Consider the following 57,671-nt stretch of genomic DNA (forward strand, 5'->3'; position numbering starts at 1 on the left):
GGGACACCATCTGGATGCCGACGGCCATCACCAGGGCGGCGAGCGAGGCGAGCGGGATGAGCTCCAGGATCGGGACCATCAGCAGCGCGGCGACTACTACGAAAACGCCGTGCAGCATCGTGGAGTTCCGGCTCACGGCACCGGCTTGCACATTCGCCGAACTTCGCACCGCCACACCGGCCACGGGCAGTCCGCCGAGTGTGCCGGAGACGATGTTCGCGGCGCCCTGTCCGAGCAGTTCGCAGTCCAGATCGGAGCGGCCGACGCGACTGGACCGGCCGGGCCGGGCGCCGACCAGATCGGGGCGGGAGGCGACCAGCTTGTCCACCGCGACCGCGCCGAGCAGCGACTGCACGCTGCACACCAACGTGATGGTGAGCACGGCGGCGGCGAGCCCGAGCACCGGGCCCTCGGGGAGCCCGGCCAGGGCGTGGCTGCTCCAGGAGGGCAGGTCGACCTTGGGCAGGGTGAGCCCGGCGAGCGAGGCGGTGGCGGTGGCACCGGTGACGGCGACGAGCGCGGCGGGGACCTTGCGCAGGAGGCGTCCGACGCGCCCGGGGATGCGAGGCCAGAGCAGCAGCAGGGCCAGTGTCAGCGCGCTCACCGATACGGCGGCCGGGTGCAGGTTCGCCAACTGGGCGGGCAGTGCCCGGAGGTTGTCGAGGACGACGCTCTGCGGGGTGCTGCCCAGGACGATGTGCAGCTGCGCCACGGCGATGGTGACGCCGATGCCGGCGAGCATGCCGTGCACGATGGCGGGGCTGACGGCGAGGGCGCTGCGGGCCACGCGCAGGCAGCCCAGCCCCAGTTGGGCGAGGCCGGCCAGCACGGTGATGGCGCAGGTCGTCCGCCAGCCGTAGCGCTGGATGAGGTCGGCGGTGACGACGGTGAGTCCGGCGGCGGGACCGCTGACCTGGAGGGGTGAGCCGCCGAGCCATCCGACGACGATGCCCCCGACGGCGGCGGCGACGAGGCCGGCCTGCAGGGGCGCACCGGTGGCCAGGGCGATGCCCAGGGACAGGGGAAGCGCGATCAGGAAGACCGCGATCGAGGCCGACACGTCGGCGCCCGCGATGCGGAAGCGGCGGGGCCGGGTCGGAGGCGGACTGTGGGGCTCGTGGATGCGCGTCTCTCGACGTGGGTCGTTGGCGCGGGTGGGGACGCAGGCGGACATGTTTCCCGTCTCCTCCGGGGCAGCGCGGTCGCGGATCTGGTGGTCCCTCGCTCCTGGGCGAGGGGTCGGGTCGCGGCCGTGTGGTCACGGCATGCAGCGGCGGGATGCATCAACAGTCGGTAAACGGATCGTAATGCAGAGTAAAGGCCAGGAATAGATTTTCCGAGCAAATGGACTAATAAATCCCCCCAAAGGGTGAAGTGGTTGATTAGTCGGCTTGTCGTACTAATTCCTTCTTGATCCCGTGCGACCTTGGCGGCGCTGTCGGCACCCGAGAGAAGGAAGAAGGTGGACGGAACATGGCCGCCACCCGCAGGTTCGCCGCCCCCCGCAGGATTTCCGCGACGCACAGGATCGTCGTGACGCACAGGATCGCCGCGGGTACCGCGATCGCCGCGGTCTGCGCCGTATCGCTCGCCGGTTGCTCGACCGGCACCGACCCGATCCGGCAGGGAGCGTCCGGACCGCAGAAGCCGCAGCCGGCGGCGCCCGCGCCCCAAAGTGCGGTCCGCCTGATCGGCGACGGGTCCACCGCGTACACCGGAGCCCAGCCACACCTGCCCAGACCCGAACGCCTGAGGTCAGGTCAGACGCCCCCACAGTTCGTGGTGTTCTCCTGGGACGGCGCCGGCGAGGACGGCCAGAAGCTGTTCTCCCACTTCCGCGGGGTCGCCAAGGCGAACAACGCGACGATGACGTACTTCCTCAGCGGCGTGTACATGCTGCCGGACCACAAGCGCGACCTGTACCGCCCGCCGCAGCACTCCCCGGGCCGCTCGGACATCGGCTTCAACGACGTGGAGGGCATCGCCGACACCGTCAAGCAGCTACGTCTGGCATGGCTCGAGGGCAACGAGATCGGCACCCACTTCAACGGCCACTTCTGCGGCAGCGGCGGCGGAGTCGGCGAATGGTCGGTCGAGGAGTGGAAGGACGAGATCACTCAGGCGAAGAGGTTCGTGAAGTCCTGGAAGACCAACACCGGCATGGCGAACGCGGCCCCCCTGCCCTTCGACTACGACAAGGAACTCATCGGCGCCCGTACGCCCTGTCTGGAAGGCCGGAAGAACTTCGTCAGGGCCGCCCGCGAGATGGGCTTCCGCTATGACTCGAGCGGCGTCAACAATCAGGTCTGGCCCGCGAAGAAGGGGGGCCTGTGGGACCTGTCGATGCAGCTCGTGCCCTTCCCCGGGCACTCCTACGAGCAGCTCACCATGGACTACAACTTCATGGTCAACCAGTCGGGCACCACGAGCCAGGGCAACCCCGCCAAGTACGACTTCTGGGGCGACCAGATGCGCGACGGCCTGCTCATGGGCTTCCGCCGGGCCTACGACGGCAACCGAGCGCCCCTGATCATCGGCAACCACTTCGAGTCCTGGAACGGCGGCACCTACATGCGCGCCGTCGAGGACGTCGTCGAGGCCGTCTGCAACAAACCCGACGTGCGCTGCGTCTCCTTCCGACAGCTCGCCGACTGGCTGGACGCCCAGGACCCGACCGTCCTGAGGAAGCTGCGCACGCTGGGGGTCGGCGAGGCCCCGAAGCAGGGCTGGGCGTCCTTCCTCTCGGGACGGCCCGCCCCGGCCCCGAAGGGGGCGCCAGGGGCGCCGGCGGTCAAGCAGTAACGGTCGGCGCGGTCAAGCAGTAACAGGTCAGACCGGTCAAGCAGGAGCGTTCAGGGGCGAGTTGTCCTCACGCAGGCCGGTGACGCTCTCACTGTGTGCCTCACCCGGCACGAACCCGGGGTCGATCTGCGCCGTCAGGTCGGCCCCGGCGCGCTCGTTCCCCCAGGACCGGGCGTTCTTCAGATGGAAGTGCACCATCTGGCGCGTGTATCGCTCCCAGTCCCGCAGCTCGTACGTCGCGTCCACGGCCGTGCGCAGCCGGCGCAGGGCGAGGTGGTTGGCGTCCTCCAGGAGCTCGAACCGGGGCGGGCGGCCCTTCTCCATGGCACGCACCCAGTCGGAGTGCCCGACGGTCACCAGCAGGTCGTCCCCGACCTCGGCGCGGAGGAAGTCGAGGTCGTCCTGTCCCTGCACCTTGTTGCCGACGACCTTCAGGACGACTCCGAAGTCGCGGGCGTACTCCTTGTACTGGCGATAGACGCAGACCCCCTTCCGGGTCGGCTCGGCGACGAGGAACGTGATGTCGAAGCGGGTGAACATGCCGGAGGCGAAGGAGTCCGAGCCCGCCGTCATGTCGACCACGACGTACTCGTCGGGGCCGTCCACCAGGTGGTTCAGGAACAGCTCCACCGCCCCCGTCTTGGAGTGGTAGCAGGCGACCCCGAGGTCGGAGTCCGTGAAGGGGCCGGTGACCATCAAACGGACGGCGCCGCCGTCGAGTTCCACCGGCCGGGCGCAGGCGTCGTAGACCGGATTGTTCTCGCGTACGCGCAGCAGCCGCGAACCCTCGCCGGGCGGCGTCGTCTTGATCATCACCTGGGCGGAGGCGATCCGCGGATTGGAGCCGCGCAGGTAGTCCTTGATCAGCGGCAGCCGCTCGCCCATCGCGGGCAGCGCGGCGGCCTCCCGCTCGTCGAGGCCGAGCGCGGCTCCCAGGTGCTGGTTGATATCGGCGTCGATGGCGACGACCGGCGCGCCCGTGGCGGCGAGGTGGCGGACGAACAAGGAGGACAGCGTGGTCTTGCCGCTGCCGCCCTTCCCGACGAAAGCAATTTTCATGTTCACGAAGGGTAGTGGCGTAGTAGCTGTATGTGGCAGGCGTGCGTGAAGAAGGCCACTCGATCGTGGGGTGAGGGCTCGGGGTGCGTAATGTCGTACTCATGAGTACGACAGGTGCGACCGCCGACCCGCTCGCGGCCCTCGGTTCACTGCCCGGTGTGCCCGAGTCCGTGGAGTGCGTGCGCAAGGCCGTGGACCGGGTCTACGGGCACCGGATCATGCGGCGTCGCAGCAACGAGATCACCTCCGAGGCGGCGCTGCGCGGTGCCCGTGGTTCCGGGGCGCTGTCGGGTGCCGACTGGGAGCTCGAAGAGGTGCGTCGGCGCACCGACTTCAGCGGTGACGACGAGGCGCGCGTCATGGGTGCGGCCCTGCGGCTCACGGCCGAGGCGGGCCAACTGCTGTCCATCTGGCGGCAGTCGCCGCTTCGGGTGCTGGCCCGGCTGCACCTCGTGGCTGCTGCGAGCAAGGACGACAAGGTCGGGCGGCCGCGCCAGGAGGGCGAGTCGGTCGACGAGCCGTTGGTCGAGCTGCCGCTGCCGAGCGCGGCGGAGGTGCACGGCCGTCTGGAAGGCCTGTCCGAGCTGATCATCGTCGGCGGATCGGCGCCCGCCCTGGTGACGGCCGCTGTCGTGCACGGCGAGATCCTCGCGCTGCGCCCCTTCACTTCCCGCAACGGCCTCGTCGCGCGCGCGGCCGAGCGCATCGTCCTGGTCGGCAGCGGTCTCGACCCGAAGTCCGTCTGCCCGGCGGAGGTCGGCCACGCCGAACTGGGCCGCGCCGCCTATCTGGCGGCGCTCGAAGGCTATGTCTCCGGCACGCCCGAGGGCATGGCCGCCTGGATCGCCCACTGCGGCAAGGCCATCCAGCTCGGCGCGCGCGAGTCGACGGCGGTGTGCGAGGCGCTGCAGCGTGGGGCGGCGTAACCGCGGCCGCCTCGGCGGCAGCACGCGAGCGAGTGTGGGTCGCGGTGACGCACGCGCGCGTGGGGTGTCGGGCATGGGGGCGTGGGACTGTCGTAACGCACGCGCGCGTGAGGCGTCGTAGGTCGGACCGAGAGTCGTCGGGCCGAGAATCGTCGGACCGAGAGTCGTCGGACCGAGAGTCGTAGGGCGCGAAAAAAGCCCCGCACGGGGGCTCATATGAGTTGCGGCGGTACGAGGATTCGTACCGCCGCTGGCATGTCCACCGGGTTACCAAGCGTCCTCGATATGTTGCCCATCAGGTCGGGAACTTTGCCCGTCACCTGGTGTGGCTGGCCCGTAATCGACGGGTCGACGTCGCGTGGGTGCCCGGTGTTCATGCTCGGTCCGTGGGGCCAAATGCGTATTAAAGGTGATCCTCGCGGATGTCCTTGGTCTCGCGGGCCGTTGAGTCCTTTGTACTCCAGGACCCAACCAAGTGGAAGGCCTGGTTGCAGTTCTTTACTTTTACTCTCAAAACCGCGTCAAAAGGGCGCTGATACCTCGAACTGGGCACAGGGAAACCGGGAGGCGCAGGTCAGGTGAGAGCCGTACGGCGTCGACTCGCGTACCAGACCAGCCCTGCGGTGGCCGCGGCTGCTCCTACGGCCGCCGCCGCGACGAGGGCGGGTCGCGGCGGCACGGAGAAGGAGGGGATCCGCTGCTTGAGCCGGACCGGGCGGTGGAAGTCGAGAATCGGCCACCCGCGCGCGAGTGCCTCGCGGCGCAGCGCGCGGTCGGGGTTCACGGCGTGCGGGTTGCCTACGGACTGAAGCATCGGCACGTCGGTGGCTGAATCGCTGTAGGCGTAGCAACGGGAGAGGTCGTAGCCCTCGGACTCCGCCAGCTCCTTGATCGCCTCGGCCTTCGTCGGGCCGTAGGCGTAGTACTCCACCTCGCCGGTGAAGCAGCCGTCGTCGCCCACGACCATGCGCGTGGCCACCACGCGGTCGGCGCCGAGCAACTCGCCGATCGGCTCGACCACCTCGGCACCCGACGTGGAAACGATCACGACGTCGCGGCCGGCGGTGTGGTGCTCCTCGATGAGGGAGGCGGCCTCGTCGTAGATGATCGGGTCGATCAGATCGTGCAGCGTCTCGGCGACGATCTCCTTGACCTGCTGGACGTTCCAGCCGCGGACGAGCGCCGAGAGGTACTCGCGCGTGCGCTCCATCTGGTCATGGTCCATACCGCCCAGGCGGAAGACGAACTGGGCATATGCGGTCCGCAAGGCGGCCCTGCGGTTGATCAGACCGCCTTGGTAGAAGGACTTGCTGAACGTGAGCGTGCTCGACTTCGCAATGACCGTCTTGTCCAGGTCAAAGAAGGCCGCTGTGCGGGGCAAGGAGTGGTTTTCCACAACCCTGAGCATAGGGGCAGCCCATTCGGCGTAAGGTGGGCGCGTGGGTTTGCCTGAGAGGGCTCTCGGGTACACCATGGAAGTCACGGATCGTTCGCGACCGTGCTAACCCGGTCCGACTCCTCCCCCCCCCGAGTCGGCCGTGGAGACGACCCCCGCTCTCCCCCCCGGCGGGGGTCGTCGCATGTCCGGGTGGGTTTTTCTCTTCTGATCCTGGCCGAGAGGCCGAGGCGAGGCGGCTGCGGCCGCCTCTTCGGCGCGTCCATGATCCGTGACTGTGTGTAGCTGTCGCGCTGCTCTGCGGAAGTCGTACAGAGGTCGGTGCGGGGGTCACCGGTATGGGTGACGGCCATATTCACAACCGTCGAGTTGTCCACAGTTATCGACCAAGATCCACACGATTTCCGGGATCGCTGCACCGTGATTCCAGCGCGTCCCGCTCAGGCCGACTTCATGGCCGGTTCTGGTTAGTCGGGCGAGTTTGGCCGGTTCGTATCGGCCGTTCATATGGAGGCCGGTTGCCGGTTCTTCACACGTTTGGGAATCGCGGGGCCGCAGGGCCGCGCGAGCGATGCAGCGAAGGGGGACGGAAACCGTGACCGCAGCCGTCACACACGATCAGCCGCCCGCCGCCTCCGGGCAGCCGGGCAAGCCGTTGATCGTCACGGAGGACGCCGACCTGCTCGACGACCTGCTGCGCCTGTGCGCGGCGGCCGGCGCCACACCGGAGGTCCACCACGGGGTGCCCGAGCCCCGAGGCAGCTGGGAGGCCGCACCGCTCGTCCTGGTCGGCGACGACGCCGCGCGCCGCGTGCGCGGAGCCGGACGCAGACGGGGAGTGGTGCTGGTCGGCCGGGACCAGGACGACTCGGGCGTCTGGCGCCGAGCCGTCGAGATCGGCGCCGACCACGTCCTGATGCTGCCCGACGGCGAACAGTGGCTGGTCGACCGCATCGCCGACGTCGCCGAGGGCGTCGGGCGGCCCGCCCTCACCGTCGGGGTCATCGGCGGCCGCGGCGGGGCCGGAGCGTCCACACTCGCCTGTGCCCTCGCCGTCACCGCCGCGCGTGAAGGGCTGCGCACGCTGCTCGTGGACGCGGATCCGCTGGGCGGCGGACTCGACGTCCTCCTCGGCGGCGAGGCCGCCGAGGGCCTGCGCTGGCCCGCCTTCGCCGGCTCGCGCGGGCGGCTCGGCAGCGGCGCCCTGGAGGAGTCCCTGCCGAAGCTGCACTCCCTACGGGTACTGAGCTGGGACCGCGGCGACTGCCTCGCCGTCCCGCCACAGGCGATGCGTGCGGTACTCGCCGCGGCCCGGCGACGCGGAGGCGCCGTCGTCGTCGACCTGCCCCGCCGCATCGACGACGGCGTCGCGGAGGCCCTCGCCCAGCTCGACATGGGGATCCTCGTGGTCCCCGCCGAACTGCGCGCCCTCACCGCCGCTCGGCAGGTGGCCTGCGCGGTCCGGATGGTCCTGCGGGATCTGCGGGTGGCGGTACGCGGGCCGTACGCGCCCGGGCTGGACGACCGCGAGGTGGCCCGCCTGCTGGAGCTGCCGCTGGTGGGCGAGGTGCCGGTCGAGGCGGGCCTGCTGCGACCGCACGAGACCAAGGCCCCGCCGGGGACGGTGGGGCGGGGACCGCTGGCGCGGTTCTGCGGGGAGTTCTGGGAGCGCGCGGTGCTTGAGGCGAGGGCGGCATGAGGAGTGGCGTGAGTAACGGCACGAGTGCGGGTGGGAGCAGCGGCACGAGTGAGGGTGGGCGCAGTGGCGTGAGTGAGGGCGTGCGCGGTGGCGCGAGTGACGGCCTGAGTACGGCTACGGGTCTCGGGCTCGACTGGGTGAGCGGTGGCTCGGGTGGTTCGGTGCGGGCGTCCCCCGAGCGGTGGCGGTCGAGCGGGACGGCGGCCGGGAGGGTGCGTAGGGCCACGCCGCGATGGGCGTTGGGCGGTTCGGTGAGTGCTGGTGTGGTGCGGGCTCGGGCGTCGGACGGTTCGGTGAGTGATGGTCTGGCGCGGCCTCGGATGTCGGGCGGTTCGGTCAGTGCCGGGGTGGTGCGGGCCAGGGTGTCGGAAGGCTCGACGAGCGCCGCTGTGGTGTCGCGCGTGGCGGAGGTGGGGGCGAGTACGTCCACCGGGCGCTGGGAGTCGGTCGACCGGGGCGGTCCGTCCGCTGGGCGGTGGGCGTCGGCTGGGACGGCGTCCGAGGCCGCGGCCGGGGCTGGCATGCCGACGGGGCTGCTCGACGGGGTGCGGCAGTGGCTGGCCGAGAGCGGCGCCGAGCCCACGCCCGCGCGCGTGGCGCAGGCCCTGCGAGAGCAGGGCAGGGTGCTGGGGGACGCCGAAGTCCTCGGAGCGGCCGAGCAGTTACGGTCCGAACTGGTCGGAAGCGGCCCGCTGGAGCCACTGCTCGCCGATCCGTCGGTGACGGATGTGCTGGTGTCGGCGCCGGACCGGGTCTGGGTGGACCGGGGCGGAGGCCTGGAGCTGACCTCCGTGTCCTTCCCGGACGCGGCGGCCGTACGACGCCTTGCCCAGCGCCTGGCCGCGGTGGCCGGGCGGCGGCTGGACGACGCGCGCCCCTGGGTGGACGCCCGGCTGCCCGACGGGACCCGGCTGCATGCGGTACTGCCACCGGTCGCCGTCGGCTGTACGTGTCTGTCGCTGCGGGTCGTACGGCCGCGGGCGTTCACGCTCGACGAACTGGTCGCGGCCGGCACGGTGCCGCCGGGCGGGGACCGGGTACTGCGGGCGTTGGTCGACGCGCGGCTGTCCTTCCTCATCAGCGGCGGGACCGGCAGTGGCAAGACGACGTTGCTGAGCGCGTTGCTCGGGCTGGCCGGGCCGGGCGAGCGGATCGTGCTCGCGGAGGACTCGGCGGAGCTCAGGCCGGACCATCCCCATGTCGTACGGCTGGAGACTCGACCAGCCAACCAGGAGGGCGCCGGTCTCGTCAGCCTCGAGGACCTGGTGCGGCAGGCGCTGCGGATGCGGCCGGATCGGCTGGTCGTGGGTGAGGTACGCGGGCCCGAAGTGGTGCATCTGCTGGCCGCTCTGAACACCGGTCACGAAGGAGGCTGCGGAACCGTCCACGCGAACGCGGCGGCCGACGTGCCGGCCCGGCTGGAGGCGCTCGGCACGGCGGCCGGGCTGGACCGGGCCGCCCTGCACAGCCAGTTGGCGGCCGCGCTGTCGGTCGTACTCCATCTCGTGCGCGACCGGGCCGGGCGGCGGCGGATCTCGGAGGTGCATGTGCTGGAGCGGGACTCATCGGGGCTGGTGCGGACGGTGCCGGCGCTGCGCTGGGACGCGGGGGCGTTCGCGTACGAGCGGGGGTGGGAGCGGCTGCGGGGTCTCCTTCGGGACGCCGGCGATGAGGGATGTGTGCCGTGAGAGGGCCGGGGGCGTGGATGGGGCGTGGGCGTGGTGAGGGGGTCCGAAGCGGTGAGGAGTCGGTGGCGTGAGGGGGGCGGTGGTCTGAATGGGTGAGATGTCGTTGGGCGTGGCAGCGGCGTGTCTCGGGGCGGCGGTCTGTCTGCTGGGCGGGCGGAACTCCGGGACACGGCGGGCCGAGTTGCTGCTTGCGGGCGGTGGGGTGGTGGGTGCCGGGCCGCCCGACTGGCGGCAGATGGCCGGGGAACTGCGTCGGCTGCGGGGGCGGTTGCGGGCCGAATGGTGGGCGCCGGCCGTCGGGTTGGTGCTCGGTGTGCTGGGGGCGTCGTTGCTGCCGGTCGTCGCGGGGGCGGCCGGGGTGCCGTTGCTGCGGAGGGTGCGGCTGGCCCGGGAGGCGCGCCGGACGCGGGAGCGTTGCGGGGACGCGGTGATCACGCTGTGCGGGGCGCTTGCCGGGGAGGTACGGGCCGGGCGGCAGCCGGGTGAGGCGTTGCTGCGGGTGGCGCGGGACTGCGGTGGGCTCGGTGAAGCGCAGGCCGCGGTGTTGGCGGCGGCGCGGTTCGGTGGTGATGTCCCGGGCGCGCTCACCTCCGCGGCACGGCAGCCGGGCGCTGAGGGCCTTTCGGGCCTTGCCGCGTGCTGGCGGGTGGCCGTCGACCAGGGCGCGGGACTTGCGGCCGGACTCGACCGGCTGGAAGGCGCACTTCGGGCCGAGCGAGACCAACGTGCCGACCTCCGTGCCCAGTTGGCGGGCGCCCGGTCGACGGTGGTGATGCTCGCCGGGTTGCCGGTCCTGGGGCTGCTCCTGGGTGCCGTGATGGGAGCCGACCCGCTGCATGTGCTGCTGCACACCGGGGCGGGGCTCGGGTGCGTGGTGGTCGGCGGGGTGCTGGAGGGGCTGGGGATGTGGTGGGCGATGCGGATCGTGCGGGGAGCTGAGGCGGTGTGAGGACTGGGGTGAGTCGGGGCGTGCGAAGGAGACGGTGGCGTGAGGACTTGGGCGGGACGGGGCGTGCGAGGGAGGTGGCGGCGTGAGCGCGGAGATTGTCCACAGGCTGGGGGCAGCCGTGGGGGCGGCGTTGGTCGTCGGGTGGCTGTTGCGGTGGCCCGTGGCGGCGCGGCGTGAACGGAGGGTGCGACGACGTTTGGCCGAGTTGATGACGATTGCCGACGTGACGTCGATACGCCGACGGTGCGACGTCCGGGCGGGGATGCGGCAAGGGCTGCCCCTGGCGGCGGTCGTGGGCGCGGGTTGGGCGCTGGTCGGCGGCGTCGCGGGCCTGGCTGTGGGGCTGATCGTCGCCGGCGGTATGTGGATGTGGCGGCGTCGGCAGGGGGCCGTTGGCGCCGAGGAGGAGCCGGAGGCCGGTGAGGTGGCTCGCCAGCTGCCGCTCGCCGCCGATCTGTTGGCGGCCTGTATCGCGGCGGGAGCCGGTCCGGTGATCGCGGCGCAGGCCGTGGGCGAGGCCTTGGGCGGCCCCGTCGGGGACGGGTTGGCGCGAGGGGCGGCGGAGGTGCGACTCGGCGGTGAACCGGGCGAGGCATGGCGACGGCTGGCCTCGATGCCGGGGGCCGGCCCGCTGGCGCGGTTGCTCGAAAGAGCCGGTGTGTCGGGACTTCCGGCGGCCGGACCGGTCGCTCGGCTCGCCGCGGAGGCCCGCGCCGACTGGGCGCGCTCCGCGACGGAGCGGGCCCGGCGCGCGGCCGTCATGGTCACCGCGCCGGTGGGGTTGTGCTTTCTGCCCGCGTTCATCGCGGTGGGCGTGGCGCCGGTGGTGATCGGGCTCGCGGGCGGGGTGCTGGGAGGGGGTGGTGGATGAGCAGGTGAGGGGCGGCGACGGTCGCCGGTCAGTGGACGGGCTCGGCTCGGCAGCAGGCGAGTTCGGGCTTCGGCAGCAGACGTTCAACAGCTGGTTTCAACAGGACTGAGCCTTACGGGGGTTGAGATGTACAAGGCGGTACGGGCACGGATGCGTGCCCTGGTGTGCGGGATGCGGGCGGCGCGGAGGGACGCGGGGATGGTCACCTCCGAATACGCGATGGGGATCGTGGCGGCGGTGGCGTTCGCCGTGGTGCTCTACAAGGTCGTGACGAGCGGGCAGGTCAGCGCGGAATTGCAGGCCATCGTGAAGCAGGCGCTCGATGCGCGGATGTGAGCGGGGCATCGAGCGAGGAACGGACCGGGGCGCCGATCGGGCGCCCGGTCGGGGATCGGACGAGGGGTTCGTGACGGCGGAGTCGGCTGTCGTGCTGCCCGTCCTGGTGATGTTCGCGATGGCGCTGGTGTGGGGGCTGCTCGTGGTGGCCGCCCAGATCCAGTGCGTGGACGCGGCCCGGACGGGCGCCCGCGCGGCGGCCCGGCAGGACCCGGCCGACGCGGTCATCGAGGTGACCCGTGAGGCCGCACCGCGAGGCGCGACGGTCACGGTCGGCCGCGAGGGGGACGAAGTCCGCGTGGTCGTGGTGGCCAAGCCACCGGTGCTGCGGGGACTCCCGTTCGAGGTACGGGAGGAAGCCGTGGCAGCGGCGGAGGAGATGGTGGGGGCGGGGACATGACGGGGGGACTCCCAGAGACCGGCCGCACGACCGTCGGCTGGGGGCCCGGCCGCGGGCCCGCCGCCGGCCGAGAACCTGACCACATGCCCCTGACCGGTCGGGCCGCCAGGCCCAGCCCCCGCATCGAGCGGCATACGGCCCGCAGGCCCGCCACCGCCCGGCATGTTGCCCAGCGCCTTGCCGTCGGCATGCGCTCCGACCGCGGTTCAGCCACCGTCTGGAGCCTCGGCGCCATCGCCGTGCTGTGTGTCGTCTTCGGCGTCGTACTCGCCCTGGGCCAAGCAGTTGTGACCCGGCACCGTGCGGCCGGCGGTGCGGATCTGGCGGCGCTCGCGGCGGCCGATCACTGGGCGGAGGGCGGTACGACCGCCTGCGCCCGTGCGGAGCGGGTGGCCCGGGCGCAGGGCGTGCGGCTCGTACGGTGCGTGGTGGTGGGCGAGGTCTCGGACGTGACGGCGGCGGTGGGCCGGGGGCCGTTCGCGGCGGAGGTCAGGGCACGGGCGGGGCCTGCGGCTCCGGAGGCGGCGACCCCGCCGCAGGGGCCTCCGTCGGGCGGCGCCGCGGGGGCGGACCGGCCGCCGGCGGCTCCATGAGGCGATTGCGCGGCCGACATCGGCTCCTCGCCCTCCCCACTCAGCAGCGAGGCGGCGCGGGCGCGGGCGGCGCGCGGCAGCAGCGAGGCGGACGCGTTCGTCGCCGCCTCGCCTCCCCAGCCAGGGCATGCTGCCTGTCCTCGCGGCGGCGCCCTCCTCACTGGAGGCACCCTCTCCCTCGCCCCTCAGGGCACGTCCACCCCACCGCGCCCCAGGAAGCCCGTCTGCCCCTGCTCGGGGCAGTTCCCCGTCCCTGCCAGGGCAGCAGGCCGTCCGTCACCCGCCCCGGCACGCGAGCCGTCCTCAGCTGGTTTCAGGGGCCCACGTCGTTCGCCGGGGGACCGTCCCCCGCTGGACCAGACCGCCCACCCCTCGCCGGGACCGGCTCCCCCTCCCCAGCTGTGGCAGGTCCCTCCTCCCTGCTCCCGGCAACCTCTCCCTCCGCCGCCCCCCGCAACAGAACCGTCAGCAGCCGCACAGCCCCCCTCTTGTGCAGCGGATCGTTCCCGTTGCCGCACTTGGGGGACTGGATGCAGGACGGGCAGCCGGCGTCGCACTCGCAGGAGGCGATGGCCTGGCGGGTGGCGGTGAGCCAGGCGCGGGCGGTGTGGAAGGCGCGCTCCGCGAAGCCCGCGCCGCCGGGGTGGCCGTCGTAGACGAAGACCGTCGGGAGCAGGGTGTCGGGGTGCAGCGGGATCGAGACGCCGCCGATGTCCCAGCGGTCGCAGGTCGCGAAGAGGGGCAGCAGGCCGATCGAGGCGTGCTCGGCGGCGTGCAGGGCGCCGCCGAGGATCTCGGGGTTGATCCGGGCCTCGTCCAGCTGGTCCTCGGTGACCGTCCACCACACCGCGCGCGTGCGCAGCGTACGAGGAGGGAGGTCGAGTTTCGTCTCGCCCAGTACCTCACCCGTGATGAGCCGACGACGCAGGAAGGAGACGACTTGGTTGGTGACCTCGACGGAGCCGTAGCACAGGCGGCCGTCGCCCCACGGGACCTCGATGTCGGTCTCCAGGACGGCGATCGACGTGGTGTCGCGGGCGACCGTCGAATACGGCGGTGCGGCCTCCTCGACCAGGGCGACCGAGTCCTCCAGGTCGAGGGAGCGGACGAGATACGTGCGGCCCTGGTGCAGGTGGACCGCGCCCTCGTGCACCGTGCCGTGCGCGGCGCCCGCGTCCACCGTGCCGAGCAGCCGCCCCGTTCCGGCCTCGACCACCTGGACCGGGCGGCCGCCCTCGCCGCGGATGTCGGTGAGGTCGGCGGCCCGTTCGCGGCGCGTCCAGTGCCAGGCCTTCGTGCGGCGGCGCAGCAGCTTCGCGGCCTCCAGTTGCGGCAGCAGTTCCTCGGTCTCGGGGCCGAAAAGCGCCAAGTCCTCGTCCGTCAGAGGGATTTCCGCGGCCGCCGCGCACAGGTGCGGAGCCAGGACGTACGGGTTGTCGGGGTCGAGGACCGTCGACTCCACCGGTCGGTCGAAGAGGGCCTCGGGGTGGTGGACGAGGTAGGTGTCCAGCGGGTCGTCGCGGGCGACCAGGACGGCCAGCGCGCCCTGTCCGGAGCGGCCCGCCCGGCCCGCCTGCTGCCACAGGGACGCGCGTGTGCCCGGATAGCCGGCGATCAGTACGGCGTCCAGGCCGGAGACGTCGATGCCGAGTTCCAGGGCGGTGGTGGCGGCGAGGCCGAGGAGTTCGCCGGAGTGCAGGGCCTGTTCCAGGGCGCGGCGCTCCTCGGGGAGATAGCCGCCGCGGTAGGCCGCGACACGCCGGGCGAGGGAGCGGTCGACCTCGGCGAGGCGTTCCTGGGCGATGACCGAGATCAGCTCGGCGCCGCGCCGGGAGCGTACGAAGGCGACCGACCGCACACCCTGCACGGCCAGGTCCGTCAGAAGGTCCGCCGTCTCGGCGGTGGCGGTACGGCGGACCGGGGCGCCCTTCTCGCCCTGGAGCTCGGTGAGCGGCGGCTCCCAGAGGGCGAAGACCAGTTCCCCGCGCGGGGAGGCGTCGTCGGCGACCTCCACCACCGGCAGGCCCGTGAGGCGGCCGGCGGCCACCGCGGGCTCGGCGGCGGTCGCGGAGGCCAGCAGGAAGACGGGAGAGGCGCCGTAGCGGGCGCACAGGCGGCGTAGGCGGCGCAGGACCTGGGCGACGTGGGAGCCGAAGACGCCGCGGTAGGTGTGGCACTCGTCGATGACGACGTACTTCAGCGCCTTCAGGAAGGAGGACCAGCGGGGATGGGAGGGAAGTATGCCCCGGTGCAGCATGTCGGGGTTGGTGAGGACGTAGTTGGCGTACTGGCGGATCCACTCGCGTTCCTCGAACGGAGTATCGCCGTCGTACACAGCCGGCCGTACGGAATTGCCGAGCGGATGTGAAAGTTCCTTCACCGAACGGCACTGATCCGCCGCAAGGGCCTTGGTCGGGGCCAGGTAGAGGGCGGTGGCGCCACGGCCGTTGGGGGCCTCGGAGCCGTCCAGGAGCGTCGAGAGGACCGGCACGAGGTAGGCCAGCGACTTGCCGGACGCCGTGCCCGTGGCGACGACCACGGAGTCGCCGTCCAGGGCGTGCTCGGCGGCGCGTGCCTGGTGGGCCCAGGGATGTTCGATTCCGGCCGTCTGGACTGCGGAGATGACCTCCGCGCGGATCCGGTCAGGCCAGACGGCATGGCGACCCTCCCGCGGGGGCACATGCTCCGTATGAGTGATGCGCGAAGCCCGGCTCGGCCCCGAGGCGAGCCGGCCCAGCACCGTACCCGGGTCCACCCGGGAAACGGGGCCCGTCGGGGATCGATCGGATCGGTGATTCTTGGCCATCGGCACCGAGTGTGTCACTGGCGTGACGGACAATGGGACCAAGGCGTCGTGCACGCCTGCCGGTAAGTGATTGAATGCCATCGCGGCTGGCGAACCGTCCTGGGGGCTGTAAGCCGAGGTGTCCCGAGGGACGACCGCTCGATAGCAAGGTGCTGGAGGATCCGTGGACCTGTCCCTGTCGACCCGTACCGTCGGCGATCGTACGGTCGTCGAGGTCGGTGGCGAAATCGACGTATATACCGCGCCCAAGCTGCGCGAGCAGCTGGTCGAGCTGGTGAACGACGGGAGTTTCCACCTCGTCGTCGACATGGAGGGCGTGGACTTCCTCGACTCCACCGGGCTCGGCGTGCTGGTCGGCGGCCTGAAGCGTGTGCGAGCCCATGAGGGCTCACTGCGCCTGGTCTGCAACCAGGAGCGCATTCTGAAGATCTTCCGTATCACCGGTCTCACCAAGGTGTTCCCGATCCACACCTCGGTCGAGGAAGCGGTCGCGGCGACCGACTGATCACCGGACCCGGGCGCGCCGCTGAGCGTGCCCGGGGCGGCGGAAGTTGAAAGAGAAGGGGGACCGGGCTTTCGGCAGCCCGGCCCTCTGGACAGCACGCCCGTTGTTCCGAGGGGGATGCATGGCCACCGTTGAACTCCGCTTCAGCGCGCTGCCCGAGCACGTCAGGACCGCCCGGTTGGTGGCGGCAGCGGTGGCGCGCAGGGCCGGAGTGGACGAGGCCGTACTCGACGAGGTGCGACTCGCCGTCGGCGAAGCCTGCAGCCGTGCCGTCGGACTGCACCAGAGCGTCGGCATCACGGCGCCGGTGAAGGTGTCGCTGATCGAGGAGGAGAAACAGTTCTCCATCGAGGTCGGCGACGAGGCGCCGCACGCCACCCCCGGTGAGCGGGCATCAGGCGCCGCGGGCGACGACGGCGAGATCGAGGCCGAAGAGGACGAAATGGGCCTCGCGGTCATCAGCGGTCTCGTCGACGACGTGGAGGTCTCCGCGGGGGAGCACGGTGGGCTGATCCGTATGACCTGGCCGACCACGCCGCCGGCCGTGGTGCTTCCCTGAACGACCCCGCCGAGGCGAACCTCATCGCGAAAGGGCCCTGCTCAGCAGGGCCCTTTCGCGTTTCCGCGTCAACACCGGGAATTAGTGAAGGAATTCACGATCAATCTCCCGATAATTCGATCAAGAGCCAATGCTCACGTCAATGGTTTTGAGGCATTAGCACTTTCGGGTTCACTGGCGTGACGTCGATCATTTGCTGAACGGCATGTGAAGGCCAATTCCGTTTACCGCGCTCTGTTTTGATCAGGTTCCGGTACCTAGAATCCGTCCACATCTTGAGCTCAGCCCAAGCGTCAAGGAGGACGAATGGCGGGGCTTTCTACCCCTCATCAGCTGGACCATCCCACAACCCTCGCAGCCGCAGTGCTGACCGACGACAACCGGATCATCATCACGGTCATCGGCGTCGTGGCACTGGCAGCGCTCGTGGTCGCCGGCGTCCTGGTGCGCCAGGTGCTCGCGGCGGGCGAGGGCACCGACAGCATGAAGAAGATCGCGGCAGCCGTCCAGGAAGGCGCGAACGCCTATCTGGCCCGGCAACTGCGCACGCTCGGCGTATTCGCCGTCGTCGTGTTCTTCCTGCTCATGCTGCTGCCCGCGGACGACTGGAATCAGCGCATCGGCCGATCGGTGTTCTTCTTGATCGGCGCCGCGTTCTCGGCGGCCACCGGTTATATCGGCATGTGGCTCGCCGTCCGCAGCAATGTGCGCGTCGCCGCGGCCGCACGGGAAGCGACCCCGGCGCCGGGAGAGCCGGAAAAGGATCTCACCGCCGTCTCGCACAAAGCCATGAAGATCGCTTTCCGCACGGGCGGCGTCGTCGGCATGTTCACAGTGGGGCTCGGTCTGCTGGGCGCCTCCTGTGTGGTGCTGGTGTACGCGGCCGACGCGCCGAAGGTGCTCGAAGGATTCGGTCTCGGTGCCGCACTGATTGCGATGTTCATGCGAGTCGGCGGCGGCATCTTCACCAAGGCCGCCGACGTCGGCGCCGACCTGGTCGGAAAGGTCGAACAGGGCATTCCGGAGGACGACCCGCGCAATGCCGCGACCATCGCCGACAACGTGGGCGACAACGTCGGCGACTGCGCGGGCATGGCGGCCGACCTCTTCGAGTCGTACGCCGTGACCCTGGTCGCCGCCCTGATCCTCGGGTCGGCGGCCTTCGGCGACTCCGGGCTCGCCTTCCCGCTGATCGTGCCCGCGATCGGCGTGATCACCGCGATGATCGGCATCTTCGCGGTGGCCCCGCGCCGCTCGGACCGCAGCGGCATGACGGCCATCAACCGCGGGTTCTTCATCTCCGCGGTGATCTCGATCGTGCTGGTCGCGGCCGCCGTGTTCATCTACCTGCCGTCGTCGTACGCCGACCTCGACGGCGTCACCGACGCCGCGATCGCGGGCAAGGACGGCGACCCGCGGATCCTCGCGCTCGTCGCGGTGGCGATCGGCATCGTGCTGGCCGCTGTCATCCAGCAGCTGACCGGCTACTTCACCGAGACCAACCGCCGCCCGGTCATGGACATCGGCAAGACCTCGCTGACCGGCCCGGCCACCGTCGTCCTCGCCGGTATCTCGGTCGGTCTCGAATCGGCCGTCTACACGGCCCTGCTGATCGGCCTCGGCGTCTACGGGGCGTTCCTGCTCGGCGGCACGTCGATCATGCTGGCGCTGTTCGCGGTGGCGCTGGCCGGCACCGGCCTGCTCACCACGGTCGGGGTGATCGTCGCCATGGACACCTTCGGGCCCGTCTCCGACAACGCGCAGGGCATCGCCGAGATGTCCGGCGACGTCGAGGGCGCGGGCGCCCAGGTGCTCACCAACCTGGACGCGGTCGGCAACACCACCAAGGCCATCACCAAGGGCATCGCCATCGCCACCGCCGTCCTGGCGGCGGCGGCGCTCTTCGGGTCGTACCGCGACGCCATCACCACCGGCGCGCGGGACGTGGGCGAGAAGCTCACCGGCGAAGGCGCGCCGATGAACCTGATGATGGACATCTCGCAGCCCAACAACCTCGTCGGCCTGATCGCGGGCGCGGCGGTCGTCTTCCTCTTCTCGGGACTCGCCATCAACGCCGTCTCGCGGTCGGCGGGTGCCGTGGTGTACGAGGTGCGGCGGCAGTTCCGCGAGAAGCCCGGGATCATGGACTACAGCGAGAAGCCGGAGTACGGCAAGGTCGTCGACATCTGCACCAAGGACGCGCTCCGGGAACTCGCGACGCCCGGTCTGCTCGCCGTGATGGCGCCGATCTTCATCGGATTCACGCTCGGCGTCGGCGCCCTCGGCTCGTTCCTCGCGGGCGCGATCGGCGCCGGCACGCTGATGGCGGTGTTCCTGGCCAACTCCGGTGGCGCCTGGGACAACGCCAAGAAGCTCGTCGAGGACGGCCACCACGGCGGCAAGGGCAGCGAGGCCCACGCCGCCACGGTGATCGGCGACACGGTCGGCGACCCCTTCAAGGACACCGCCGGTCCCGCGATCAACCCGCTGCTGAAGGTGATGAACCTGGTGTCGCTGCTCATCGCGCCCGCGGTCATCCAGTTCAGCTACGGCGAGGACAAGAACGTCGGAGTACGGGTCGTGATCGCCGTGCTCTCGCTCCTCGTGATCGTCGCCGCGGTCTACGTCTCCAAGCGGCGAGGCATCGCCATGGGTGACGAAGGCAACGCCGAAAGGGTGGCCAAACCGGTCGATCCCGCGGTGGTTTCGTAGGCGGTCTTACGACGGCCCAGTTCAAGGGGCGGGCGGGCGGCGCGTGTTGACGTGCCGCCCGCCCGCCTCGTGCTTGTTCACGCCCTTGCCGTGACCCTTCTCTCACATGGTGTAAATCGTAATAAGAGCCGCAGATATGCCATTGGGGGCACGGCCGTCCACCGCCCGGCGTGTAAGGTCCGTTGGCCGAGAGCCACGGAAGGGACCGAACCGGTGAACAAGAAGCTCGCGGCCGCACTGTCCGGCGGTGCGGTACTGGTACTGGCGCTGACGGGATGCACGAGCGACGAGGGCAACCCGGAGCTGGACGCCTGGGCCAAGAAGGTCTGCGACGCCGTGCCCGCGCAGAACGCGAAGATCTCGGCGGCCTACGTCGCGATCACGAAGGCGGCCAAGGACACCACCAGCACGCCCAAGGAGCTCCAGCAGGCCGACGCCAAGGCCTTCCAGGACCTGGCCGACGGCTACCAGGCACGCGCAAGCCTCATCAGCAAGGCCGGGGCGCCTCCGGGGGTCGAGGGCGGCGCGAAGATCCAGCAGGACGTCGTCAAGAAGCTCACCGCCCTCTCCGCGGCATACGCCGACCTGAAGAAGCAGGTCGACGGGCTGAACACGAAGGACCAGGCGAAGTTCGCGTCCGGCCTGAAGGACGTGTCGGCCGAGATGAAGCAGGTGGAGACCCAGCGCAAGAGCGCGGTCCAGGCGCTGAAGAAGCTGGAGTCGGGCGACACCAAGAAGGCGCTGACGTCTCAGGAAGGCTGCAAGGCGGCCGCCTCGGCGTCCGCGTCGGCCGCGGCGACCGACAGCTGAGCCACCCTCAGGGGCGGCCGCGGGTCACAATGAGGGCGTGAGTGACTCCAGCCTGTCTGCCCTGCCCGCCTCCGACCGCCCCGATGTCGCCGCCCGGCTGAGGGATGCCCTGCTCGGGGCCTCCTTCACCGCCGACGGGCTGCTAGAGCTGCTCGGCGTGCCCGCGTACACGGCGCTCGCCCGGAGCGAGACCGTGCCCGCGCTCCGGGCGACCCGGGGAGACACGCCGCTCGAGGCGCTCGTACGGCTGTTCCTGTTGCAGCAACCCGTGCCGCACGCGCGCGTGGCGGGCGTTCTGCCCGTCGACTCCTGCCTGGAGAGCGGGTGGCTGGTCCGGGTCGGCGACGACCTCGCCGCGACCGTGGACGTACGGCCGTACGGCGGGCCCGACGGCGAGGACTGGTTCATCGTGTCCGACCTCGGATGCGCGGTCGGCGGGGCGGGCGGCATCGGCAGCAAGGAGGAGGGCGTCGTCCTCGGCGTCGGCGGCGCGTCCACCACTCTCGCCGGCATCACCGTCCGTACGCCCGTCGCCTCCGCCCTCGACCTCGGCACCGGCTCCGGCATCCAGGCGCTGCACGCCGCACAGCACGCCACGCGCGTGACGGCGACCGACCTCAACCCGCGCGCGCTGCACATCACCGCCTTGACGCTCGCGCTGTCCGGCGCGCCCTCCGTGGACCTGCGCGAGGGCTCGCTGTTCGAACCGCTCAAGAACGGCGAGACGTACGACCTGATCGTGTCGAACCCGCCCTTCGTGATCTCGCCGGGCGCGCGGCTGACGTACCGCGACGGTGGGATGGGCGGGGACGATCTGTGCCGGTCGATCGTTCAGGGGGCGGGGGAGCGGCTGAACGAGGGCGGGTTCGCGCAGTTCCTCGCCAACTGGCAGCACGTGGAAGGGGAGGACTGGCAGGACCGCCTGCGGTCGTGGGTGCCGCGCGGATGCGACGCGTGGATCGTGCAGCGCGAGGTCCAGGACGTCACGCAGTACGCCGAGCTGTGGCTCAGGGACGCCGGGGACCACCGGGGCGACACGGCCGAGTACCAGGCGCGCTACGACGCGTGGCTGGACGAGTTCGAGGCGCGCAAGGTGAAGGCCGTGGGCTTCGGTTGGATCACCCTGCGCAAGGCGGCGGCCGCCGTGCCCTCGATCACGGTGGAGGAGTGGCCGCACCCGGTCGAGCAGCCGCTCGGTGACACGGTACGGGCGCACTTCGGCCGGCTCGACTACCTGCGCGCCCGCGACGACGCGGCCCTGCTGGAGGACCACTTCAAGCTCGTCGGCGAGGTCGTGCAGGAGCAGGTCGGGCTGCCCGGCGCCGAGGACCCGGAGCATGTGGTGCTGCGCCAGCACCGCGGCATGCGCCGGGCCACTCAGGTGGACACGGTCGGCGCGGGCTTCGCCGGCGTGTGCGACGGTTCGCTGAGCGCGGGCCGCATTCTGGACGCGATCGCCCAACTGATGGGCGAGGACCCGGTGCTGCTGCGCGACCGTACGCCCGCGCAGATCAGGCTGCTGGTGGAGCAGGGGTTCCTCGAACCGGCGCGGTGACCCGCCGGGGGCTTGACGGCGGGGCGACGCCGGGTCGTGGCGAGCCCCGGAAGGGGCCGCTGACGCCTGCCCAGGTACCGCTTCCGGGGACCGCCGTGCCAGGTGGGCTCGCCAGGGTGCACCGCATTCCGGCGCTTGTCCCGCCGTGCCTTCGAGCCCTCGTGGGCTTCGTCAGGAACGTCGTCATAACGCCGGCTCGAAGCGCTCCACGGCTACTTCGGCGTTGCTCCCGAACGACAGTCGTGGCGCCCCTTGATCACTCGCCCTTGATCAACAACACCGGACCAAGCATCGACCAGGTCATGGACACCGTTCGGGCACCCGGTGAAATGAGCCACAGGAAGATCTCCGGCAACGCGGACAAGCTGTGGGCAACAAATTCGAGTCGATCCGAGTGGCGGGACGGGGACCCTCCACAAGCCCCTCTGCACGGTCGGCAGAGCCGACGGCGAGAAGAAGACGACCGGAAAGATACCCGCGCCCGGCGAGGCGCGATGCGGCTGAGGCCGGCGAGGTCGACGATGGCGATGAGCTCGCTGAGGTCGGCGTGGCGCCGGGTGCGCACGGTCCCGGGAGTCCACAGCCGCGTCGGCCCCGCGTTCACCTGAGGTTCGCCTGTGCGCCGTCCGCGCGTGTCAGCCTCGCCGGGCTGGGCACTCAAGGACAGGAGAAAAGGGGCAAGCGGAACCATGGAAACGGGACCGGCGATCTTCGCCGGAGCGGTGTTCGCCCTGTTCGGAGGTGGGCTGCTGGTGTGGACCGCGGTCCGGGTCGGGCAGCGTCGGCCCGTTGCCCACAGTGTGAGCCCGGTCGCATCGGCGACGCTTGCGGGCCTTGTCTCGGTGATCGCGTTGATGCTCGGAACATGGTGCTTCTCCCGCCTGTGAGAACGGCCCACGAGCTGCGCGGCCGATAATTGGGAGGGCCTCTTCCGGAAAGGCTCGAAAAGGCCGGTGGGCACTCCGGGCGGCAGGAATGGCGGAAGTCGGGTTACCGTTCGAGTGGCCGTTGCGGGCTTTTCCCGTTTGACAACGGGGCGGGATGTACCGTCACACTCCGCAGCGTCACCACCACCCGACCCCGGGCTGCAAACGACCCTGGGGAGGCCCCAGCGTCGACCGGAGAGAAGAGCGAAGTTGTCCCCGACAAGCGAGACCGCACAGGGCGGCCGCCGACTCGTCATCGTCGAGTCGCCTGCCAAGGCGAAGACGATCAAGGGCTACCTGGGCCCCGGCTACGTAGTCGAAGCGAGCGTCGGGCACATCCGCGACCTCCCCAACGGTGCCGCGGAGGTGCCGGAGAAGTACACCGGCGAGGTCCGCCGGCTCGGCGTGGACGTCGAGCACGACTTCGAGCCGATCTATGTGGTCAACGCAGACAAGAAGGCCCAGGTCAAGAAGCTCAAGGACCTGCTGAAGGACTCCGACGAGCTCTTCCTCGCCACCGATGAGGACCGCGAGGGCGAGGCCATCGCCTGGCACCTCCAAGAGGTGCTCAAGCCCAAGGTCCCGGTCAAGCGGATGGTCTTCCACGAGATCACCAAGGCCGCGATCCAGGCCGCCGTGGCCAACCCGCGCGAGCTGAACCAGAAGCTGGTCGACGCCCAGGAGACCCGCCGCATCCTCGACCGCCTCTACGGCTACGAGGTCTCGCCGGTCCTGTGGAAGAAGGTCATGCCGCGCCTGTCGGCCGGCCGGGTCCAGTCGGTCGCCACACGACTCGTCGTGGAGCGGGAACGCGAGCGCATCGCGTTTCGTTCTGCTGAGTACTGGGACCTGACGGGCACCTTCGCGACCGGCCGCGCGGGAGACTCGTCGGACCCGTCGTCGCTGGTCGCCCGCCTGCAGACCGTCGACGGCAGGCGGGTCGCGCAGGGCCGCGACTTCGACTCCCTGGGACAACTCAAGAGCGCGAACACCCTCCACCTCGACGAGGCGAACGCCCGCGCCCTCGCCGCCGCCCTGGAGCAGACGCGGTTCGCCGTCCGCTCCGTCGAGTCCAAGCCGTACCGCCGCTCGCCGTACGCCCCCTTCCGTACGACGACGCTGCAGCAGGAGGCGAGCCGCAAGCTCGGCTTCGGCGCGAAGGCCACCATGCAGGTCGCGCAGAAGCTGTACGAGAACGGCTACATCACCTACATGCGTACGGACTCCACGACGCTGAGCGACACCGCCGTCGCGGCAGCCCGTGCCCAGGTCACGCAGCTGTACGGCGCCGACTACCTGCCCTCGTCCCCGCGGACGTACGCCGGCAAGGTCAAGAACGCGCAGGAGGCGCACGAGGCGATCCGCCCCTCCGGCGACCGCTTCCGCACGCCTGCCGAGACCGGGCTGACCGGCGACCAGTTCAAGCTCTACGAGCTGATCTGGAAGCGGACCGTCGCCTCCCAGATGAAGGACGCGACCGGTAACTCGGTCACGGTCAAGATCGGCGGCACTGCGGCCGACGGGCGCGACGTCGAGTTCAGCGCGTCCGGCAAGACGATCACCTTCCATGGCTTCCTGAAGGCCTACGTCGAGGGCGCCGACGACCCGAACGCCGAGCTGGACGACCGCGAGCGCCGGCTGCCGCAGGTCAACGAGGGCGACGCCCTGAGCGCCGAGGAGATCACGGTCGACGGGCACGCCACCAAGCCCCCGGCCCGCTACACCGAGGCTTCGCTGGTCAAGGAGCTGGAAGAGCGCGAGATCGGCCGCCCGTCGACGTACGCGTCGATCATCGGCACGATCCTCGACCGCGGATATGTGTTCAAGAAGGGCACGGCCCTGGTGCCGTCCTTCCTGTCCTTCGCCGTGGTCAACCTCCTGGAGAAGCACTTCGGCCGGCTCGTCGACTACGACTTCACCGCCAAGATGGAGGACGACCTCGACCGCATCGCCCGCGGCGAGGCCCAGTCCGTGCCGTGGCTGAAGCGCTTCTACTTCGGCGAGGGCACGCACAACGGCGGCGCGGCCGAGGCGGGCAACGGCGACGGGGACCACCTCGGTGGCCTCAAGGAGCTGGTGACCGACCTGGGCGCGATCGACGCGCGCGAGGTGTCGTCCTTCCCCGTCGGCAACGACATCGTGCTGCGGGTCGGGCGCTACGGCCCGTACATCGAGCGCGGCGAGAAGGACTCCGAGCAGCACCAGCGGGCGGACGTGCCCGAGGATCTGGCCCCGGACGAGCTGTCCGTCGAGCTCGCGGAGGAACTGCTCGCCAAGCCGAGCGGCGACTTCGAACTCGGCGCCGACCCGCAGACCGGCCACCAGATCATCGCCCGCGACGGCCGCTACGGCCCGTATGTCACCGAGGTGCTCCCCGAGGGCACCCCGAAGACCGGCAAGAACGCCGTCAAGCCGCGTACGGCCTCGCTGTTCAAGTCGATGTCGCTGGACACGGTGACGCTCGAGGACGCGCTCAGGCTGATGTCGCTGCCGCGCGTTGTCGGCACCGACGCGGACGGCGTGGAGATCACCGCGCAGAACGGCCGCTACGGCCCCTACCTGAAGAAGGGCACGGACTCGCGCTCGCTGCAGTCCGAGGAGCAGCTCTTCACGATCACGCTGGAGGAGGCCCAGGCGATCTACGCCCAGCCCAAGCAGCGTGGCCGCGCGGCCGCCAAGCCGCCGCTGAAGGAGCTGGGCACCGACCCGGTGAGCGAGAAGCCGGTCGTCGTCAAGGACGGTCGTTTCGGGCCGTACGTGACGGACGGGGAGACCAACGCGACCCTGCGCTCCGGCGACAGCGTCGAGACGATCACCCCGGAGCGCGGCTTCGAGCTGCTCGCCGAGAAGCGCGCGAAGGGGCCCGCCAAGAAGACGGCGAAGAAGGCCCCCGCGAAGAAGACGACCGCCAAGAAGGCCGCCCCGGCCAAGAAGGCGGCCGCCAAGAAGACCGCGGCGAAGAAGACGACGACGGCCGCGAAGAAGACGACGGCGAAGAAGACGGCCGCGAAGAAGGCGACGGCTTCGAAGTCGGCGAGCGAGGACTGATCCGGGAGAACCGGACTCGCAACAGGGCTCTTTCCGCGCCCGGTTGAGGGTTCGGTTCTTCACGTCCGGTTCGCAAAACGAACGCCTCGGCATCAGTTTGGTGTCGGGGCGCGCGTACGTTCGGGCGCGCGCGCCGGGCTGTCAGTGGCTCCCGATAGGCTGAAAGCATGACGCGAGCCGAGCAGCCAACGGCCCCCCACCCCGCCTCCGACGACGCCCTTGCCGCGGACTCCCGCGAGCGTGCCGTGCGCGCCCTGCTGCGCCGACCGCAGCTCAAGCGCTTGTGGAGCGCGCAGTTGGTGGGCGGTGTCGGCGACATGCTCGCCCTCCTGGTGCTGGTCCTGCTGGCCCTTCAGGCGGCGATCGCCGAGGGGGCGTTCGGCGGTGGGTACCGGGGTGTGGCGTTCGCAGTGGCGACCGTCTTCGGCGTGCGCCTCCTGGCGACGCTGCTCTTCGGCGCCGTACTCCTGGGGCCCCTGACGTCGCTGACCGCCCAGGAGGGCCCCCTCGACCGGCGCTGGACCATGGTCGGCGCGGACGGCCTGCGGGTCGCCCTGCTGATCGTCGCGCCCCTGTGGATCGACTGGACGCCGGACGACGCGCTGGCCGTCCTGCTGGTCACCGCCTTCGTCACCGGCACCGCCGAGCGTTTCTGGACGGTGTGCCGGGAGAGCGCGGCGCCCGCGCTGCTGCCGCCCCCGCCGCCGGAGGGCGCGACGGTACGGCCGCTGCCGGACCACATGGACGCCCTGCGCCGCCTGTCGCTGCGTACGGGTTTCGTGGCGATCCCCCTGGCCGCCGCCGCACTCGTCGTCGCCTCCCTGCTCAACAACCTGCTCGGCGCCGGACTCGACTGGTTCGACCAGCACCAGGCGGCCCTCGCGTCGTATGTCGCGGCCGGTCTGTTCGCCGCGTCCCTGTCCGTGCTGACCTTCCTGGAGCTGCCCGGCACGCGCACCCCGCGCGCGCGGTCGCCGCTGGAGGGCCTGCGCCGCCCCAAGACGGGCTCGGGCGTCGACAAGGGCCGTACCGGCGCCATCCCGCTGCTGGTGGCGGCCTGCGCGGCGGTCGCCGGTTCGGTGTCCGCCGCGGTCGCCGTGGCCGTGCTGCACGCCAAGGACCTGGGCGGCGGGCCGGTGATGTACGGCCTGCTGGTGCTCGGGCTGAGCGGCGGCGTGGTCGTCGGCATCCGTACGGCGCCCTCCGTGGTGCCCACCCTGTCGAGGCGCCGGCTGCTGGCGCTGGCGATCGCCTTCACCGGCATCGCGCTGCTGGCCGCGGGACTCGTCCCGGACGTCACCACCGTGCTGCTGATCGTCGCGCTGGCCGGCGTCGGCGCGGGCGTGGCCGCCAACACCGGGCACACGCTGCTCGACCAGGAGGCCGAGGAATTCCGGCGGCCGCGCACGACCGAGCATCTGCACGCGGTCGTACGGGTCTGTGTGGCGCTCGGCGCGGTGATCGCGCCGCTGGTGGCCGCGCTCATCGGACCGCACCGGCTGGAGAGCGGCAAGTTCACCTTCGCGCACGGCGGAGCGGCGTTCACGCTGATGCTGGTCGGGGCGCTGCTGCTGCCGGTGGCCGTGCTGGTGCTGGCCAAGGTCGACGACCGTTCCGGTGTGCCGCTGAGGCAGGACCTGCGGGACGCGCTGCTCGGCGGCGACGACCCCGACCAGGTGCCCGCGACGTCCGGCTTCTTCATCGCCCTGGAAGGTGGCGACGGTGCTGGGAAGTCCACCCAGGCCGAAGCGCTCGCCGAGTGGATCCGGGGCAAGGGCCACGAGGTCGTCGTCACACGTGAGCCGGGGGCGACGCCGGTCGGCAAGCGGCTGCGGTCGATCCTGCTGGACGTGTCGAGCGCGGGGCTGTCGCACCGGGCGGAGGCGCTGCTGTACGCGGCGGACCGCGCGGAGCACGTCGACACGGTGGTCCGGCCCGCCCTGGAGCGCGGCGCGGTCGTGATCTCGGACCGGTACGTCGACTCCTCGGTCGCCTACCAAGGGGCGGGCCGTGACCTGTCGCCGACGGAGATCGCCCGCATCAACCGCTGGGCGACAAACGGACTCGCGCCGCATCTGACCGTGCTGCTGGACGTTTCGCCGGAGATCGCCCGCGAGCGGTTCACCGAGGCGCCGGACCGCCTGGAGTCGGAGCCGGCCGAGTTCCACGCACGCGTGCGGTCCGGATTCCTGACGCTGGCCGCGGCCGACCCCGGGCGCTACCTGGTGGTGGACGCCGGTCAGGAGCCGGAAGCCGTGACGACCGTCGTCCGGCACCGGCTCGACCAGATGCTGCCGCTGTCCGAGGCGGAGATCCAGGCCCAGGAGGAGGCTCGGCGCAAGGCCGAGGAGGAGGCCCGCCGCAAGGCCGAGGAAGAGGCCGCCCGCAAGGCCGAGGAGGAGCGCCTGGAGCGCGAGCGCCAGGAGCAGCTCGCTCGGCTGCGCGCCGAGGAGGAGGAGCGCAAGCGGCGCGAGCTGGAGGAGGCGCAGCGCCGCGAGGCCGAACGGCAGGCGGAGGAGGCCCGGCTGCGGGCCGAGGAAGCGCGTCGGCGTGCCGAGGAGGAGCGACAGCGGCTCCTCGCGGAGGAGAAGGCACGCGCCGAGGAGGAAGCGCGCCGCAAGGCCGACGAGGAACGGCGCCGCAAGCAGGCCGAGGAAGAGGCCCGGGTGCGCGCCGAGGCGGAGGCGCTCCGCCTGGACAAGCAGCGCAAGGCGGAGGAGGCTCTGCTGCGGGCCGAGGAGGCGCGGCGGCTGGCGGAGCAGGCGGCGGCCGCGGCTGAGGCGGGGCCGAGGCCGGCGGGGCCCGGGGCCGGGGCTCCCTTCGGGGACGCGGCGACGGTTCCTACGCCGGTGGTGACGCCGGGGAAGGCGCCGGACGGGGCGTCGGACGAGACGACCGTGTTGCGGCCGGTGCGGGATGAACGGCCTGGCGGCGAGCGTTCTGCCGGTGGCCCTGCTTCCGGTGAGCGGGTTTCCGGGGAGTCCGAGTCCGAGGTGACGGCGAAGCTGCCGCAGCCGCCCGTGCCTTCGGGGGCGGCGGACGAGACGGCTGTGCTTCCGCCGGTGACGCCCGGTGCGGCCGATGAGACCGCTGTGCTTCCGCCGGTGGTGCCGGGGGCCGCGGACGAGACGGCTGTGCTGCCTCCCGTGTCGGGGACGGGGGAGGAGTCTGCGGGCCGGGTTCCGCCGGGGTACTTCCGGGACGAGGAACGTACGCGCGAGATGCCTCAGGTCGACGAGTCGGGGACGCCCAGGCGCAGGACGCGGTCCGACTGGGCCGAGGAGACGCCGCTGGATGATCTGCCGACGCTGGCGGATGAGCTGTTGGGGCCGCATGAGGACGAGTACGACGAGGACGGGGGCCGCGGGCGGCGACGCTGAGGTCGTCGGCGCTCGGACCGACCGGCACCGAGGTCGGTTGGTCAGCCGGGCCGGGCGGTGCTCGGCGTGGGGCGCGGGCGCTCGTCGGCGTCGGCGGGGTGCCGGTTGTGCCCGCAGGGGTGCCGGTTCTGCCCGCTCCGGCACCCGTTGTCAGTGCAGGCCCGCACAATGGATCCCGCACCGCGAAATGTGAGCGAAGGGCGGCTGGACCCATGAGCGTGTGGGACGACCTGGTGGGGCAGGAGAGGGTCAGTGAGCAGCTGGGTGCTGCCGCTCGGGACGCCGATGCCCTCGTCACCGCCGCCGCTGCCGACGCGCCTCCCCCCGAGGCCTCCAAGATGACGCATGCCTGGTTGTTCACGGGGCCGCCCGGGGCGGGGCGGAATCAGGCGGCGCGGGCCTTCGCCGCCGCTCTGCAGTGCGTCAGCCCTGATCGGGCGCTGGGCGGCGCCCCCGGATGCGGGTTCTGCGACGGATGCCATACGGCACTCGTCGGCACGCATGCCGACGTCACCACCGTCGCCGCCGTGGGCTCCCAGATCCTCGCCGACGACATGCGGGACACGGTCCGCAAGTCGTTCACCTCACCGGCGAACGGTCGCTGGCAGGTCATCCTCGTCGAGGACGCCGAGCGGTTGAACGAGAAGTCGGCCAACGCCGTCCTGAAGGCCGTCGAGGAACCCGCCCCCCGTACTGTCTGGCTGCTCTGCGCCCCCTCCATCGAGGACGTCCTGCCCACCATCCGCTCCCGCTGCCGCCACCTGAACCTGAGCACGCCCTCGGTCGACGCCGTCGCCGACATGCTCGTACGGCGGGAGGGCATCGAGCCCGAGGTCGCCGCCGCCGCGGCCCGCGCCACGCAGGGGCACGTCGACCGGGCCCGCCGCCTGGCCACCGACCCGGCCGCCCGTGAGCGTCGGGCCGCCGTGCTCAAGCTGCCCCTCCGGCTCGGCGATGTCGGCGGTTGCCTCAAGGCCGCCCAGGAGCTCGTCGACGCCGCCGCCGAGGACGCCAAGCAGCTCGCCGAGGAGATGGACGGCAAGGAGACCGAGGAGCTGAAGGCGGCGATGGGCGCGGCCCAGGGCGGCAGGATGCCGCGCGGCACGGCGGGCGTGATGAAGGAGTTGGAGGACAAGCAGAAGCGGCGCCGGACGCGGACCCAGCGCGACAGCCTCGACCTGGCGCTGACCGACCTCACCGCCTTCTACCGCGATGTCCTCGCCCTCCAGCTCGGCTCCCGCGTCGCCCTCGCCAACACCGATGCGGAGGACGCCCTGGAGCGCCTCGCCCGCGACAGCGCCCCGGAGTCCACACTGCGCCGCATCGAGGCGATCGCCGCCTGCCGCGACGCCCTCGACCGCAATGTGGCACCGCTGCTCGCGGTGGAGGCGATGACCATGGCACTCAGAGCGGGGTGAACCGGCTGCCGCCCGCGTCCACTTGTCCCACCCCTCTCACCCGCAAGTGATCAACAGGAGGCCTGCCATGTAACCCGTACGAGCCGTGCTGTGCACGCACAGCATCCGAATCACTGCACAGAGTTACGCTCGCCTGATGCACACCAGGCGCACTCCAGTCAGCACTGACCCGAGCCCTACCGGCCACGGCCCACGCACCCGCCGCCCGAACCCCCGGCGAGCCCGCGCGGTCGGTACCCTCCTCACCGTCGCCGCGCTGCTCGTCTCCGCCTGTTCCTCCGGGGGGTCGACGCACTCGGGGAACCCGGCGGCCTCCGGGAAACCTGCGGCCGAGGCGGCGCTGGCCGCACTGCCGCGGTCGACGCCGGCCGCGCTCACGCCGTACTACCGGCAGAAGCTGACCTGGCGCAGCTGCGGGACGCCCGGCTTCCAGTGCGCCACGATGAAGGCGCCTCTGGACTACGCGGAGCCGGCCGCCGGGGACATCAAGCTCGCCGTGGCCCGCAAGAAGGCGACGGGGCCGGGCGGGCGGCTCGGGTCGCTGCTCGTGAACCCGGGCGGTCCGGGCGGCTCGGCGATCGCCTATCTCCAGCAGTACGCGGGGATCGGCTACCCGGTCGCCGTGCGCGCCCGGTACGACATGGTCGCGGTCGACCCGCGCGGAGTCGCCCGCAGCGAGCCCGTCGAATGCCTGGACGGCCGCCAGATGGACAGGTACACGCAGACGGACTTCACGCCGGACGACGCGAAGGAGGCCGACGAACTCGTCGCCACCTACAAGAGGTTCGCGGAGGGATGCGGCGCGGATGCGCCCGGCCTCCTGCGCCACGTCTCCACCGCCGAGGCGGCCCGGGACATGGACCTCCTGCGGGCGGCGCTGGGCGACGAGAGGCTGACGTACGTGGGGGCGTCGTACGGCACCTTCCTCGGGGCGACGTACGCCGGGCTCTTCCCGGACCGGGTGGGCAGGCTGGTCCTGGACGGGGCGATGGATCCCTCCTTGCCAGCCCGCCGGATGAACCTCGACCAGACGGCGGGATTCGAGACGGCGTTCCGGGCGTTCGCGAGGGACTGCGTACGGCAGCGGGACTGTCCGCTGGGCAGCAAGGCCGGTGACGTCGGCAAGAACCTCAAGGCCTTCTTCAGGAAGCTCGACGGGCGGCCCATCCCGACCGGCGACCCGGACGGACGCGTACTCGGCGAATCCCTCGCCACCACCGGCGTGATCGCGGCGATGTACGACGAGGGAGCCTGGGCGCAACTGCGGGACGCGCTGTCCTCGGCGATGCGGGAGAAGGACGGCGCGGGTCTCCTCGCCCTGTCCGACAGCTACTACGAGCGCGACTCCGACGGCAGCTACACGAACCTGATGTTCGCCAACGCGGCCGTGAACTGCCTGGACCTCCCGGCGGCCTTCGCCACCCCCGAAGACGTCCGCGAATCCCTCCCCGCGTTCGAAAAGGCGTCCCCCGTCTTCGGCGAGGGCCTCGCCTGGGCCACCCTGAACTGCGCGTACTGGCCGGTGGCGCCCACCGGTGAACCGCGCCGCATCGAGGCGAGGGGCGCGGCCCCGATCGTCGTGGTCGGCACCACCCGCGACCCGGCGACCCCGTACCGCTGGGCCCGCGCCCTCTCCGGCCAGCTCTCCTCGGCCCGGCTGCTCACCTATGACGGCGACGGTCACACGGCGTACGGGCGGGGCAGCAAGTGCATCGACAAGACGATCAACGCGTATCTCCTCCGGGGGACGCCGCCCACCCGCGACAAGCGCTGCTCGTAGCTTCTCGGTCGGCCCTGTTCCGGCCCTGCTCCCAACCTTGTGCCGGCCCTGTTGCGGTGCCGGAAGCCCTCGCTCCGGGGTCGGGAGGGGCCTGGGGCAGGGCCGGGACAGGGCCTGGGCGGGGGCGGTACGGAGCACCCTCGGAAACTGTGTAGACTTACCGACGTTGCTGATCGCACCATAGTGCGGACGGCGCGCCGCCTTAGCTCAGATGGCCAGAGCAACGCACTCGTAATGCGTAGGTCTCGGGTTCGAATCCCGAAGGCGGCTCCATGGGAAACCGCAGGCCAGGCATCTGACCTGCGGTTTCTTTGTTTCCTGGACCTTGGAATGTGCGCATGCAGCGCCTCTTGCGCCTGTGCATGGAATGCGCAGGTCGGAGCTTCACTCCGTAGGTTCACTGAGGCGGCTCTCGCGTCAGATATGGCGCTGGCCTGCGGTTTCTTGGAGATCACTCACGGGTGAGCCGACACGTTCGAGGGGCGGGGCGGCCAAGGGGTGGCCATCTGTGCAATGGCGGTGCATGGGGGAGCTCTCGGCGGTCGCCGTGCCAAGCTCTGTCTTTGTGGTCACTCGACAAAACAGAGTGCGGACACGAGGTTAACTCGTTCGCACGACCGGGTCGCTCGCCGTCCCGACCGAGCCCGTGGGCGGCAACGGCATCTGGACTGGGCCTTGTTGGTGGGTCTCGTGTACGACAAAAGCCAATTTGACATTTCCTTGACACTTGCAGGCCTCTACATGTGTCATGTGCACCACTTGTGTTGATCACGTGCAAGCAAGGGGTGGGGCGGGTGGGGGACGGGCGGCAGCGTGCCCGAAGAGGCGCTGGACGGCGGGTCGGCCTGGCGTGGCTGACAGCGCTTGCCGCGCTGGTGACGGTGGTGGCAGTTACCCCAGTTTCGGCGGCGTAGACAGCGTTTGCTGCGGAGAGTGGCGATCTGTCGGAGTCGGAGCGCGCGCAGGAGCAGGCGGCCGAGTCGGGTGAGCGGGTCGAGGTGGTGGGCGAGCGCACCGAACGGGAGACGGTGTTCGCCAATCCGGATGGCAGGACGTTCACGCTTCGGAAGTCGATTGCTCCGGTGCGGGTGGAGAGAGCCGACGGCAGTTGGACCGCTCCGGATGCGACGCTGGTGAAGAGGGCGGACGGGTCCGTCGAGCCGAAGGCCGCCGCAGTGGATCTGTCGTTCTCCGGTGGTGGGGACGGCAAGGACCTGGTGACGATCGCCGAGGGCGGCCAGTCGGTCACGCTCGACTGGCCGGGCAAGCTTCCGGTGCCGAGGTTGGATGGCACGCGGGCGATCTACGAGAACGTGCGCTCTGACGTGAATCTGATCCTGACGGCGACGGTGGAGGGCTTCCGGCAGGTGCTGGAGGTCGAGACGTTGGAAGCGGCGAAGGATCCGGAGCTTGCGTCGCTGAAGTACTCGATGGACGTCGAGGGCCTGCGGGTGCGTGAAGGCGCGGCCGGGACGATGGAGGCCGTGGACGGCAACGGGCAGGTCGTCTTCCGATCGCCGTCGGCGCGGATGTGGAACTCCGCGGGGCAGGCAGGGAGCGCTGAAGGCCTTGGCGCGCAGAGTCTCGCAGTGCGACCACTGGGCACGCCCCTGACGGAGGAGTCGCCCGAGACGACGCCGTCCCCGACCTCGGTGGAGGAACGACCGGTCGGTCCCATGGAAGAGGGCGATCCGCTGGCCGGTCCTGGTGTCGGGGACGAAGCGGCCGTCATGGACGTCGATGTGACGCAGACGCAAGTTACCGTCACACCCGACGCCGACCTGATCGCGGACACCACAAGTGCCGAACTCCCGCTCTACATAGACCCGTCGGTGGAGATGAACGAGTCCGAGCGCACGGTGCTCTCCTCGGACGGGGACGTCTTCTACAACTTCTCCGGCGGCGACAACGGCGTGAGTGTCGGCCGTTGCAGCTCCGCCGTGATCGGCGGGGTGCGCTACTACTGCACCGCAGGCAGTGCCTATACCAACCGCATGTACTTCGAGTTCACGCCAGGAAAGCTCAAGGGCAAGCAGGTGCTGGACGCGACGTTCGCGGTGACGGAGACGTGGTCGTTCTCGTGTGACGCGCGCTGGGTGGACCTGGAGCGCACGGATGGCATCTCGTCCTCGACGCACTGGCCGGGTCCCGGTGGTCCGAAGTCCGACAACTCCTGGGATCAGATGGGTGACCGGAACATCTCGGCGGGCCGGGGCGACGCGTGTAGCCCGTCGCAGCCGCGCAAGCCGATCGAGTTCAACGACGACCCGCAGGAGACGGACGAGAATCTCACCTCGACGGTGAAGGCGTTCGCCGACGGTAAGTTCAAGACGTTGACGCTGATGCTGAAGGCGAAGGACGAGTCGGACCCGATCGCGTGGAAGCGTTTCGACGACGACGCCGTCATCGACGTGACGTACGTCGGCAAGCCGGCCGTGCCGACCGAGTACGGCCTCGAGACCGGCACCAACCAGATCTGCTCCAAGAGCTCGACTGCGCCAACCACATGGTCGGACCCGACCCCGAATCTGGCCGCGACGCCGCAGACCGTCGCGGGAGGTGAGGCGTCCGCCTCGCTGCGCGTCTACTTCGACCTGGACGTGAAGAACACGGACGGCACGTGGGCGGATGCGAAGGAGCCCGCCACCGGCTCGGAGAGCCCGACCACCGGCTATGTCGGTGACGGCCATGACCTGAACAAGACGTGGGATGCGACGCTCACGGACGGCAAGCAGTACCGCTACCGCGCCTGGACCCGCTCGTACTACAACAGCGGGGACAGCATTCTGGGCGGCTCCGCGACTCCGTTCTGCTACTTCAAGATCGACAGCAGTGCGCCGAAGCCGCCGTCGATCACCTTCACCTCGACGTATTCGGTGTGTGTACCAGGTGACTGCGCGCCCAAGGGTGCTCCGGGCAAGTCGGGGACGGTGACGTTCGGGCCGGCTAGTGGGGACACGAACACCAGTTACGCCTACAAGCTGTCCACGGACAGTTCGTGGCGGCCATGGAAGTCCGGGGCGACGGTGACCGAGACCATTACTCCGGTCGACTCGGGCACGCTCACCCTGGAGGTCATGGCCAAGGACTCGGTGGGCCGCACGGGACAGAACAAGATCCGCTTTCTGGTCGACGAGGGTGACGGTCCCGTCGGTAAGTGGACGTTCAACGAGGCTTCCGGTGCAGCCGTCGATGTCTCCGCTGCAGCTGCGGCCCAGCGCGATGACGCGACCATCAGCGGCGCTACCCGGGTGACCACGGGCCGGCGTGGTGTGGTCACCGAGAACGGTGTGACCGGCGAGGACAAGGCGTTGAAGGTCGGCGGCATCCGTTATGCGGCGACTGCGGGGAAGGTGCTGGAGACACAGGCGTCGTACACCGTGTCGGCCTGGGCACGCCTGGATGCCACCGGTGTGGCGGCCACGGTCCTGGGGCAGGACGGCACGTACTACAGCCCGTTCTTCCTCGGGTACTGCGCCGGTGCAGACCGGTGGTGCCTGCGCCTGGCCGATGCGGACGCGGTCACGACCTCGCTGGACAACCAGCGGGTGGACTCGCTGGACGCTCCGCAGGTCAAGGTGTGGACTCATCTGGCGGCGGTCATCGACACCAGTGCCAAGACTCTTGCCCTCTACGTCAACGGCGTGCCGCAGGGCAGTGACACTCTCACCACTGGTGCCTGGTCGGCGGCGGGTGCGTTGCAGATCGGCCGGGTGAAGTACAAGGGCTCCTACGTCGATTACTTCCCTGGCGAGGTGGATGAGGTCACTGTCTGGCAGGACATCAAGCTGACCGATGCGATCGCCCGTGAGGCCAGCCCGGTCGACGCGGTCGGCAAGGCGTATGCCGAGTTGGTTGCCCAGTACACGCCGGAAGGCGCGACGGGCGCCACACTGACCGACACCTCCGGGTACGGCAACACCCTCACCCTCTCGTCCTCGGGTGCGTCCCTGGACGGCGAGGCCCTCGTGCTGGACGGCACGGCGGGTGCGGCGACGGCGTCGCGGCCGTTGGTGTCCGACACCGGCTCCTTCACCGCCGCCACCACCGTCAGCGTCGACACGCAGTCACTGACGGGCAAGCCCGACGGCTATCGTGCCCAGGTCCTTGGTCAGCGCACGGCGTCGGGTTCGTCGTGGAGTCTATGGGTGGAGAAGACCGGGACGGAGAACGAGCCAGTCCTGGACGACGACGGCAATCCCGTCCTGGACGACAACGGGGTCCCGCAGACCCGCACGGTCGCGGTGGCCCGCTGGCACTTCGGCCGGCTCACAGCCGACGGCAGCGGCACCTCAGTTGTCAGCGACGAGGCCGCGGTTCTGGACAGTGAGGTGGGCTTGGTCGGCGCCTATGACGCCCGGACGCGCGAGATCACTCTGTTCGTCGGCAGCATGCGGCAGGGCGACCCGCTCGCCTACACCGCTGTGGTCGGGAGCGGAGAGTTCGCGGCGGGCAAGGGCTACACCAGCGCGTGGGGCAACCACCTGTCCGGCCGGATCACGGACATCCGCTTGTGGGCGGGCGCAGTGACCGACGCCACTCAGGTCGAGAACCTCATCGGCTACTGATCCCCCGCTGCGGTGCCCGCACCAGCCCTGATGAGGAGAGGTGTGGGCACTAGGCAGCCGTCTTCACTTCCTTGGAGAACCCCTGTGCCCCCTCGCTTGTATCCACCAGGCCCACACGCCCGGCGGAGCGCGCTGACCGTGCTCCTCGCGGTACTGCTGTCCGTGCCGGCCTCGCTGACTCCGTTGGCGCAGGCGGCCGAACTGCCGGGCCGCCCCGACGTGCCCGGAGTGAAATCCACCAAGGTACGAGAGATCACCATCCCCCAGGCCAAGGCCGCCCGCACCAAGGTGGCCCAGCAGAAGAAGGCCAACGAGAAGCTCGTCGAATCGGCCCGGGCGGAGCGCGCGTCGGCATGGCCGAAGGCCTCCACCTCGACCACGGACCTGGCTCGCGCGTCCAAGGCGAAGTCCGTTGTCGAAGTCGAGTCGGTGAAGGCCAAGGCCACCTCCGCCTCGGGCAAGGCGAAGGTCACCGTCCTGGACCAGAAGGCAGCCCGCCGCGCCGGCGTGACGGGCGTGCTTTTCACGGTCGCCGCGGAGCAGCCGGGCTCGGCTCGGGTCACTGTCAACTACGGCGCGTTCGCGTCGGCCGTGGGCGGCAACTGGGCCTCCCGCCTTGGCCTGGCCCGGCTTCCGGCCTGCGCGCTGACGACTCCCGAGAAGGCGGTCTGCCGTACCACCACCCCTGTGGCCTCGGACAACGACGTCACCGAGGAGTTGGTCACCTCCCGTACCTCGGTCGCCTCGACCGCCGCTCCTACTGTCATGGCCCTGACTGCGACGGCGGCCGCGACCTCCACGGCCGGCTCTGGTGACTTCAAGGCCACCCCGCTGGCGGCTTCGTCGACCTGGGAGGCCGGAGGCTCCTCTGGCGCGTTCGCCTGGTCGTATCCGATCGCGGCGCCTCCCGCCGCCGCGGGCCCGGCGCCCGCCCTGGAGCTTTCCTACAACTCGGCCGCCATCGACGGGCGGACGGCCAACACCAACAACCAGGGCTCGATGGTCGGTGAGGGCTTCGACCTGACCTCGTCGTACATCGAGCGCAAGTACGGCGTCTGTGAGGACGACGGTCACGCCGACAAGTCCGACCTGTGCTGGAAGTACGACAACGCCTCCCTGGTGCTGAACGGTTCCGCCAGCGAACTCGTCAAGGACGACACCAGCGGCGAGTGGCGCCTGAAGGACGACGACGCCTCCGTCGTCACCCACTCCACAGGCGCCGACAACGGCGATGAGGGCGACGCCGACATCGATGGTGAGGGCGAGTACTGGAAGGTCGTGACCGGCGACGGTACGACGTACACGTTCGGCTTGAACAAGCTGCCGGGTGCGGGGGGTGAGCGCACCGACTCGGTGTGGACCACCCCGGTGTTCGGCGACGACAGCGACGAGCCCGGCTACGACAAGGGCAGCGAGTTCAAGAGCCGTTCGATGAGGCAGGCCTGGCGCTGGAACCTCGACCTGGTCGAAGACCCGCGTGGCAATGCGGCGACGTACTGGTACAAGGCGGAGAGCAACAACTACGCGAAGAACAGCGACAAGACGGCGTTGGCGTCCTACACGCGCGGCGGCTACCTGGAGGAGATCCGCTACGGCCAGCGCCGGGACACTCTGTTCAGCGCGCCCGCCTCGAACAAGGTGACCTTCACCTACAAGGAGCGCTGCACCGCCTCCGACTGCTCCTCGCTGACCGAGGACACCGCAAACAACTGGCCCGACGTGCCCTTCGACGCGATCTGTTCCGCGGAGGAGGACGACTGCAACTCCAACGGTCCGTCCTTCTTCACGCGCAAGCGTCTGGCGTCGATCAACACGTACTTCTGGTCGCGGGCGGCCGAGCCGGACGCGTTCCTGCCAGTCGACTCCTACACGCTGGACCAGGACTTCTTCAACGGCCAGGACATCGGCAACAGCTCCGACCAGGTCCTGGTCCTGGAGTCCCTGACCCGCACAGGCAAGAACGGCACGGACATCTCAGTACCGCCCATCGACTTCATCTACCAGCAGCGCCCGAACCGGGTCGACTCCACCGACGACGACATTCTGGCCCTGACCCGCCCACGCATCGCCTCCATCATCGCGGAGACCGGTGCGATCACGTCGGTCACCTTCTCCGACCCGGAGTGCGTGCGGGGCAGCAACATGCCCGCCGCCGAAGACAACAACAGCATGTCCTGCTACCCGGTGTACTGGCCGGTCAACGGCGGCGACCCGCAGCTGGACTGGTTCCACAAGTACCGGGTCACCGGGGTCACCACGAACGACCCCGGCGCGGGCAACCCCGGTACGCAGACGTCGTACGACTACGCAACGCCCGGCTGGCACTACGACGACGACCCCTTCACCAAGGAGAAGGAACGGACCTGGTCGATCTGGCGGGGCTACCAAAAGGTCACCGTCTACAAAGGTGACGCAGGCGCGACCCGGTCGAAGACCGTGAAGCTGTTCGCGCGAGGCATGGACGGCGACAAGAAGAAGGACGGCACAACCCGTACAGCCGTCGTCACAGGCATCGATCTGGACAACACCACTGCGGTCACAACCGACAACCTCAACGTCGCAGACCTCGAGGACCGCGACTACTACGCGGGCCAGCTGCGTCAGGAGATCATCTACGACGGTGCCACCGCAGTCTCCGCGACGGTCAACAACCTCTGGGCGCAGCGGACCGCCAGCCAGCAGAAGTCGTACGCGAACATCGAGTCATACTTCGTCAGGACCGCCCGCACTCACAGCTACACCTACCTGACGGTCGCGAAGAAGTGGCGGGCCGGAGTGGTCACCACCACCTACGACTCCAAGTACGGTATGACCACGTCCGTAGAGAACCACGGCGACTGGTCGGTGGACGGGGACGAAACCTGTACGCGTACCTGGTACGCGCGCAACGACGCCAAGGGCCTGACCTCGCTGGTCTCGCGGACCCGTACCGTGGCCAGGTCCTGTGCCACGACCGAAGCTTCGCTCACCCTCCCGGCCGACTCCGGCACCCGCGGGGACGTGCTGTCCGACACCGCGACGGTGTACGACAGCCCTTCGGCCACGGGCTGGGCGCCGGACCAGGTTCCGACCCTGGGCCTGCCCACTTGGACCGGTCGCGCGAAGGCGTACCCGGCGGCCTCGGGTACCGCCGAGCGCAACCCTCTGCCGGCCACCGGCTGGCAGACCGTCACCACGACGACATACGACACTGCCGCAGCCAAGCTGGGCCGCCCCCTGTCGGTCACCGACGCCAAGGGCCGCACCACGACCACGGCCTACTACCCAGCAGCCGCTGGGCCGATGACCACGAAGGTCATCACGCAGCCGAAGCTGGCCTCCAACAGCCAGGCCCACCAGACGACCACCCTCTACGACCCGGCCCGCGGCTCTGTGAACTACACCCTCGACCAGAACACCAAGCGGACCGAGAACACCTACGACTCCCTCGGCCGCGTCACGGCGACCTGGCTGCCCAACCGTTCCAAGTCCGCGGGCGACAGCCCGAACGTCAAGTACGGCTATGGCATGGAACGCGACAAGGCGCCCTGGACCTCCGTGGCCACGCTCAAGGCCGACGGCGCCACGTACACCATCTCGTACGCGCTGTACGACGCGCAGCTGCGGCCGATCCAGACACAGCTCACGTCGCCGCAAGGCGGCCGGGTCCTGACCGATACCCGCTACGACAGCCGCGGTCTGGCCTACGAGACCTACGCCGACGTCTACGACAACACCACCGGGCCCACCAGCAAGTACAGCCAGGTACCGTACGGCGGCGGCAGCCAGACCAACACGGAGTTCGATGGCACCGAGCGGCCCACCACGTCGACGCTGCTCGTCGACGGGGTGAAGAAGTGGTCGACGACCACCACCTACACCGGTGACTCGACGGCAACCACAGCCGTCCAGGGCGGCAACGCCACCCGCGCCATCACCGACGTCTTCGGGCGCACGGTCGAGACCCGCACCTACGGCGGCACCGCGCCCAATGACACGGCCTACGGTGCGACCACTGGTACGTCCTACACCAGCGTGCGCAACAGCTACACGGGAGATGACAAGCCGGACACCATCACCGGTCCGGACAACGCCAAGTGGTCCTACACGTATGACCTGTTCGGCCGTCAGATCAAGTCGGTCGACCCGGACAAGGGCACCACGGTCACCAGCTACACCGAGCTCGATCAGATCGACACGGCAAAGGACGCCGAGAACCGAGTCCTGCTGTACGGCTACGACGAGCTGGGCCGCAAGACGGGCATGTGGCAGACCAGCCGCACAGAAGCGAACAAGCTCGCAGCCTGGACCTTTGACACTGTGCTGAAGGGCCTGCCCACCGCGTCCACCCGCTACCAGGGCGGCAAGGCCTACACCAAGCAGGTCACGGCCTACGACAGCCTTTATCGACCCACCGCTACCAGCCTCACCCTGCCATCCGACGACGCGCTGGTGACCTCCGGTGCGATTGCACCAACCGCCACCTTTGAAACGACGTACCGGCTCGACGGCACGGTCGGCAGCACGAAGTCGCCCGCGGCCGGCGGCCTGACGTCCGAGACCGTAGAGACCCGTTACAACAGTGCGGGCCTGCCCAACGAGCTCTCCGGCGCCTCCGGTTACCTGCTTGCAGCCGACTACACGGCACTCGGTCAGGTCGGTCAGCTCCAGCTCGGAACCGCGGCAGGCACCAAGCGGGTCTTCGTCACCAACACCTGGGAGAAGGGCACGGGCCGGCTGCTGAACGCGGCCGTCGACGACCAGACCCGCGGGCCGGTCCAGGAGCTGACCTACGGCTACGACCAAGCTGGCAATGTCACCTCCATCGCCGACAGTGCCGACATCGGCACCGGCACCGACAACCAGTGCTTCGCCTACGACACCCAGCGCCGCCTGACAGAGGCCTGGACGCCGAAGACCGCCGACTGCGCGACCTCCGGCCGTACCACCGCCAACCTCGGCGGTCCGGCACCGTACTGGACCTCGTACACGTACACCACATCCGGCCAGCGCAAAACAGAGAAGCAGAACACGGCCACCCCGGTCACCACCACCTACTGCTACAACGACACCACCCGCCCGCACGCCCTGACCGCCACCACGACCGGCAGCACCTGCACCGGTGTGGCCGCGCAGTACACCTACGACGCCACCGGCAACACGGACAAGCGCGTCGAGAAGGCCGGTTCCAGCACCACCCAGAGCCTCGCCTGGGGCGCCGAGGGCAAGCTCACCCGAGTCACCGAGGGAGCGGCAGCCACCGCCACCAACTACCTCTACGACGCCGACGGCGAGCTCCTCATCCGCCGGGACAACGCCACGGACGGTGAGACCGTCCTCTACCTGGGCAACACCGAGGTCCACCTCAAGACCGGGCAGAAGTGGGCCAACCGCTACTACGGCGTGGCCGGCTCCACCATCGCCCTGCGCACCAACCAGTCGGGCTCCGAGAAGCTCAGCTTCCTCGCCGCCGACCGGCATGGCACGACTTCGGTCTCCGTCACCGCCGACTCCACCCAGGCGCTGACCAAGCGCTACAGCACGCCCTTCGGGGCGGGCCGGGGAGCGACGATCGGCGTCTGGCCCGACGACAAGGGCTTCCTCGGCAAGTCTGCCGATGCCGGGACGGGGCTGACGCACATCGGGGCGCGCGAATACGACCCGTCCATCGGCCAGTTCATCAGCGTCGACCCGATCCTGGATCCGGCTGCACCGCAGACCGTCAACGGCTACAGCTACGCCGGCAACAACCCCGTCTCGTTCAGCGACCCGACCGGCACCATCCGGCTCAATCCCGACGGCACGCAATGCGAGGGCGGCTGGAACGAATGCGGGCCTGGACCCGGACCCAAGCCGTCCGACTCCGGAGACGGTGCCCAGACAGGTACGGGCACCGGGTATGACAGCAGCGGGTGGGTCGCCAACCACTCGCCGACCACCAACGACCTCGACGAACTGATGAAGTGGTTCTCGGAGTGCAGCCCGAACGGCCACTGCGCGGACGGCGACTACTGGAACACGCCCGTCATGGAGAACAGCGGGCAAGCTCAGGCATGCTTCGGCAAACTCGCCTGCGCCAAGGCCCTTCGTTTCCTCCTCACCAGCGATGACGTTGAGGAGGCCAAGCACATCGCCGCCACCTACTGCCTGGCTAACTTCAACGCGTGCATGGAGGACGCCAAGGCGTACGAGCGCGGCAAACTGATCGAGAGCTTTGTCGGAGCCTTGCTCACCGGTGGTGCGGGCATCAAGGGTTCCAAGGGAACGGCCGGAGGCTGTAACTGTTTCCTGGCAGGGACCGACGTCCTCATGGCCGAAGGCAGGACCCAGAACATCGAGGACATCGAGGTTGGCGACAAGGTGGTGGCCACCGACCCCGAAACAGGGGAGACCGGGCTCCGTGAAGTCACGCACATAATCGTTACCGGCAGCGACAAGCATTTCAACGAACTCACCCTCGCTACGGATGAGGGCACGGAGAAGTTGACGGCGACCTACGAACACCCCTTCTGGTCACCCTCCCAGCAGCGCTGGATTGAAGCTGCCAGCCTTGCAGTCGGCATGAGCCTGCGCACCGACGACGGTAGTAACGTAACCGTGACGGCGAACAGACCGTTCACACGGCTCGTTCGCACCTACAACCTCACGGTCGAAGGTCTGCACTCGTACTACGTGCTGGCCGGTGAGACACCGATCCTCGTGCACAACAGCGGGCCCGGATGCGGATCGAACTGGATCTCGGAGGACAGGCTTCCGCATCACTATATGAGGAAGAACGACCAGGGAATCATGCACGCCGAGGAGTTCGGCGTGATCGGGTCCTACAACAAGGCGAACAGAGACAAGTTCATCAAGAAGATCGAGGAGTTGGTGAAGAACCCGGGAACGCGCATGATCGAGGGCACCTACCGGAAAATGCCGGCCATCCACTTCGTAGACGACTCGGGACTGCACGCCTCCTTCGCTGCGAGCGGTCCGAACGTCGGAGAGTACCTCGGAGGATGGCGGTCCCAAGGCGAGCAGCTAAGGCATCTGCGCGAAGAAGGGGTTCTGTGAAGATCGAGCTCACGGCCGACCAGGCACTCGTCCTGTCTGATTGGCTGGATCGTGTCATGCACCGGAAGGAGTTCTCGGCGATCGTCGACGATCGTGCCGTCTGGTCCCCGCTGTTCAGCATCAGCGGGTCACTGGAAACGCAGCTGTCGTCGATCTTCGATGCCTCCTATGGTGAGCAATTGGAAGCGGCTCGGCAGCGGTTGATCGGCGAATTGGGTGACTTCGGCGAGATGCCCGGTGGTGACTCGCCATAGTCTTGCCAGCTGTCAGGTGCTTCCAAGGCCGGGCATGCCGAAACTCGTAGACAGGTGCCCGCCGCCGCAACACGTTGCGGCGGCGGGCGTCTTTCGATCCAGATGCTTTCGCTCTGCGGAGCCACTCGTGATCGGCCTTAGTGGGAACCAGTTACTTTCGGCAGTGCCCTGCTCCGGGCCTGCGGGAACCTGTGGGTATCCGACAAACTGCTGCGTGTAGGCGTTGAGGTGCAGCGAGGATGGCCAGGGTGGCCAGCGGGTGGCCGGACGCCTTTGGACACTGCAGCATGAGGTACCGGCATTAAGTACGGCGCACACGCTCTGATCAGGCGCAACAGCATCCGGCAGCATTAGCCGTCATCATCCAGCCTGATCACTTGTGGCCTCGTAATGCGTAGGTCTCGGGTTCGAATCCCGAAGGCGGCTCCATCTAAACCCCAGGTCAGGCATCTGACCTGGGGTTTTGTTTTGTTCGTGCTGCCTGGTCCGGGCGAGAGTACGGCTGCTGACCTGCGCAGACGGAATGCGTAGGTCTGGGGTTCGCTGGTGAAGGCGGTTCACGGGAATGGGCGTGTGGACATGCCCTGCAGTGCTGTTTCACGGACGGTTGATGCCTCATCAGTCCTGCTTGTCGATCAGGCGCGCACAAGGGGAGCGCATCGGTGCGTTGATCGTGTGACAGACGGCGTCTCATGGCGGTTGAGTCGGTGGTCGTCGCTGAGTGTGCTGAGGTTGCCGATGCCGGACAACGAGAGGCAGGTTCGGCCTCTACGTCCCGGGGTCGGCTCGATCTGTGCACCTGGGAGTGCTGGCCGGCGGTCACTGATGAGCGGAGCCCGGACCTTCGGCAGAGGAGGCGGACGATCCCGAGCGACGACTGTCCGTTTCGGCTCTGTGCTCCAGGGCCCGGTGCCGGGACATGGAGCTGTTCATCGACGGGCTCAGCGCGACGTGTCCGCACGCATGTTCCGGAACGGACAGCCGACCCCAGGGTTACCTTCCACCTGGGCCTCGCCAACTCCGGCAAGACGCATGACGCCATCGCCCTGCTGGGCCAGCTGCGAGATCAAAAAATTGAACACCAGCATTCCTCATGTGATTGGCTGACCAGGTTCGGGAAGGTCTGTTGGATTCTTTCTGGTCCGCCATACCCGGTCGTGGATGGTCGGCGAAGAATGGGGGGCGAACCATGCCGGATATCTTCGACCAAATCGAATGGAAGGCTCGGAATCTCTTTGGCAAAGATCCGGTTTGTGTGCATGTGGGAAATGTTAAGGAGTGTGAGATCAAGCGCCATCCCGCTTATTCAAAGTTCCGCGCCGACGCGATCCGGGCGGGGGTCCAGTCAGCTCCGAGTTCCCGTCTCTGGGAGTCCATTATTGCCATGGGGGGGCTGTGTGACCTGGATGGCGACGATACGTGGCGGCTGGTCATCCTCGACTGCACCGTCCCCTGTTTCCGTTCGCTCTCCACGAAAATCGCTCGTGATTTCCAAGTTGAGCGCGAAGAAATCCGGTCGGCCATGGTGGCAACCGCATTGGAGGTATGGGTAGGCACTGTTATTGGCGTTCCGCCGCGTCACGTCAGGGATCGAATGGTGAAGGCGGCCTTTGAGGTGGCCTTCCGGTATGGGAGGGGCATCTCCTCGGAGCGCTCGATGGACGACGTCGAAGTATTGTTCCGGCCGGAGATGCCAGCTCAGGGCTCCGCGCTGAGGGCTGCATCGATCATCGATGTCAACAAGATCCGTGACGCTGGGGTCGCGGAACAGATCAGGGGCGAGCGAATCGGAGCGCTGCTTCAAGGGCTGGGATGCCTTGACGCCGTGCGGGTTTTTCATAACGAAATTCGAACTGGTCGCCGTTCGGGGTCGGTCAATCAGGTGGTGATGCCCCGATCCCGGATTTCTAACTCGAACCTCTATTACTACGTCTCGGACCTCTACCCCTCGTTCACCGGACTCCGAGAAGCCGCAAGCGTGATGGGGATTGTCGAATCTGCAGCGCACCGACTCATCAGGGCAGGGGAGTTCCCTTTCCCCGTGGCGAGGGCCGGACGGAGTTACAAGGTCTCTGTCAGGGCCCTCATGCACTTCATGGATATTCCGGACGCCATTGTCCATGTCGACGACGTTGAGAACGGCGCCCTCCATGCGACCGGCGGCGTACGGTGAGCCATGGTGCCGTTAGCCGAATGCTTTGTCCTTCCGGAGCTGCGGAGATCCTCTGGCGTCGGTCGAGGAGCGCGAAGTCATTGGTGCGCAAGGCCACAGGAAAACCGCCTGGAGAGCGGGCGGACGACACCCTCACCGTTGCCCGCGACGACTCCGGGCAGCTCACCGGCCTGGTTCCTCTGGGCGACCTGTCGGCGCCTTCCCTGCTCGAGGCAGGTCTCGTGGGCACGAAGATGCAGTGCGGTTCAGATCTTGATCACACGGAGGCCGGGGCCGCACAGCATGCGGAGGTCTTCGGGGTCTGATGTCAGAACCGTCACGGGGGCAGGGGAGGCGAGTGCCGTGGCGGCCACGATCGCGTCGAGGGCGTATTTGTGACCGTGCAGCCCTGCTGCGGCGAGGAGTTTGCTGGCGTGGCGGGCGATGGATTCGGTGGGCGGGACGATGTTCACGCGGGAGACGGCGTAGTCGAAACGGGCCTGGTTGGTCTTCGGGTCACGTGCTTCGACGAGGGTGACAGAACTGGTGACGACGCGGATGTCCTCGGCCTCGGCTGCGGCCAGCCACTCGGTGAGCTCGGGCGTGCGTCGTACGAGTTTGGACAGGCCCTCGCAGTCCAGGACGAGCGTGCCGCTCACGCGGCGTCCGCCGAGCCTGCCGTGTCACCGCGCAGGAGCGCTCGCTTGGCCTCGACGGCTGCTTGGTCGACCGGTCCGTGTTCGGCTTCGGCGTCTGCAATGAGCTCGTGCAGTCGGTCCCGCTCCAGCTGGCGCTGAATGAGGGCTTCGACGTAGGCGGACATACCTCGCTTGCCGGTGCGTGCCTTGAGGGCGGCGATGGTGCCTTCGTGGAGCGAGACGGAGACCGGGCGGACGGGGCCTTCGCCCGGAGCGGGATCGGGAGAGGTAGTCATGGAGTTATTTTAACAAAACTCTTGTTATTCGGATGGGTGATTCTGGCTCCGCAGCCCGGTCCTAAGGCGGGTGGTGGGCTGCATCGTGGGGTAGAGAGCTTCGGTGATCGCCAAGAAGGCTGGTACGTCCTCCCATGGGCTGACGCCTGGGCAGCTGCTTGCGCTGCCCGCGGCTGTGGACCTGGAGACAGCGAACCGCGCGACTGTCCCTCAGTCGGACCACGGGGTACGACCTTGCCAAGCGCGGCCGGTATCCGTGTACGGTCCTGCGTCTGGGTAACGCCTATCGTGTTCACCGCCGACCTGCTCAAGCTGCTCCACATCGACGTACCCGAGCGCTCAGGTGTCGAAGAGTCGATGGCCGTGACACCCGAGGCCGAAACGAACCGTCCCTCGTCGGCCTGCTGTTGCTGCTGCGCGTGCCGCTGTGCACGTCGGCATGATGGATGTGGGCGTGGGCTCTGCGAGTGATGACGGTCATCTCGTATGTGCGATCTCGACAAGGTGCGCCAGCATGGTGTCCCCACACAGCTACACAGGCCGATTCGGCGCTCTGTCATGGGACGGGGAGCGCAAGGGGAGCGCGTACGCCTGTGGACGGTGCAACACGGCGTACGGGCGGCGGGACTGTGATCAGTGCCCTGATCTGCGAAAACTGGATCTGATGGGATCGCGGGCACGACTCGTCACGATCGCTATCGCCCTCGTAATGCGTAGGTCTCGGGTTCGAATCCCGAAGGCGGCTCCATGGGAAACCGCAGGTCAGGCCTCTGACCTGCGGTTTTTTCGTTTCCTTGATCATGGAATGTGTACGTGGGGTGCACTCGACGGCCTGTACTGACGCTTGAGTCAGTATGGGAGGGGCGTGGGGTGGCCAAGGGGTGGCCGCGCGTGCAGGGGCCGGGCACGGCAGAAGGCTGCGGAGCTGTTCTGCGGGAGCTCTGCCGAGCTCCGACCTTGCGGTTATCCGAGAACGTGGAGTCCGGGCATGTCGTTTGCGGTACGCGACGAGCACAAGACCAACGCCGGGCAGAGGGTGGCCGACAGGAAGGTCAGGCCGCCGTCCAGTGCCCCGTGCCCCGTTCAGCCCGGTCATCGCCGCTGTCATCAGCGGGATGCCGCACACGCTCCACGCGAACACGCCGAAGAGCGTCGCGACCCGTCGGCCTCGCGCGCTCTTGGGTCTGCCGTATCGCTCCTGGACCGCCGGTGGACAGTCGTTCAGCAGGAAGTCCCGGCCGGCCGCGGCACCGGCGAACACCGCCACGGTGAAGAGGTGCTCAGCGCCAACCCGTAGCCGAACTCGGCCGCTCGCTACGATGGCTCGCGCCCAACGGAGAGGTCGCCATGGGGCGCCGCAAGCGGCCCGGGTTCCGTGCCGGACGACCCACCTTGGCCAGGGAGAACATCGCCCGGGCGGCGCTGGAGATGCCTCGTGACGCGGGTCCGGGTGAGCTGACGATGCGTAACGGGGGCCGTCGCCTCGGTGTTTCGCCGCGCGCTGTACAACTACGTGGCCGACCGCCGTGACCTGATCGGCGAGATCGTGGCGTCTGCCAGGCCGACCGGCCCGAACCGCGGCTCGACCCCCGACGGTGGCGGCCCAGTCTGCGCGCGTACTGCCGGGACCTGCGCGCCTGGTACCGGGTGCACCCCGGCATGCTCGCCCTCGCCCACACCGAGGACCTGACGCCCTTCGCCTCAGGTGGAGTTCCTCCTCGCCATCGGGCTGCCGGCCCAGGACGCCCAGCGGGCGAGGTCTGGGACGCCTGGCACGATCGACCGCCGCCCGGGGTGGACCCGGCGGCTGGACCGGGATCCCGCCGCGCACCCGCCGCGACGCACTTCCCCCTCTACGACAGCTCGCCGTGGAGTCCACCGCCGAATCGCCGGACGCCCTGTTCGAGACGGTGGTGACCATGCTGATCGCCGGCATCGAGTCGATGCTGCGCCGCAACCGGCGCGCGCCGCGTCCGCCGGTGGGTCACTGAAGCGGGAGCGGGGACTTGTCACGGCGTCCCGCCCGGCGCTGTTCCACCAGCGCCTCGAGGCCGTCCAGGATCCGTTGCAGGCCGAACTCGAAGTGGTCGAAGGCGGAGCCCCAGGTGTCCTCGGCGAGGGTGGCGAGGACCGGATAGCGGCCGGTGGCCACGACCTTCTCGAGGAACGGCGACTGGGCCGCGTAGAAGTCGGCGGTCGTCATGCCCGAGGCGCGCTCCGCCTCCTCGTGGTGGACGTGCGTGCGTGCGGCCCCTACGACGTACCCGTCGATCATGATGATCGCCGAGACCAGTTCGGGGTCGGACAGCCCCATCGGCCGGATACGGCCCAGCACCTTCTCCATGCCGTCCAGTGCGCTCGGGCCGAGCAGCGGGCGGGCCTGGTTGACGCCGAGCAGCCAGGGGTGGCGGGTGTGCAGGGCGCGGGTGGCGCGGGCCATCGCTTCCAGGGCCGAGCGCCAGCTGCCGTCGCCGAGGTCGGCCGGGTTCTCAGAGGGGCGCTGGACGCGGTCCAGCATCAGGTCGAGCAGTTCGGCCTTGCCGGGGACGTAGCGGTACAGCGACATGGCGCCGGTGCCGAGCTCGGCAGCGACCCGGCGCATCGAGACCCCGTCCAGCCCTTCCGCATCCGCGATCCGGACGGCCACCTCCACGATCCGGTCCACCGTCAGACCCGGTCTGGGGCCTCGGCTGGGGCGCTTGCCCGTGTCCCACAGCAGTTCGAGGGTGCGGGCGATGTCGCCGCTGCCGCTGGTGTCCGCACTGCTCTTCATGGAGCGGCAGCTTAGGTCCGGAAACCCATCGGGTGCAGCGTGCTCTCAAGCGATCCTTTAGTGGTGCATAAGGGGGGCGGACCAAGGCGGAAAAAGGGAGTCCCGGCCCCCGCGAATTTGCTTTTCGGTACCGGTGCAGAAATTGGCCACGGAATTCTGGTACGGCACGGGTAAGGCTCGGTTTTCGGACGGAATGGCTGAGATCGTCATCCTCGATCAGTGCTCTGACCAGGCACGAGTGTCGCATTGCCGAGATTTGAGTCAGCCACTAGCGGCGAAACTAAGATCGAGATCGAGCCGCCCACCGCAGCATGACGAAAGGAATCAAGAGTGTCCTTGGAGATACGCAGGATCGGCGGGCGCATCGGCGCCGAAGTAGTCGGGATCGATCTGGGGTCCGACCTGTCGGAGTCGGACTTCTCGCAGGTCCACCAGGCACTGCTCGACCACAAGGTGCTCTTCTTCCGGGACCAGGAGATCACCGATGAAGACCAGTTGGCCTTCGCCGGCCGGTTCGGCCCGCTGACCCAGAAGCATCCGATGATGCGCACCGTGGACGGGCAGCCGCAGGTCATCGCCGTCGACGGTGAGGACCAGCGAGCCGACCACTGGCACACCGACATCAGCTTCACGCTGACCCCGTCCCTGGGGACGACGCTGCGCAGCATCGTCCTGCCGCCCTACGGCGGCGACACCATGGTCGCCAACAGCGAGGCCGCCTACAAGCAACTCCCCGCGGAACTGCGGGAGATCGCCGACCGGCTGTGGGCCGTGCACACCAACCACGCCGAGCAGCCGCGGCTGGGCACCGAGCGGGGTGAGGCGACCCGCAAGGCGTTCCTGGCCAAGCGGTTCGAAGCGGCGCACCCGGTGGTGCGGGTGCATCCGGAGTCGGGTGAACCCTCCTTGTTCCTCGGCGGTTTCGCCCAGCGTCTGGTCGGCATGACCCTGCGGGAGTCGCGGCCGATCATCGACGTCCTGCAGTCCTATGTGCACCGGCCGGAGAACGTGGCCCGGTGGACCTGGCGGCCCGGTGACGTACTGATCTTCGACAACCGCAACACCCAGCACTTCGCCGTCAACGACTACGACAGCCACAAGCGGGTGCTCAACCGGGTGTCGATCACCGGTGACGTGCCGGTGAGCCTCGACGGCAAGAACAGCTACGTGATCGAGGAGGGCGAATGACACCGGGGCGGCACGACCCGGCGGACTTCGTGGGCCGGCTGCGCCGCCGGGAGCGGCTGGTCGGGTACTGGATCGCCTGCGACAACCCGGCCGGCACTGAGCGCATCGCGGGCGTGGGCTACGACTACATCGGCGTCGACGGCCAGCACGGCGTCATGCACCAGCCGGGCTGGCAGTCCGCGATGCTCGCCGTGGACGCCATGGGGCGCTCGGCCGGTGTGATCCGGGTGCCCTCGGTCGACCCGATCGCCATCGGAGCGGCACTGGACGCCGGAGCGCGCGCTGTCATCGTCCCCATGGTCGAGACCGCCGAGGAGGCGTCGGTCGCCGCCCGCGCCTGCCGGCACTGGCCCGCGGGCACCCGCAGTCTGGGGGGTCCGGTCCGTGCCGAACTGCGGCTCGGTTCGGTGCCCGGCGAGCTGGACGAGGCGGTGGCGTGCATCGCGATGATCGAGACCGCCGCCGCGATGGAGAACCTGGCGGCCATCTGCGCCACGCCAGGTCTGGACGCGGTGTACGTCGGCCCGGCGGACCTGTCCGTCGTGCTGGGCGCGCGGTACTTCGGTGACCCGGCGGCGCAGGACGAACTGGAGCGGGCCCTGAAGGAGGTCACCGCGGCCGCCGCGGAGGCGGGCATCGCCTGCGGCATCCACTGCCTGGACGGCGCCACCGCGGCCAACCGGCTGACCGAGGGGTTCACCTTCGCCACGGTGTCGAGCGACATCACCCATCTGCAGCAGGCGGCGGCCGCCCATCTGACGGCGGCGCTGGGCGCGGAACCGGATCGTGAGCGGTGATGACACGGACTTCCGCCGGCTTCGCGCCGGTCCGTTCGCTGGAGGAGCTGGTCGGCGGCACCCCGATCCTGGAGGTGGCGCTGCCCGGACTTCCCGATGACGTCCGGCTGCTGGCCAAGCTGGAGATGTTCAACCCGCTGTTCAACGTGAAGGACCGGGCCGTCCTGTACATGCTGCGGGAGGCCGAGGAGACGGGACTGCTGCCCGCTGAGGGGGGCACGGTCATCGAGTGCTCGTCCGGCAGCACCGGCATCTCGCTCGCGGCCATGTGCGCCGTACGCGGTCACCGCTGTGTCATCGTCATGCCGGACAACGCGACCGAGGAGAGGCGCCAGATCCTGCGTGAACTGGGCGCCGAGATCGTCCTGGTGCCGCACGAGGAAGGGCTGCTGCCCGCCTGGAAGTTCGCGGAGGAGATGCAGCGCGACCTGCCCGGCTCGTGGCTGCCGCACCAGGATCAGAACCCGGCGAACGTCCGCGCGCACTACGAGACGACCGGGCCGGAGATCCTGGAGGCCTGCGCCGGGAAGGTCGACGTCTTCGTGTGCGGCGTGGGCACCGGCGGCACGCTGACCGGCGTGGCGCGATACCTCAAGGAGCACGGGGACACGCATGTCGTCGCCGTCGAGCCGGCCTCCTCGGCCGTCCTCAGCGGTGGGGACGCGGGGCCGCACGGCATCCCCGGCATCGGGGCGGGTTACGTCTCCGACCTCACCGATCTCAAGCTGATCGACGAGGTCATCGCCGTACCGGACGAGGCGGCGGCCACCACCCGGCGGGAGATCGCCCTGGCGACCGGCCTGCTCGTCGGATTCTCCGCGGGGGCCTCGGCGCACGCCGCGCGGGTGCTGGCCCGGCGTGAGCGGTGGGCCGGATCGACCATCGTCACCGTGTTCCCCGACAGCGGGGAGCGCTACCTGTCCACGGCATCGGACACCACGCCCGGCACCGGGTCGGACTAGCTCACCGGGACCGCCGTCCGCACGGCGGTCCCACGGGGAGGAAGAGCGTTATGTGCCGTATCTACGGCTATTTCAACTCCACTGCGTCACCGAACGAGATGCGGGGCGTCGGCGCGCTGCAGCGCCATGGCGGGCCCGACCACACGGGGACGGCGCGGGCTCCCGGCTGGGGGCTGGGCAACAACAGGCTCGCGATCGTCGACCTCGACGGGGGCAGGCAGCCGTATCGACTCGACGGGATCACCGTCGTGTTCAACGGCGAGATCTACAACCACGACGCCGTGCGGGCGCATCTGACGCGGCGTGGCCACCGCTTCGCCGACCGGTGCGACGGCGCGATCATCCCCGCCCTGTACGCGGAGTACGGCGAGCGGTTCACCGATCTGCTCGACGGCATGTACGCGGTCGCCGTGCTGGACACGCGGGAGCGGCCGACGCTGCTGCTCGCCACCGACGAGTCGGGTATGAAGCCGCTGTACCACCGCTGGGACCCGGTGGCGCGGTCGCTGCACTTCTCGTCGGAGATCCCGGCCCTGCTGGGCTTCGAGGGGATCGGTACGTCGGAGTGGGGACCGGGGCTCGACGCGTATCTCGCGAGCAAGACGCCGTTCGGCGAGCAGACCATGTTCGAGCAGATCAAGGTGGTGCCGCCGGCCACCACGCTGCGATGCGTGCTGGGCGAGACACCGGTGACGACCCGTCGTCGGACCGACCCCGCGCCGGTGCCGACCGAGCAGGACAAGGCCGCCGATCTGGTGCGCGACAGCCTGCGTACGGAGGTCGGGCAGCTGCTGGTCGCCGATGTCCCGGTCGCGCTGATCACCTCGGGCGGTCTCGACTCCTCGCTGGTGACGGCGCTCGCCGCGGAGTACGGGCCCGTGCACTCGTTCAACATCGCCTACCGGGGGACGTGGCCGTTCGACGAGCGGCACTACGCGCGACAGGCGGCCGAGCATGTCGGCGCCGTGTACCACCAGGTCGAGCTGGACCCGGCGACGCTGCCCGACCGGATCGAGGACGTGGTCTGGCATCTGGGCCAGCCCAACGCCGACCCGATCACCGTGAGCACCCACGCGCTGTTCGCCGCGGTGCACGAGGCGGGGTTCAAGGTCGCGCTCACCGGGGACGCCGCGGACGAGGTGTTCGGCGGCTACGCAAGGATGCACGCGGCCTTCGAGACCGCCGCGTCCGGCGGCGACTGGTACACGCCGTACCTCGACGCGCTGGCGGTCCTGCCGGCCGGCCGACGGCACGCGCTGTACACCGACGAGTACCGGAAGCTGGTCGAGGACGTCCCGCCGATCCCCGCCGAGGCGCTGGCCCGGCTGCGGCAGGGCGAGGGCACCGTGCTCGAGCGGATCACCGAGTTCGAGCTGGGCTATCGGCTGCCCGCCTATCACCTGCGCCGGGTCGACCATCTCAGCATGGCGCACTCGGTGGAGGCGCGGCTGCCGTTCTGCCAGCGCGGCGTCGTCGCCCTCGGCCGGGCGCTGCCCGACCCGCTGCGGATCGGCGAGGGCCAGGTCAAGCGGACGCTGTACGGCGCGGCGGCCGGCCTCGTCCCGGACGGCGTGCACAGCAGGGTGAAGCAGCCGTTCACCCTGCCCGTGACGGCCATGCTGGCACCCGGCACCCCACTGTGGGAGTTCGCGCACGACGTCCTCACGCCGAGCCGGCTGCGTGCGGCCGGCCGACTCGAACCGGCCGCCGTGGACGCCCTGTTCGAGACTCAAGCCGTACGGCCCGACGACACCACGGCGCTGACGCTCTGGGCGCTGATGACGTACGAGGTGTGGCAGGACCAGTTCCGGGGGGCGACGAGGCCGGCCGGCGTCGTCGCGGGCGCGGCATGATCGCGCATCTCGCCTACGCCACGGGCAGCCCCTGCCCCACGCTGGTCCTTGACGCCGACGAAGTCCCGTCCGCGGGAACGCTGCTGACGGACCGTCTGGCCGCCGCGCGGCGTTCCCTCGAAGCGGCGGGCCGGGCGCATGTGCTCAAGATCGCGCTGGTACGGCCGTCCCCGCATCCGATGTTCGACCTCGACTACCGGTTCGTGCAGGCGCTGCCGGACGCGGTGGACTCGTTCGACCTGCGCGGGTCGTGCGGGCACTCGATCCTGTCCTCGGCCGTCGCCGCCGAGCGGATGGGCATGCTCCCCAAGCTGTCCGTCGGCGCCCGGGTACGGGTCCAGGTCCTCAACAACGGGGACAGCGTGGTGTGCGAGGTCGACGAGGTGAGGCGCGACGAGGCGCAGTTCACGGTGCACTTCGTGCGCACGACCGCCGTACCGGTGCACGGGCTGCTGATCACCGGCGAGCCGCGGACCACGGTGACCGTCGACGGTGAGCTGCACGAGGTGTCGCTGGTGTCGTCGGGCAACGCCTACGCGTTCCTCGACGCCCGCACGATCGGCGTCAAGGACACCGAGGCCCTGTTCGCCGACGACGCCTCGCTCTTCGAGAGGCTCGGCCGGATCCGGGCCGCCGTGACCGAGCAGCTGGGCTGGCCCGGCGGCGGCGCCTTCCCCAAGATCGCCGCCCTGCTGCCGCTGGAGGCGGGGCGGATCGCCGCCCGCGCCATCTCCGTGCCGTCCTGGCATCCGACCATCGCGCTGACCGGCGCGGTGTGTCTGGGCTCCGCCATCCGGATTCCCGACACGGTGCCGTGGCGGGTGGCGCAGGAGGTGGGCTGCCCGGACGGGCTCGAGATCGTCACCCCGGGAGGCCGTACCGCGGTCGCGGCGGACGTCCGGGACATGGACGGGGTGCCCGCCCTGCGCTGGGCCTCCGTGGACCGAAAACGGGTGACCTTCCAGGGGTCGTTCCCGCTGGAACCGTCGGCATCAGCCGCATTGTGAGGAGTTCGCCGAAATTGGCTGGCATCGTCAATGACGTCCGTACAGACGACGTCCGTACCTACGCAGAGGGACGGACCGATATCCATCTGGGCCCCGAACTGGCCCGGACGCTGCGGGAGGCCGCGGTCACGAGCGCCGTCTCCGGACGGCCCGAACCGGGGGCGCTGGCCGCGCTGCGCGCGTCCGGTCTGCTCGCCACCGCGGTCCCCCGCGAGTACGGCGGGGCCGGAGGCGACGCGTCCGACGTGAACCGGGTCGTGGAGCGGTTGGCCCAGCTGAACGCGTCCCTCGCCATCATGGCCTTCCAGCACTTCGCGGTGAGTTCGCGGATCGCCGAGTGGGGTTCGGAGGAGCAGAAGGGGAAGCTGCTGCCCGCGTTGGCGGACGGCAGCTGCCTGGCCGCCTCCGCGTGGAGCGAGCAGGGGGCCGGCGCGGCCAAGCGCAACGTCAGCAGTACGGCGGTGCGCAGGGCGGACGGGACCTGGGTGCTCGACGGGGCGAAGTCCTTCACCACCACCGCGTCGGTCGCCGATCTGTATCTCGTGCTGGTGCGGACCGGGGAGGCGCAGGACGACCCGGGCAGCGGCTACGGCTCGACGGGGCAGACCTTCTTCCTCGTCGACGCGGGCAATCCGGGGCTGGTCCCGGATCTGAGCCTGGATCTCGTCGGCATGCGCGGTTCGGCCACCGGGTTCGTCACGATGCGCGAGTGCGCCGTCGGCGACCCGGACCGGCTCGGCCCCGAGGGGCACGCGGCCCGGATCATCGCCGGGGTGCGGGAGTCGGGGGCGACGCTGGGTGCGGTCGCCGTGGGCGTCGCGCAGGCCGCGTTCGAGCTGCTGGTCGAACACCAGCGGAAGCGGGGCGGCTTGGCCTCGCCCGTCGTACGGGACCGGCTCGTCCCGTTGGCGACCAAGGTGGAGTCGGCGCGCGCGATGGTCGAACGGGCCGGCGCCCGCTCGTCGTCCGACCCCGGCATGACCACGCTGCACAGCAAGCTGCACGCGTCCGAGGCCGCCGAGGCGGTCTGTCTGGAGGCGGCCCGGATGCTCGGCTCGACCGGGTACACGGTCGCGTCCGAGCTGAACCGGCTGCTCGCCGACGCCCGGGCCGTGGCCCTGATGGGACCGACCAACGACCTCTGCCGAGAGCTGGTGGCTTCGACATGGCCGAACTGACCACGGCTGACCTCGCGGTCACCGCCGGGAAACTGGTGACCCCCACGGGAGTGCGCGCGGGCACCGTACTGATCGCGGACGGGCGGATCATCGCCGTACAGGACCCCGGGACCGTGCCGCCGCCCGGCGTGCCGGTCCTCGACGCCGGTGACGCCTATGTCCTGCCGGGCCTGATCGACTCTCATGTCCACTTCCGTACCCCGGGTCTGACGCACAAGGAGGACTGGGAGCACGGCAGCCGGGCCGCGGTGGCGGGCGGGGTCACCACGGTGCTGGACATGCCGAACACGGTGCCGCCCACCCTGACCCCCGACGACGTAGAGGCGAAGGCCGAGCTGGTGCGCGGTCACTCCCTGGTCGACCACCGGTTCCACATCGGCGCCGACCCGGAACGGCCCGAGGCGCTCGCCGAGCTCGATCCCGCCATCGCCTCCAGCGCGAAGATCTTCATGGCAGGACACCACACGGCGCCGACCGTGTTCCGTGACCCGGCGCAGCTGGAGAAGGCGTTCATCGCCGCGGCCGAGGGCGATGTGCAGGTCGTGCTGCACGCCGAGGACGGCGAGCTGTTCGCGCTGCTCGACCAGTGGTGGGGCACCCCGGACAGCTATCTGGACTACGAGGCACGCCGGCCGCGCACCGGGGGCATCGCCGCGGTGGCCAAGGTGCTCGAACTCGTCCGCCGCCACCACACCAAGGCGCACATCCTCCATCTCTCCAGCCGCGAGGAGGCGGACCTGGTGTGCGCCGCC

The 57,671-nt window shown here is 69.7% G+C and carries 38 protein-coding genes, 1 tRNA gene and 1 pseudogene (2 of these 40 only partly in view); 33 read left to right on the forward strand and 7 right to left on the reverse strand.

Features of this window, described 5'->3' with window-relative positions; genetic code table 11:
* On the reverse strand, positions 1–1,174 hold the start of the coding sequence (locus ACIREI_RS20935; protein WP_403334721.1) for a bifunctional SulP family inorganic anion transporter/carbonic anhydrase. Its footprint begins 1,412 nt before the window's first position; only the first 1,174 of its 2,586 coding nucleotides appear in the window; the start codon lies at positions 1,172–1,174; its stop codon lies off the left edge, out of view.
* Between the two features lie 299 nt (positions 1,175–1,473).
* Between ACIREI_RS20935 and ACIREI_RS20940 the strand changes: the two genes are divergently transcribed.
* Positions 1,474–2,802 (forward strand): hypothetical protein, encoded by a 1,329-nt coding sequence (locus tag ACIREI_RS20940; RefSeq protein WP_403334723.1) that lies wholly within the window; start codon positions 1,474–1,476, stop codon positions 2,800–2,802.
* Between the two features lie 36 nt (positions 2,803–2,838).
* Here ACIREI_RS20940 and ACIREI_RS20945 read toward each other — a convergent pair whose 3' ends face one another.
* Positions 2,839–3,861 (reverse strand): ATP-binding protein, encoded by a 1,023-nt coding sequence (locus tag ACIREI_RS20945; RefSeq protein ID WP_403334725.1) that lies wholly within the window; start codon positions 3,859–3,861, stop codon positions 2,839–2,841.
* Between the two features lie 101 nt (positions 3,862–3,962).
* Here ACIREI_RS20945 and ACIREI_RS20950 point away from each other — a divergent pair, with 101 nt between their 5' ends.
* The gene (locus tag ACIREI_RS20950) at positions 3,963–4,787 is read left to right on the forward strand and encodes an oxidoreductase (protein ID WP_403334726.1); all 825 of its coding nucleotides are present in this window, start codon (positions 3,963–3,965) and stop codon (positions 4,785–4,787) included.
* A gap of 574 nt (positions 4,788–5,361) precedes the next feature.
* Here ACIREI_RS20950 and ACIREI_RS20955 read toward each other — a convergent pair.
* Entirely contained in the window at positions 5,362–6,195 is an 834-nt protein-coding gene (locus ACIREI_RS20955) for an HAD family hydrolase (RefSeq protein ID WP_403334728.1), read from the reverse strand.
* A 559-nt stretch (positions 6,196–6,754) separates the two neighbouring features.
* On the opposite strand from ACIREI_RS20955, the gene ssd reads away from it, so the two are divergent.
* From ssd to ACIREI_RS20990, 7 genes are all read left to right on the forward strand, one after another.
* Entirely contained in the window at positions 6,755–7,882 is a 1,128-nt protein-coding gene (ssd, locus tag ACIREI_RS20960; RefSeq protein ID WP_403334729.1) for a septum site-determining protein Ssd, read from the forward strand.
* Positions 7,883–8,403: 521 nt separating this feature from the next.
* On the forward strand, positions 8,404–9,570 hold the full coding sequence (locus tag ACIREI_RS20965) for a TadA family conjugal transfer-associated ATPase (protein WP_403334731.1): 1,167 nt from the start codon (positions 8,404–8,406) through the stop codon (positions 9,568–9,570).
* A gap of 88 nt (positions 9,571–9,658) precedes the next feature.
* A complete protein-coding gene (locus tag ACIREI_RS20970) occupies positions 9,659–10,519 on the forward strand; it encodes a type II secretion system F family protein (RefSeq protein ID WP_403334733.1) in 861 nt (286 codons plus the stop codon).
* Positions 10,520–10,601: 82 nt separating this feature from the next.
* A complete protein-coding gene (locus ACIREI_RS20975) occupies positions 10,602–11,390 on the forward strand; it encodes a type II secretion system F family protein (protein WP_403334735.1) in 789 nt (262 codons plus the stop codon).
* 126 nt (positions 11,391–11,516) lie between these two features.
* Complete coding sequence (locus tag ACIREI_RS20980) at positions 11,517–11,726, forward strand: DUF4244 domain-containing protein (protein WP_403334737.1); 210 nt, start codon at positions 11,517–11,519, stop codon at positions 11,724–11,726.
* Positions 11,713–12,126 (forward strand): TadE family type IV pilus minor pilin, encoded by a 414-nt coding sequence (locus ACIREI_RS20985; protein WP_403334739.1) that lies wholly within the window; start codon positions 11,713–11,715, stop codon positions 12,124–12,126. Before ACIREI_RS20980 ends, ACIREI_RS20985 begins: the two co-directional genes overlap by 14 nt.
* A gap of 188 nt (positions 12,127–12,314) precedes the next feature.
* A complete protein-coding gene (locus ACIREI_RS20990) occupies positions 12,315–12,719 on the forward strand; it encodes an Rv3654c family TadE-like protein (protein ID WP_403335104.1) in 405 nt (134 codons plus the stop codon).
* Between the two features lie 313 nt (positions 12,720–13,032).
* On the opposite strand, the gene ACIREI_RS20995 is transcribed toward ACIREI_RS20990, so the two are convergent.
* The gene (locus ACIREI_RS20995; RefSeq protein ID WP_403334741.1) at positions 13,033–15,606 is read right to left on the reverse strand and encodes a DEAD/DEAH box helicase; all 2,574 of its coding nucleotides are present in this window, start codon (positions 15,604–15,606) and stop codon (positions 13,033–13,035) included.
* A gap of 82 nt (positions 15,607–15,688) precedes the next feature.
* Between ACIREI_RS20995 and bldG the strand changes: the two genes are divergently transcribed.
* The 15 genes from bldG (at position 15,689) to ACIREI_RS21070 (ending at position 46,248) form a co-directional block, all read left to right on the forward strand.
* Positions 15,689–16,030, forward strand: coding sequence for an anti-sigma factor antagonist BldG (bldG, locus tag ACIREI_RS21000; RefSeq protein WP_003975386.1), 342 nt, complete (start codon positions 15,689–15,691; stop codon positions 16,028–16,030).
* Between the two features lie 121 nt (positions 16,031–16,151).
* Positions 16,152–16,589, forward strand: a complete 438-nt coding sequence (locus ACIREI_RS21005) for an ATP-binding protein (protein WP_403334743.1) — start codon at positions 16,152–16,154, stop codon at positions 16,587–16,589.
* A gap of 306 nt (positions 16,590–16,895) precedes the next feature.
* Positions 16,896–19,301 (forward strand): sodium-translocating pyrophosphatase, encoded by a 2,406-nt coding sequence (locus ACIREI_RS21010; RefSeq protein ID WP_403334746.1) that lies wholly within the window; start codon positions 16,896–16,898, stop codon positions 19,299–19,301.
* Between the two features lie 213 nt (positions 19,302–19,514).
* On the forward strand, positions 19,515–20,111 hold the full coding sequence (locus tag ACIREI_RS21015; protein ID WP_403334749.1) for a small secreted protein: 597 nt from the start codon (positions 19,515–19,517) through the stop codon (positions 20,109–20,111).
* 37 nt (positions 20,112–20,148) lie between these two features.
* Positions 20,149–21,666: a methyltransferase gene (locus tag ACIREI_RS21020; protein WP_403334751.1), complete on the forward strand. Its 1,518-nt coding sequence runs from the start codon at positions 20,149–20,151 to the stop codon at positions 21,664–21,666.
* A gap of 689 nt (positions 21,667–22,355) precedes the next feature.
* Entirely contained in the window at positions 22,356–22,553 is a 198-nt protein-coding gene (locus ACIREI_RS21025) for a hypothetical protein (protein WP_403334754.1), read from the forward strand.
* A 249-nt stretch (positions 22,554–22,802) separates the two neighbouring features.
* Positions 22,803–25,640, forward strand: a complete 2,838-nt coding sequence (topA, locus tag ACIREI_RS21030) for a type I DNA topoisomerase (RefSeq protein ID WP_403334755.1) — start codon at positions 22,803–22,805, stop codon at positions 25,638–25,640.
* 167 nt (positions 25,641–25,807) lie between these two features.
* Positions 25,808–29,020 carry a dTMP kinase gene (gene tmk, locus ACIREI_RS21035; RefSeq protein WP_403334758.1) on the forward strand — a complete coding sequence of 1,071 codons (3,213 nt, stop codon included), beginning with the start codon at positions 25,808–25,810 and terminating at the stop codon, positions 29,018–29,020.
* Between the two features lie 212 nt (positions 29,021–29,232).
* A complete protein-coding gene (locus tag ACIREI_RS21040) occupies positions 29,233–30,438 on the forward strand; it encodes a DNA polymerase III subunit delta' (protein ID WP_403334759.1) in 1,206 nt (401 codons plus the stop codon).
* Positions 30,439–30,574: 136 nt separating this feature from the next.
* Positions 30,575–32,218: an alpha/beta hydrolase gene (locus ACIREI_RS21045; RefSeq protein ID WP_403334761.1), complete on the forward strand. Its 1,644-nt coding sequence runs from the start codon at positions 30,575–30,577 to the stop codon at positions 32,216–32,218.
* A gap of 196 nt (positions 32,219–32,414) precedes the next feature.
* Positions 32,415–32,491 (forward strand) — tRNA-Thr (locus tag ACIREI_RS21050).
* Between the two features lie 728 nt (positions 32,492–33,219).
* Entirely contained in the window at positions 33,220–36,786 is a 3,567-nt protein-coding gene (locus ACIREI_RS21055; protein ID WP_403334763.1) for a LamG domain-containing protein, read from the forward strand.
* Between the two features lie 138 nt (positions 36,787–36,924).
* Positions 36,925–43,821 (forward strand): RHS repeat-associated core domain-containing protein, encoded by a 6,897-nt coding sequence (locus ACIREI_RS21060; protein WP_403334765.1) that lies wholly within the window; start codon positions 36,925–36,927, stop codon positions 43,819–43,821.
* Positions 43,818–44,075 carry a hypothetical protein gene (locus ACIREI_RS21065; RefSeq protein WP_403334766.1) on the forward strand — a complete coding sequence of 86 codons (258 nt, stop codon included), beginning with the start codon at positions 43,818–43,820 and terminating at the stop codon, positions 44,073–44,075. Before ACIREI_RS21060 ends, ACIREI_RS21065 begins: the two co-directional genes overlap by 4 nt.
* Before the next feature lie 1,189 nt (positions 44,076–45,264).
* Positions 45,265–46,248 (forward strand): hypothetical protein, encoded by a 984-nt coding sequence (locus ACIREI_RS21070; protein WP_403334768.1) that lies wholly within the window; start codon positions 45,265–45,267, stop codon positions 46,246–46,248.
* Positions 46,249–46,493: 245 nt separating this feature from the next.
* Here the strand turns inward: ACIREI_RS21070 and ACIREI_RS21075 are convergent, their stop codons facing one another.
* On the reverse strand, positions 46,494–46,886 hold the full coding sequence (locus ACIREI_RS21075) for a type II toxin-antitoxin system VapC family toxin (protein WP_403334771.1): 393 nt from the start codon (positions 46,884–46,886) through the stop codon (positions 46,494–46,496).
* Positions 46,883–47,161, reverse strand: a complete 279-nt coding sequence (locus ACIREI_RS21080) for a hypothetical protein (RefSeq protein ID WP_403334773.1) — start codon at positions 47,159–47,161, stop codon at positions 46,883–46,885. The genes ACIREI_RS21075 and ACIREI_RS21080 overlap by 4 nt, the downstream gene beginning before the upstream one ends.
* 103 nt (positions 47,162–47,264) lie before the next feature.
* Between ACIREI_RS21080 and ACIREI_RS21085 the strand changes: the two are divergent.
* Together ACIREI_RS21085 and ACIREI_RS21090 are read left to right on the forward strand one after the other, a co-directional pair.
* Positions 47,265–47,479 (forward strand): annotated as a pseudogene (locus ACIREI_RS21085) (hypothetical protein); the annotation flags it as partial.
* 1,550 nt (positions 47,480–49,029) lie between these two features.
* Positions 49,030–49,152 (forward strand): hypothetical protein, encoded by a 123-nt coding sequence (locus ACIREI_RS21090; protein ID WP_403334775.1) that lies wholly within the window; start codon positions 49,030–49,032, stop codon positions 49,150–49,152.
* Here ACIREI_RS21090 and ACIREI_RS21095 read toward each other — a convergent pair.
* Positions 49,146–49,934: a TetR/AcrR family transcriptional regulator gene (locus ACIREI_RS21095; RefSeq protein ID WP_403334778.1), complete on the reverse strand. Its 789-nt coding sequence runs from the start codon at positions 49,932–49,934 to the stop codon at positions 49,146–49,148. The two genes, ACIREI_RS21090 and ACIREI_RS21095, sit on opposite strands and share 7 nt — an antisense overlap.
* Before the next feature lie 330 nt (positions 49,935–50,264).
* On the opposite strand from ACIREI_RS21095, the gene ACIREI_RS21100 reads away from it, so the two are divergent.
* From ACIREI_RS21100 to ACIREI_RS21130, 7 genes are all read left to right on the forward strand, one after another.
* Entirely contained in the window at positions 50,265–51,122 is an 858-nt protein-coding gene (locus ACIREI_RS21100) for a TauD/TfdA dioxygenase family protein (RefSeq protein ID WP_403334781.1), read from the forward strand.
* Positions 51,119–51,919: an HpcH/HpaI aldolase/citrate lyase family protein gene (locus ACIREI_RS21105; RefSeq protein ID WP_403334784.1), complete on the forward strand. Its 801-nt coding sequence runs from the start codon at positions 51,119–51,121 to the stop codon at positions 51,917–51,919. The genes ACIREI_RS21100 and ACIREI_RS21105 overlap by 4 nt, the downstream gene beginning before the upstream one ends.
* Positions 51,919–52,881: a PLP-dependent cysteine synthase family protein gene (locus ACIREI_RS21110; RefSeq protein WP_403334786.1), complete on the forward strand. Its 963-nt coding sequence runs from the start codon at positions 51,919–51,921 to the stop codon at positions 52,879–52,881. The genes ACIREI_RS21105 and ACIREI_RS21110 overlap by 1 nt, the downstream gene beginning before the upstream one ends.
* A 50-nt stretch (positions 52,882–52,931) precedes the next feature.
* The gene (asnB, locus tag ACIREI_RS21115) at positions 52,932–54,734 is read left to right on the forward strand and encodes an asparagine synthase (glutamine-hydrolyzing) (protein ID WP_403334788.1); all 1,803 of its coding nucleotides are present in this window, start codon (positions 52,932–52,934) and stop codon (positions 54,732–54,734) included.
* The gene (locus tag ACIREI_RS21120; protein ID WP_403334791.1) at positions 54,731–55,741 is read left to right on the forward strand and encodes a PrpF domain-containing protein; all 1,011 of its coding nucleotides are present in this window, start codon (positions 54,731–54,733) and stop codon (positions 55,739–55,741) included. The genes asnB and ACIREI_RS21120 overlap by 4 nt, the downstream gene beginning before the upstream one ends.
* 80 nt (positions 55,742–55,821) lie before the next feature.
* Positions 55,822–56,919 carry an acyl-CoA dehydrogenase family protein gene (locus ACIREI_RS21125; protein ID WP_403335107.1) on the forward strand — a complete coding sequence of 366 codons (1,098 nt, stop codon included), beginning with the start codon at positions 55,822–55,824 and terminating at the stop codon, positions 56,917–56,919.
* Positions 56,907–57,671, forward strand: the 5' portion of a protein-coding gene (locus tag ACIREI_RS21130; RefSeq protein ID WP_403334794.1) for a dihydroorotase family protein. Its footprint extends 600 nt past the window's final position; only the first 765 of its 1,365 coding nucleotides appear in the window; its start codon is at positions 56,907–56,909; the stop codon falls past the right edge of the window. The genes ACIREI_RS21125 and ACIREI_RS21130 overlap by 13 nt, the downstream gene beginning before the upstream one ends.

Origin of the sequence: Streptomyces sp. NPDC093591, assembly GCF_044764885.1 — a bacterium.
Classification (GTDB): Bacteria; Actinomycetota; Actinomycetes; order Streptomycetales; family Streptomycetaceae; genus Streptomyces.

Coding starts and splice junctions, on each gene's coding strand:
- ACIREI_RS21095 (WP_403334778.1), bottom strand. CDS start 49,934: ATGAAGAGCAGTGCGGACACCAGCGGCAGCGGCGACATCGCCCGCACC.
- ACIREI_RS21045 (WP_403334761.1), top strand. CDS start 30,575: ATGCACACCAGGCGCACTCCAGTCAGCACTGACCCGAGCCCTACCGGC.
- ACIREI_RS20940 (WP_403334723.1), top strand. CDS start 1,474: ATGGCCGCCACCCGCAGGTTCGCCGCCCCCCGCAGGATTTCCGCGACG.
- ACIREI_RS20990 (WP_403335104.1), top strand. CDS start 12,315: ATGCGCTCCGACCGCGGTTCAGCCACCGTCTGGAGCCTCGGCGCCATC.
- ACIREI_RS20950 (WP_403334726.1), top strand. CDS start 3,963: ATGAGTACGACAGGTGCGACCGCCGACCCGCTCGCGGCCCTCGGTTCA.
- ACIREI_RS20985 (WP_403334739.1), top strand. CDS start 11,713: ATGCGCGGATGTGAGCGGGGCATCGAGCGAGGAACGGACCGGGGCGCC.
- ACIREI_RS20945 (WP_403334725.1), bottom strand. CDS start 3,861: ATGAAAATTGCTTTCGTCGGGAAGGGCGGCAGCGGCAAGACCACGCTG.
- ACIREI_RS21005 (WP_403334743.1), top strand. CDS start 16,152: ATGGCCACCGTTGAACTCCGCTTCAGCGCGCTGCCCGAGCACGTCAGG.
- ACIREI_RS21025 (WP_403334754.1), top strand. CDS start 22,356: ATGGAAACGGGACCGGCGATCTTCGCCGGAGCGGTGTTCGCCCTGTTC.
- ACIREI_RS21105 (WP_403334784.1), top strand. CDS start 51,119: ATGACACCGGGGCGGCACGACCCGGCGGACTTCGTGGGCCGGCTGCGC.
- ACIREI_RS21080 (WP_403334773.1), bottom strand. CDS start 47,161: ATGACTACCTCTCCCGATCCCGCTCCGGGCGAAGGCCCCGTCCGCCCG.
- ACIREI_RS20970 (WP_403334733.1), top strand. CDS start 9,659: ATGGGTGAGATGTCGTTGGGCGTGGCAGCGGCGTGTCTCGGGGCGGCG.
- ACIREI_RS21110 (WP_403334786.1), top strand. CDS start 51,919: ATGACACGGACTTCCGCCGGCTTCGCGCCGGTCCGTTCGCTGGAGGAG.
- ACIREI_RS21010 (WP_403334746.1), top strand. CDS start 16,896: ATGGCGGGGCTTTCTACCCCTCATCAGCTGGACCATCCCACAACCCTC.
- ACIREI_RS20955 (WP_403334728.1), bottom strand. CDS start 6,195: ATGCTCAGGGTTGTGGAAAACCACTCCTTGCCCCGCACAGCGGCCTTC.
- ACIREI_RS20980 (WP_403334737.1), top strand. CDS start 11,517: ATGTACAAGGCGGTACGGGCACGGATGCGTGCCCTGGTGTGCGGGATG.
- tmk (WP_403334758.1), top strand. CDS start 25,808: ATGACGCGAGCCGAGCAGCCAACGGCCCCCCACCCCGCCTCCGACGAC.
- asnB (WP_403334788.1), top strand. CDS start 52,932: ATGTGCCGTATCTACGGCTATTTCAACTCCACTGCGTCACCGAACGAG.
- ACIREI_RS20995 (WP_403334741.1), bottom strand. CDS start 15,606: ATGGCATTCAATCACTTACCGGCAGGCGTGCACGACGCCTTGGTCCCA.
- ACIREI_RS21120 (WP_403334791.1), top strand. CDS start 54,731: ATGATCGCGCATCTCGCCTACGCCACGGGCAGCCCCTGCCCCACGCTG.
- ssd (WP_403334729.1), top strand. CDS start 6,755: ATGCAGCGAAGGGGGACGGAAACCGTGACCGCAGCCGTCACACACGAT.
- ACIREI_RS20965 (WP_403334731.1), top strand. CDS start 8,404: ATGCCGACGGGGCTGCTCGACGGGGTGCGGCAGTGGCTGGCCGAGAGC.
- ACIREI_RS21070 (WP_403334768.1), top strand. CDS start 45,265: ATGCCGGATATCTTCGACCAAATCGAATGGAAGGCTCGGAATCTCTTT.
- ACIREI_RS21040 (WP_403334759.1), top strand. CDS start 29,233: ATGAGCGTGTGGGACGACCTGGTGGGGCAGGAGAGGGTCAGTGAGCAG.